This window comes from Pseudomonas trivialis, assembly GCF_001439805.1.
Classification (GTDB): domain Bacteria; phylum Pseudomonadota; class Gammaproteobacteria; order Pseudomonadales; family Pseudomonadaceae; genus Aquipseudomonas; species Aquipseudomonas trivialis.
On sequence record NZ_JYLK01000001.1, the window covers coordinates 622,324 to 679,622 of the forward strand.

The following is a 57,299-nucleotide window of genomic DNA, read 5'->3' on the forward strand; positions in this document are numbered from 1 at the left end:
CAACAATTGCCGTCATGCCTACGTCCGTGCTGCTGAACGCGCTCGGAAACGACTGGATATTGGCAGGGTAGCGAGAATCGGACAGGCAGTCGGGGTAAACGATGAAGATTGAAAACCGATCAACCTGGCTCAGGGTTTCGAGCCATTCCAGCAGGTGTCGCTGCTTGCACAGTGGATAGAAGTCAGGTGGGCACACCAGTGAATAGGCGGCCACACGTTGCGGCAGGGCGGCATCCAGCGCGGTGCACCGAGCCTGGATGCAGCCATCGGCAGAAAAGTCCAGATAGTGCAGGGCTTTGAAACCACCCTTTCTCAATTCGCCCATCATGTCCGGGCGACGATTGAGATTGATGACGTTGCCGGCGTCATCGACTTTATGGCGCATATGCACGTATTCCGGACCGTTCTCGTTAATTCGCAAGCTGGAGACCAGAATCTCGGGCCTGGCGGGCACATTGAATGTCAGGGGCTTGCCCTGGTAGCGGGCCGCTTCGATCAGATGTTTATGAGGGATGGCACACACCAAACCGCGGCCATACGCCTGTTCGGGCAGCCAGTCCGCCAGGCCTTGGGTAATGACGAAGGGCGGTTGGTCGATATCGGGTGCGCCCCAGCCCGAGCCCTGTCCCAGCTCCAGGTGTATGCGGCGCAATTTCTCGTTTTTGTGTTCTGCCAGCAGTTGAACATCCAGTTTCATGCCGGCGATGCACTCGCTGCCGCTGAACAGTTTGTGCAGCGGCACCCAGAAATCGGTGGCGGCGTCAGCCGCGCCAAAGCGCATGGGGCCGAACCGGGTCTCGTCGCCTTTGAGCTGGACTGCAATGTAGGCGCTGTAGCGCGCCGGCAACACGCGGATGGCATGGCTTTCCCCTTCCACGAACGGCAGGAAGCCTCGGCTTTGCGCGTCGTACAGCGGCGGCGCAGTGCCGACACGGGCGATGCCGGTGCGTGCAAAACACAGGTCGGCATGCACCTTGTGCACCGTGTCCGGCGCCGGGCGGTACTCCACCGCGAAGACCACCACTGCCATGGGCTGCCCCTTGGCCCGCGCCCTCAATTGCTGGAGGCTGGGCGCCTGTCTGGCATAGACATACTCGAGGACGGTTTCCAGTTCGGCCGGCGTGGCATAAGCCTGCAGTGGGTTACCCCTGGCGTCGGTGGTCACGTTGGGATTGGCCAGCGCGTGGTACAGCAGGCTGTGTGCGGGCTTGCCGGGCTCAATGCCACGGGTGCCCGCCGGGGCAAAGTCGACGAAGCCTTGCAGGGTGCGGTCGGGTGTGAGGGTTTTACCCAATTCGCTCTCAAGGTTGGGCGCCAGGAGATCGAGCCCGTGATGCAGCAACAGGGTGTGCCAGCCCTGAGGGGCCAGACGTTTGCAGATATCCATCACCTGATTGAGTAGCGCCATGTCTGCTGGCCTCGACGGAGTGGTGTGTTCAATCGCGAGGATTGAACGGTGAACGCGTCGACGGCATGAACTGGCGCTGGTTGATGGGCAAGAATAGTCAGCTTTTTGCTTTTTGCGCGATACCGCCGGGTTTTTCGCCGCCCCTGCGGCCTTTATTCGCCCATGCGTCAAGGCATGTCGTAAACGCACCTTTGCGTGGCGTCCGTAGGCATTTGACCTGCACGCCCCAGCCCTACCATCGCATCAAAGGGCCCTGCACGGGCCTCAACAATACGAAAGGCTGGGAGAGACGCGATGTTCAGCAAACAAGACCAGATCCAGGGATATGACGACGCACTGTTGGCGGCGATGAATGCCGAGGAGCAGCGTCAGGAAGATCATATCGAGCTGATCGCGTCGGAGAACTACACCAGCAAACGGGTGATGCAGGCGCAAGGCAGCGGCCTCACCAACAAATACGCCGAAGGCTACCCGGGCAAGCGCTACTACGGCGGCTGCGAGCATGTGGACAAGGTCGAAGCCCTGGCCATCGAGCGCGCCAAGCAGTTGTTCGGCGCCGATTACGCCAACGTGCAACCGCACTCCGGTTCGTCGGCCAACAGCGCGGTGTACCTGGCGCTGATCAACGCCGGCGACACCATCCTGGGCATGAGCCTGGCCCACGGTGGTCACCTGACCCACGGCGCCAAAGTGTCGTCCTCGGGCAAGCTGTACAACGCGGTGCAATACGGCATCAACACCGACACCGGCCTGATCGACTACGACGAAGTCGAACGCCTGGCCGTCGAGCACAAGCCAAAAATGGTCGTGGCCGGGTTCTCTGCCTACTCCAAGACTCTGGATTTCCCCCGTTTTCGTGCGATTGCCGACAAGGTCGGCGCGCTGCTGTTCGTCGACATGGCCCACGTTGCCGGCCTGGTTGCCGCCGGCCTTTACCCGAACCCGCTGCCCTACGCCGACGTGGTCACCACCACCACCCACAAGACCCTGCGCGGTCCGCGTGGCGGTTTGATCCTGGCCAGGGCCAACGAAGAGATCGAGAAAAAACTCAACTCCGCCGTGTTCCCCGGTGCCCAGGGTGGCCCGTTGATGCACGTGATCGCCGGCAAGGCGGTGTGCTTCAAGGAAGCGGCCGAGCCTGGCTTCAAGGTTTACCAGCAACAGGTGATCGACAACGCCCAGGCGATGGCCGAAGTGTTTATCAAGCGTGGCTACGATGTGGTCTCCGGCGGCACCGACAACCACTTGTTCCTGGTCAGCCTGATCCGCCAGGGCCTCACCGGCAAAGACGCCGACGCCGCCCTGGGTCGCGCCCACATCACCGTCAACAAGAACGCCGTGCCGAACGACCCGCAGTCGCCGTTCGTGACCTCGGGCCTGCGCATCGGCACCCCGGCGGTGACCACGCGCGGTTTCAAAGTGGCGCAGTGCGTCGAGCTGGCCGGCTGGATCTGCGACATCCTCGACAACCTCGGCGATGCCGACGTCGAGGCCAACGTGGCCAAGCACGTGTCTGCCCTGTGCGCTGATTTCCCGGTTTATCGCTGAGCGCGGTTTTGGAGTAATGACTATGCAACGCTACTCGGGCTTCGGCCTCTTCAAGCACTCCCTCAGCCATCACGAAAACTGGCAGAAGATGTGGCGCACGCCGACCCCGAAAAAGGTCTACGACGTGGTCATCGTCGGCGGCGGCGGGCATGGTCTGGCGACCGCCTATTACCTGGCCAAGGAGCACGGCATCACCAATGTGGCCGTGGTCGAGAAGGGCTGGCTGGGCGGCGGTAACACCGCGCGCAACACCACCATCGTGCGTTCCAACTACCTGTGGGACGAGTCGGCGCACCTGTACGAACACGCGATGAAACTGTGGGAAGGCCTGTCCCAGGACCTCAACTACAACGTGATGTTCTCCCAGCGTGGCGTCTACAACCTGTGCCACACCCTGCAGGACATCCGTGATTCCGAACGCCGCGTGAGCGCCAACCGCCTCAACGGCGTGGACGGCGAACTGCTCAACGCCAAACAGGTGGCCGACGAGATCCCGTACCTGGATTGCTCCAGGAACACCCGCTACCCGGTACTCGGCGCCACGGTGCAACGTCGCGGCGGCGTGGCCCGTCACGATGCCGTGGCCTGGGGCTTTGCCCGCGCGGCTGACGCACTCGGCGTGGACTTGATCCAGCAGACCGAAGTGATCGGCTTTCGCAAGGAAAACGGCGTGTGCATCGGCGTGGAGACCAACAAGGGCTTTATCGGCGCCAAGCGCGTCGGTGTGGTCACCGCCGGTAACTCCGGGCACATGGCCGGGCTTGCGGGCTTCCGTCTGCCAATCGAATCCCACCCGCTGCAAGCGTTGGTGTCGGAGCCGATCAAGCCGATTATCGACAGTGTGATCATGTCCAACGCCGTGCACGGTTACATCAGCCAGTCCGACAAGGGCGACCTGGTGATCGGCGCCGGCATCGACGGCTACAACGGCTACGGCCAGCGCGGTTCGTACCCGGTGATCGAACACACGATCCAGGCCATCGTCGAGATGTTCCCGGTGTTGTCCCGCGTGCGCATGAACCGGCAGTGGGGCGGCATCGTCGACACCACGCCGGATGCGTGCCCGATCATCTCCAAGACCCCGGTGCCAAACATGTTCTTCAACTGCGGCTGGGGCACCGGTGGCTTCAAGGCCACCCCAGGCTCGGGCAACGTGTTTGCCGCCAGCCTCGCCAAAGGTGAAATGCACCCATTGGCCGCGCCTTTCTCCATCGACCGTTTCCACAACGGTGCGCTGATCGACGAACACGGCGCTGCGGCCGTCGCCCACTAACAGGAGAAATTTCCTATGTTGCATATCTTCTGTCCTCACTGTGGCGAACTGCGCTCCGAAGAGGAATTCCACGCGTCCGGCCAAGCGCACATCCCGCGCCCGCTGGACCCGAATGCCTGCACCGATGCCGAGTGGGGCGACTACATGTTTTTTCGCGACAACCCCCGTGGCCTGCATCACGAACTGTGGATTCACGCCGCCGGTTGCCGTCAGTACTTCAACGCCACCCGCGACACCGTGACCTACGAAATCCTTGAAACCTACAAGATCGGTGAGCAGCCACAATTCACCGCCAAGGCCTCTGGAGAGAAGGTATGAGCCAGATCAATCGCCTGTCCAACGGTGGCCGCATCGACCGCAACAAGGTCCTGACGTTTACCTTCAACGGCCAGAGCTACAAGGGCTTTGAAGGCGACACCCTGGCCGCCGCCCTGCTGGCCAACGGCGTCGATATCATCGGCCGCAGCTTCAAGTACTCGCGCCCGCGCGGCATCTTTGCCGCCGGCGCCGAGGAGCCGAACGCGGTGCTGCAGATCGGCGCCACCGAAGCCACGCAAATCCCCAACGTGCGCGCCACGCAACAGGCGCTGTATCAGGGTTTGGTCGCCACCAGCACCAATGGCTGGCCGAGCGTGAACAACGACATGATGGGCATTCTCGGCAAGGTCGGCGGCAAGCTGATGCCGCCGGGTTTCTACTACAAAACCTTCATGTACCCGCAATCGTTCTGGATGACCTACGAGAAGTACATCCGCAAGGCTGCCGGCTTTGGCCGCTCGCCAACCGAGAACGACCCGGACACCTACGACAATTTCAACCGTCACTGCGACGTGCTGATCGTGGGCGCAGGCCCTGCCGGCCTCGCCGCCGCACTGGCGGCTGCACGCAGCGGTGCGCGTGTGATCATCGCCGATGAGCAGGAAGAATTCGGCGGCTCGTTGCTCGATTCGCGCGAAAGCCTCGACGGCAAGCCGGCCACCGAATGGGTCGCCAGCGTCATCGCCGAATTGAAAACCCTGCCGGACGTGGTGCTGCTGCCCCGCGCCACGGTCAACGGTTACCATGACCATAACTTCCTGACCATTCACGAACGCCTCACCGATCATCTCGGTGACCGTGCGCCGATTGGCGTGGTGCGTCAGCGTATCCACCGCGTGCGCGCCAAACGCGTGGTGCTGGCCACCGGTGCGTGCGAGCGTCCGCTGGTGTACGGCAACAACGACGTGCCGGGCAACATGCTCGCCGGTGCAGTTTCCACCTACGTGCGTCGTTATGGCGTGGCGCCGGGCAAGAAACTGGTGCTGTCGACCAACAACGATCATGCCTACCGCGTGGCGCTGGACTGGTTCGATGCCGGCCTGCAAGTGGTGGCCGTGGCCGATGCGCGCCACAACCCACGCGGCGCGCTGGTGGAAGAAGCCCGCGCCAAGGGCATTCGCATTCTCACCGGCAGTGCCGTGATCGAGGCCCGTGGCAGCAAGCACGTCACCGCTGCCCGTGTGGCGGCGATCGATGTGAAAGCCCATAAAGTCAGCAGCCCCGGCGAATGGCTGGACTGCGACCTGGTCGCCAGCTCCGGCGGTTACAGCCCGGTGGTGCACCTGGCCTCGCACCTGGGCGGCAAGCCGACCTGGCGCGAAGACATTCTCGGTTTCGTGCCGGGCGAAGCGCCGCAGAAACGCGTGTGCGTCGGCGGTATCAATGGCGTTTATGGCCTTGGCGATTCGTTGGCCGACGGTTTTGAAGGCGGCGTGCGCGCGGCCAGCGAAGCCGGGTTTGCGCCGGTGGAAGGCACGCTGCCAAAAGCCTTGAGCCGTCTGGAAGAGCCGACCCTGGCGCTGTTCCAGGTGCCCCACGACAAAGCCACTGCACGGGCGCCCAAGCAATTTGTCGACCTGCAAAACGACGTCACCGCCGCTGCCATCGAACTGGCGACCCGCGAGGGCTTCGAGTCGGTCGAGCACGTCAAGCGCTACACCGCGCTGGGCTTTGGCACCGACCAGGGCAAACTGGGTAACGTCAACGGCCTGGCGATTGCCGCGCGCTCGCTGAACGTGACCATCCCGCAGATGGGCACCACCATGTTCCGTCCCAACTACACGCCGGTCACCTTTGGCGCGATAGCAGGGCGTCACTGTGGGCACATCTTCGAACCGGTGCGCTACACCGCGCTGCAAGCCTGGCACGTGAAGAATGGCGCCGAGTTTGAAGACGTCGGCCAGTGGAAACGCCCGTGGTACTTCCCGCGCAACGGTGAAGACCTGCACGCGGCGGTGAAGCGCGAATGCCTGGCCGTGCGCGACAGCGTCGGGCTGCTGGACGCGTCCACCCTCGGCAAGATCGACATTCAAGGCCCGGATGCCCGCGAGTTCCTCAACCGCATCTACACCAATGCGTGGACCAAGCTCGACGTGGGCAAGGCGCGCTATGGCCTGATGTGCAAGGAAGACGGCATGGTCTTCGACGACGGCGTGACGGCCTGCCTCGCCGACAACCACTTCCTGATGACCACCACCACCGGCGGTGCGGCGCGTGTTCTTCAGTGGTTGGAAATCTATCAACAGACCGAGTGGCCAGACCTCAAGGTGTACTTCACCTCGGTCACCGACCACTGGGCGACCATGACCCTGTCGGGCCCCAACAGCCGCAAGCTGCTGGCCGAAGTCACCGACATCGACCTCGACAAGGACGGCTTCCCGTTCATGACCTGGAAGGAAGGCCTGGTCGGCGGCGTGCCGGCGCGGGTGTTCCGTATCTCGTTTACCGGTGAGCTGTCGTATGAAGTCAACGTGCAGGCCGACTACGCCATGGGCGTGCTGGAGAAAATCGTCGAGGCCGGCAAAAAATACAACCTGACCCCGTATGGCACTGAAACCATGCACGTCCTGCGGGCCGAGAAGGGCTTCATCATCGTCGGCCAGGACACTGACGGCTCGATGACCCCGGACGACCTGAACATGGGCTGGTGCGTAGGCCGCACCAAGCCGTTCTCGTGGATCGGCTGGCGTGGCATGAACCGTGAAGACTGCGTGCGTGAAGAGCGCAAGCAACTGGTGGGGCTCAAGCCGATTGATCCGAACGTGTGGCTGCCCGAAGGCGCGCAGCTTGTGCTGGACGCCAAGCAGACCATTCCGATGAAGATGGTCGGTCACGTCACCTCAAGTTATGCGCACAACTCCCTGGGTTATTCGTTTGCCATGGGTGTGGTCAAGGGCGGCTTGAAGCGCATTGGCGAGCGGGTGTTCTCGCCGCAGGCGGATGGCAGCGTGATTGAGGCGGAGATTGTGTCTTCGGTGTTCTTTGATCCGAAAGGGGATCGGCAGAACATCTGATAGACCGCGGCGCGGCCATCGGGAGCAAGCCCCTCCCACATTTTGATTTGTGAATACATTTCAAATGTGGGAGGGGGCTTGCTCCCGATGAGGCCGGAACAGTCACCCCAGAATTCAGATAGGTGCTTTATGACAGCAGCCAATGTTTACCAACAACGCCCCACCACCGGCGCCAAAGCCGAATCCTCGCTGCACCATGCCGACCTCGCCAGCCTGGTCGGCAAGGGCCGCAACAATGCCGGCGTGACCGTGCGTGAAAAGAAACTCCTCGGCCACCTGACCATCCGTGGCGATGGCCATGACGCCGCCTTCGCCGCTGGCGTTCACAAGGCGGTGGGTATTGAATTGCCCGGCGCCCTGCAGGTCATCGTCAAGGGCGAAACCAGCCTGCAATGGCTCGGCCCGGATGAGTGGCTGTTGATCGTGCCAGGCGGTGAAGAGTTTGCCGCCGAGCAAAACCTGCGCGCGGCCCTGGGCGAGCTGCATATCCAGATCGTCAACGTCAGCGGCGGCCAGCAGATCCTTGAGCTCAGCGGCCCGAACGTGCGCGATGTGCTGATGAAGTCCACCAGCTACGACGTGCACCCCAACAACTTCCCGGTGGGCAAGGCGGTGGGCACGGTGTTCGCCAAGTCGCAACTGGTGATCCGCCACACGGCAGAAGACACCTGGGAACTGCTGATTCGTCGCAGCTTCTCGGATTACTGGTGGTTGTGGCTGCAGGATGCCTCGGCCGAGTTCGGCCTGAGTGTTCAAGCCTGAGGAATAAACCATGAGCCGCGCACCCGATACATGGATTTTGACTGCCGACTGCCCCAGCGTGCTCGGCACGGTGGACGCGGTCACCCGCTACCTGTTCGAGCAGGGCTGCTACGTCACCGAGCACCATTCGTTCGATGATCGCCTCTCGGGCCGGTTTTTTATTCGGGTGGAATTTCGCCAGCCAGATGGTTTTGACGAGCAGGGTTTTCGCGATGGCCTGGCCACCCGCGGTGAAGCCTTTGGCATGATCTTCGAGCTGACGGCGCCGAACTACCGGCCAAAAGTGGTGATCATGGTCTCCAAGGCCGATCACTGCCTCAACGACCTGCTGTACCGCCAACGCATCGGCCAGCTGTCGATGGACGTCGTTGCGGTAGTGTCCAATCACCCTGATTTGCAACCGTTGGCCGACTGGCACCAGATTCCCTACTACCATTTCCCCCTCGACCCCAACGACAAACCGTCCCAGGAGCGTCAGGTGTGGCAGGTGATTGAAGAGACGGGCGCGGAACTGGTGATCCTTGCGCGCTACATGCAAGTGCTGTCACCGGAGCTGTGCCGCAAGCTGGACGGCAAGGCGATCAACATCCACCACTCGCTGCTGCCGGGATTCAAGGGCGCCAAGCCTTATCACCAGGCGTACAACAAAGGGGTGAAGCTGGTCGGTGCCACGGCGCATTACATCAATAACGATCTGGATGAAGGCCCGATCATTGCCCAGGGGGTGGAAGTGGTGGACCACAGCCACTATCCCGAGGACTTGATTGCCAAGGGGCGGGATATCGAAGGGCTCACATTGGCGCGGGCGGTGGGGTATCACATTGAAAGGCGGGTTTTTTTGAACGCCAATAGGACAGTGGTGCTCTGACTGGCGCCATCGGGAGCAAGCCCCCTCCCACATTTGGAATGCATTCCCCTGAGGGGGCCTGCCGCCGATGAGGCCCGCAGGAAAAACACAAGGAAACAGCATCTGTACCCGAGCACTTAACGCGCTGCCCACCCAAAGGGGCAACGCAGTTCCATAAAAACAACAGCGAGGTGAAAGCATGTCTGGTAATCGTGGTGTCGTGTATCTCGGCAACGGCAAGGTCGAAGTACAGAAAATCGACTATCCCAAAATGCAGGACCCCCGTGGCAGGAAGATTGAACACGGCGTCATTCTGCGCGTGGTCTCCACCAATATCTGCGGCTCCGACCAACACATGGTGCGTGGCCGCACTACCGCTCAGACCGGCCTGGTGCTCGGTCACGAAATCACCGGTGAAGTGATCGAGAAGGGCAGCGACGTCGAGAACCTGAAAATCGGCGACCTGGTCTCCGTACCCTTCAACGTGGCGTGCGGCCGCTGCCGCTCATGCAAGGAACAACACACCGGCGTGTGCCTGACCGTCAACCCGGCTCGTGCCGGTGGCGCCTACGGCTACGTCGACATGGGCGACTGGACAGGCGGCCAGGCTGAATACGTGCTGGTGCCGTACGCTGACTTCAACCTGCTGAAGCTGCCGGACCGCGACAAGGCCATGGAGAAAATCCGCGACCTGACCTGCCTCTCCGACATCCTGCCGACCGGCTACCACGGCGCCGTCACTGCCGGCGTCGGCCCAGGCAGCACCGTGTACATCGCCGGTGCTGGCCCGGTCGGTCTGGCCGCTGCGGCTTCCGCGCGTCTGCTGGGCGCGGCGGTGGTGATCATCGGCGACGTCAACCCGATCCGCCTGGCGCACGCCAAGGCCCAGGGTTTCGAAATTGCCGACTTGTCCACCGACACCCCGCTGCACGAACAGATCGCCGCACTGCTGGGCGAGCCCGAAGTGGACAGCGCCGTTGACTGCGTGGGCTTCGAAGCACGCGGCCACGGCCACGACGGCGTCAAGGCCGAAGCACCGGCCACCGTGCTTAACTCGCTGATGGGTGTGGTGCGCGTGGCGGGCAAGATCGGTATTCCGGGCCTGTACGTCACCGAAGACCCAGGCGCGGTGGACGCTGCCGCGAAAATGGGCAGCCTGAGCATCCGCTTTGGTTTGGGCTGGGCTAAATCCCACAGCTTCCACACCGGGCAGACGCCGGTGATGAAGTACAACCGCCAACTGATGCAGGCGATCATGTGGGACCGCATCAACATTGCCGACATCGTCGGCGTGCAGGTGATCAGCCTGGATGACGCGCCGCGTGGGTACGGCGAGTTCGATGCAGGTGTGCCGAAGAAGTTTGTGATTGATCCGCATAAGATGTTTAGCGCGGCGTGAGGCGATAGATAAGGGCGACCCTGGGGTCGCCCTTTTTCATGGCGAATTAGTCTGTGATGAAAAGCCAGCTGATAAACATACCGGCAAAGGATAGGTAGGTAACGAGTGTAGGTACGACCATCCAGTATTTGAGGTGCAGAGGGATTTTTTCAACGTCCTCAACAAGCACCATCCCTCCCCAGTATGAGCCACCCACGGCACCCACCAGCTTGGCGCCTTCAATATATGTCGCTTTCGTGCACTCCAGTTCACGCCCCGTGGAGCAAGCCTCCGTTATCTCCAACGCAGTCGCACTCATCGATTTGCCTGAGCGTCTCTTCGATCTGCGTCAGGTGCTTGCTCCATGCACCGCTCACACTGCCGATACCCAAAGAAGCATGGGACATGATGGCCTGTAACTGATCGTAGTTTTTGATCAGGAATTGATCAGTGGCGGAATGTGCCAACAGAGCATGTTTGATGTTGCCGGCCGATTGCATCAAGCGAGCTTCTTCAGCGGTACAGGCAGCAGTTCGGCTGTCTCCGATAATGACCAATTGCCCAGGCAGCACGACGGTGTTGCGAATGTGCTGGTTGAGGATGTGTTCCCAGCATTGCGTGCACCTTCAGGACTGTGGCGCACGACTATAAGAAGGCGCTACAAGCGAGGTAAGACGCATGCAGGGGCGGTTTTAACGTTTCGGAAATGGACTACTTAAGTCCAGGCGCGCGCCTACGATTGCAGCCGTCGGCTGATCACATTCAGCAATTCACAGCCATCACGCAACGGGATGGCGCAGAGGAGGGCAAAGTCCTGGAGGACGACGTTGTTTCAATCGGGTAGTCAAACCCGTGTTGCCATGTGGACGAACGCCGAACTACAAACGCAATCCTGCGCCCTGAGCAAGTCACCCAGCCGATGAGGTTCAAATGTGGGAGGGGGCAAGCCCCCTCCCACATGGGTTCTGCTGTGTTCAATAGATTTGAGTCAGCGTGTGGCCAATGCGCCCTGATAGACGGTTGGGCCTGTCGGTTGCTTGCTCAGCGAACCGCCCTTGGTTTCCGAACTCACCATCAATTCCACCGGTTTGCTGATGGTTTCCTGCTGGCGCGGGTTCAGGCCGATGATGCCTTTGCCGTCTTCCGGCAACAGCCCCAGGGACACGGGCGTGCCGCCTTCGGGGATGGCCCACAGTTCCAGGCTTTGGTCGGGCGCCGGGGCCGTGGCGGCAATCGGCTGCACTTCCAGGTAATCCTTGTGCGCCATGATCTGCGCGGCCGGCTGCTGGGCGGTGGTCACCAGGGTGGCGGCGGATTTGACGCTGTCTTGGGTGTAGAGCGCGCCGCCGACACCGGCAACCACGACGACACAGGCGCCGATAAACAGGCGCGGACGGCTCCAGAATGGAGGCTTGTGCTCAATCACTGGGGGTTGGATCGCAGTCATAAGTCTCTTCCTGACAAATTTTGTAGTCAGTTCATGGACCTTGCCAATGACGATGGGTTCCGGGGCCCATCGTCGGCGATCTTCGTCAGAGTGATGCCAATTGGCCTTTATATAGCACTGGGCCGGTCGGCTGGCCGCTCGGTGAACCGCCTTCAGGTTCGAGGGTGACGGCGAGGGTGGCCGGGGCTTTGAGCAGCGTTTGCTGAGCCTCGCTCAACTGAATTCGGCCCTTGCCTGCCGTCGGTACCAGCCCGAGGGAGATCGGTTTACCACCGGCGGGAATAACCCATAATTCCAGCGCCTGCGCAGGCGTCAAAGCGGCTATTGCGAGTGGTTCAACCTGCAGGTGATCGGCAAACGTGTCGATCCGCAACGCTGGCTGCTGGTCGGCGGCGACCAGCGTGGTGCGGTATGCAAGGCCCGTGTCGCGAGGGTAGAGCACGCCGATCAACACTGCCGCAATCAGGGCGCACGCGGCAGCCAGCAGGCGCCCCTTTCTCCACCACGGTTTTTTCGCCGGTACGTGCAGCTTTTGCGGCTCGATCCGCGCCTGGATGCCTGCCCACACGTGATCAGGCACTGCGCGTTCGGGCAGGCTGCCGGTGAGGCTGGCAAGCGCCTCCTGCCAATGCCCAAGCTCTGCGCGCAGCGCGGCATCGTTGAGCAGAAGGGCGTCAAACCGGCGACGGGCGGTGGCGGGCATCAGGCCAATCGCGTAGTCGGCGGCCAGGGCGCGGCGCAGGGCGGTGGTGTGGTAGTTCATGATTCAAGGCACCTGCGCAGGCGCTCCATGCCGCGACGAATCCAGGATTTGACCGAGCCCAGGGGGGCCGCCAGGTGTTCGGCCAGCTCCGAGCACGACAGGCCTCGAAAGTAAGCCACGGTGATGGATTGGCGCTGCATGCCGTCGAGGGTGTCCAGGCAACGGTTGAGGGCGCGGGCGTTGCGTTCGCTGTCGAGCTGGTCATAGGCGCTGGGGCCTTCGTCGAACAGGGCGTCCTGCTGGCCGTCGACAAGGGGTTGCTCACGGCGTTTGCGCAATTGGTCGATGGCCAGGTTGCGGGTGATGTTCACCATCCAGGTCATGGGCGACGCCAGGTGAGGCTCGTAGCGCGACGCGTTGTACCAGATGCGCACGAAGGCTTCCTGCAACACGTCCTCGGCGAGGTCCGCACGGCCCATGAAGCGGTAGGCCACCCCATGCAGGCGCGGCGAAACGCTACGGTACAGGGTTTCGAACGCCTGGCGGTTGCCCAGGGCGCATTGGGCCAGCAGCGGGCGTAATGGGTCAGCATCGGTGAGCGTAATGGGGCTTCTCCAGGCTCTCGAGCGAGGGCGACGGGACTGCGCACGGTGGGCAGAGGGTAATCCAATTTGCGCAGTCATTCCATCCAGCTCCGGGCGGCCTGTCAGTGCTATACGCAGGCCGGGGCGTTTCGGATGCGGTTGGGAACAAGCCCTGTTATCGCCAGTCCAACGCCTGCTTTCGCCCCCACCTGCAGAGGTTGTTTCGATGAATATTTCACGCGGTTTCGCCCTTTCCTGCCTGATGACCCTGGCAGCGGCCCCGGTGTTCGCCGCAGGGTTCAGCCTTGGTGATGCGGCCAATGCGATTTCCGGCATGCAGGGCGGCAACAACAAGGCCGCTGCCGCCGCGCCGTCGTCCGAGACGGCCGGTCTGCTGAGCGCACTCACCTCGCAACTCAATGTCACCCCCGAACAGGCCGTCGGCGGCACCGGCGCGATGCTGGGCCTGGCCAAGAACCGGCTGAGCGGCAACGATTATTCGCAATTGGCCAAGAGCGTACCGGGGCTGGACAAGCTGTCCGGCGACAATGCATTGGGCAGCCTCGGGGCCTTGAGCGGGATGCTCGGCCAGGGTGGCGGCAGCAAGACCAGCGGCCTGGACGGCCTGTTGGGCAACGTGAAGAACACCAACGACCTGAACACCGCGTTCAGCGCCCTGGGCATGGACAGCGGCATGATCGGCCAGTTTGCGCCGGTGATCCTGCAATACCTGGGCAGTCAGGGCGCCAACGGCTCGGTACTGGGCAAGCTGGCCCAGGCCTGGGGCACTGGCGGCTAAGCCTGCTGCGCGCGCAGCTGTTCGATGCGCGCGTCTTTCTCCCTCCAGAGCTGGTTGACCCAGTTCTGGACGGTTTGGCGAAACGCCGGATCGTTCTCGTAATCCCCCTGCCACAACGCCGGATCCAGCTCACGGGTGCGGATATCCACAATCACTTTCGGCACGCCGCCGCTGATCAAGTCCCAGAATCCCGGGATCTTCTGCTGTGGATAGACCACGGTCACGTCGAGGATCGCGTCCAGCTGTTCACCCATCGCCGCCAGCACAAACGCCACGCCGCCCGCCTTGGGCTTGAGCAGGCGGGTAAAGGGTGATTCCTGCTGCACCCGCTTGGTTTCGTTGAACCGCGTGCCCTCCAGGTAATTGACCACCGTCACCGGCTGGCGCTTGAACAGTTCGCAGGCCTGTTTGGTGATCTTCAGGTCTTGCCCCGCCAGCTCCGGGTGTTTGGCCAGGAACGCTTTGGTGTAGCGCTTCATGAACGGGTAGTCGAGCGCCCACCAGGCAAGGCCCAGGAAGGGCACCCAGATGAGTTCTTTTTTCAGGAAAAACTTGAAGAATGGCGTGCGCCGGTTGAGCGCCTGGATCAGTGCCGGGATATCCACCCACGACTGGTGATTACTGATCACCAGGTAAGAGGTGTCACGTCGCAGGTCGGCGCCGCCGCGAATGTCCCACTGGGTCGGGATGCACAGCGAGAAGACAAGCTTGTCGATCTCGGCCCAGGTTTCGGCGATCCACATCACCGCCGCCGAGGCATGGTCGCGCCAGCGCCCCGGCGCTGCCAGCTTGAGCAGCGCGAACACCAGCAACGGGCCGATCAGGATCAGCGTATTGAGCAACAGCAGCAACGTGACGCAACAGCCGGTGAGCAGGCGGCGCATAAGCAACTCTTGGAATTCCTGTGGGCCGCTCATCATAAGCAAGCAACGTGCGCAGGCCAAATCGCAAATCGCCCCACGAATGTTTCACACCGGTCACGCTATGCTCGGTCATCCAACTAAGTGCCGGGTTTGCGGTCTAGAATCCGCCCACCTTCTTTCGAGGAATCACGCCGTGAAATTGCTCTTTGCCGCGTTCACCCTGGTTGCCCTGCCCGTCATGGCCGCCGAACCGACCCTCTACGGGCGCTACGAATACATCCAGTTGCCGGAGATCGGCGAGACCTTCAAGGCCAAGATGGACACCGGCGCGCTGACCGCCTCGCTGTCGGCCCGCGACATCCAGACTTTCACCCGTGATGGCGACGACTGGGTACGCTTTCGCCTCGGCGGCCAGGACGCGTCGAACAAGGTCTACGAGCACAAGGTCGCGCGTATCAGCAAGATCAAGAGCCGCGCCGACGAGGATGACGACAAGGAAGAGTCCAGCGTGACCAAGCGGCCGGTGATCGACCTGGAAATGTGCCTGGGCGACGTCAAGCGCACCGTCGAGGTCAACCTGACCGACCGCAGCAGTTTCAACTATCCGCTGCTGATCGGCGCCAAGGCCCTGCGCGAATTCGGCGCGGCAGTGAACCCGGCGCGGCGCTACACTGCCGACAAACCGGACTGCTGACGGACCGCCATGGCGCACATCCTGATTGTCGAAGACGAAGCCGCAATTGCCGATACGCTGATCTTCGCCCTGCAGGGCGAAGGGTTCACCACCACCTGGCTGACCCTCGGCCAGGCGGCACTTGCGCACCAGCGCCAGACCCCGGCCGACCTGGTGATTCTCGACATCGGCCTGCCGGATATCAGCGGCTTTGAAACCTGCAGGCAACTGCGCCGTTTCAGCGAAGTGCCGGTGATGTTTCTCAGCGCCCGGGATGGCGAGATCGACCGGGTGGTGGGGCTGGAGATCGGCGCCGACGACTACGTGGTCAAGCCGTTCAGCCCGCGTGAAGTGGCGGCGCGGGTGCGGGCGATTCTCAAGCGGGTCGGCCCGGGGGCGCCGCCGGCGGTGTTCCAGATCGATCTGGAGCGCATGCAGATCACCTATCGCAGCCAGCCCCTGAGCCTGACCCGCCATGAGTTCCGCCTCTTGCAAAGCCTGCTGGAACAGCCCGAGCGGGTATTCAGCCGCGAGCAACTGCTGGACGCGGTGGGCGTGCCCGCCGACGCCGGCTACGAGCGCAATATCGACACTCACATCAAAAGCCTGCGCAGCAAATTGCGCAGCGTGGCGGCGCAGGCCGAGCCGATCCAGACCCATCGCGGCCTCGGCTACAGCTACAGCCCCGGCAACAGCTGATGCGCCTGGGGCTGCGGATTTTCCTGGTGTATGCGCTGTTTATCGGCCTGACCGGTTATTTCGTGCTCAGCACCGTCATGAACGAAATTCGGCCCGGTGTGCGTCAGTCCACCGAGGAAACCCTGGTGGACACCGCCAACCTGCTGGCCGAAGTGCTGCGCAACGACGTGCAGAACGGCACCCTCGGCCAAAGCCATTGGCCGCAGCTGCTCAAGGCCTACGGCAGCCGCCAGCCGGGCGCGACCATCTGGGGGCTGCCGAAAAACCAGGTCAACCATCGCATCTATGTGACCGACGCCCAGGGCCGGGTGCTGCTCGACTCCACGGGGCAAGCGCTGGGCCAGGACTATTCCCGCTGGAACGACGTGTACCTGACCCTGCGCGGTGAATACGGCGCGCGTTCCACCCGCAGCGACCCCGACGACCCGGCCTCGTCGGTGATGCACGTGGGCGCACCGATCCGCGACCACGGCCGGATCATCGGCGTGGTCACCGTGGCCAAGCCCAACAGTTCCTTGCAGCCCTATGTCGACCGCACCGAGCGCCGTCTGCTGTGGTACGGCGCCGGGCTGGTGGTGCTCGGCCTGCTGCTCGGCGCGTTGCTGTCGTGGTGGTTGAGCGCTGCCTTGCGGCGCCTCACCGCCTATGCCGAGGCGGTCAGCGAGGGGCGCCGTGCCGAGTTGCCGCATTATCGGGGCGGCGAGCTCAAGCAGTTGTCCACCGCCGTGGAGCACATGCGCACGCAACTGGAAGGCAAGGCATACGTTGAGCATTACGTGCACACCCTGACCCACGAGTTGAAAAGCCCGCTGGCGGCGATTCGCGGCGCGGCGGAGTTGTTGCAGGGCGACATGAGCCGCGAGCAGCAGCAGCGCTTCGTCGGCAATATCGACAGCGAAAGCGCGCGCCTGCAGCAGTTGATCGAACGCCTGCTGAACCTGGCGCAGGTCGAACAGCGCCAGGGCCTGGAAGAGCAGGCGAGCATCCCGCTGGCGGCATTGGTCGATGAGGTGCTCACGGCGCAGTGCGCGCGTATCGAAGGGGCAGGGTTGCGGGTTGAGCAGGCCATTGCGGCGGATGTGCAGGTGTTCGGCGAGCCCTTTCTGTTGCGCCAGGCGCTGGGCAATCTGCTGGATAACGCCCTGGATTTCACCCCGGCCGGCGGCACGCTGAGGTTCAGCGCGCAGGTGCGGCATCACGATGTAGACGTCAGCCTGTTCAACCAGGCAGAGCCGATTCCCGACTATGCCCTGCCGCGCCTGAGCGAGCGCTTTTACTCGCTGCCACGCCCGGCCAGCGGACGCAAAAGCACGGGTCTGGGCCTCAACTTTGTCGAAGAAGTGATGAAGCTGCACGGTGGCGCCATGGCGATCAGCAATGTGCCGGGCGGCGTGCAAGTGGTGCTGCATCTCCACACAGTCTCCACGATGCCCACATAAATCGCCCACATGCGCGGCTCACGCTCTGCCCATCCAAAACAGGGAGAGCCCCGATGAACCGCAGCCTGCTTTTCAAACTTGGCGCCATTGCGCTGTTGATGTTGCTGTTGATGATTCCGTTGCTGATGATCAACGGCATCATCAGTGACCGTCAGCAGACGCGCGATGACGTATTGACGGATATCGCCCGCAGCTCCAGTTACGCACAGCGCCTCACTGGCCCGGTGATGGTGGTGCCTTATCGCAGGACCGTGCGCGAGTGGAAGCTCAATGAAAAACTCAATCAACGCTACGAAGAAACCCGCGAAGAGCGCGGTCGTCTGTATTTCCTGCCGGAGCGTTTTGAGCTCGACGGCCGGGTGCAGACCGAACTGCGTGCGCGGGGCATTTACCAGGCGCGGCTGTTCCATGCCGACAACCGCATCAGCGGGCGTTTCGCGTTGCCAGAGCAATTGGGCATTACCGAGCATTTTGCCGATTACCGCTTTGAGCCGGCGTTTCTGGCGGTGGGTATCAGCGATATTCGCGGCATCGAAAATGCGCTGAAACTGGAGCTGGGCAGCCAGCGCCTTGAGTTCGCGCCGGGCTCCCAGGTGGACTGGCTGGGGGAGGGCGTGCACGTGGCGTTGCCGACGCTGGACAGCCGCAAGCCTGCCGCGCTGGAGTTCGCCTTCGACCTGCGCCTGCAAGGTACCGAACAGTTGCACGTGGTGCCGGTGGGCAAGACCAGCCAGGTGTCACTCGCTTCCAACTGGCCACACCCCAGCTTTATCGGCAATTTCCTGCCGACGCAGCGAGACGTCACGGACAAGGGTTTTACCGCCCACTGGCAGACCTCCTTTTTCGCCACCAACCTGGAGCAGGCCCTGCAAACCTGCCTGGACCGCCAGGCCTGTGAAGACCTCAACAACCGCAGCTTCGGCGTGAACTTCATCGATCCCGTGGACCAGTACCTCAAGAGCGACCGCGCGATCAAATACGCGCTGCTGTTCATTGCCCTGACCTTTGGCGCTTTCTTCCTGTTCGAAGTGCTGAAGAACCTGGCGGTGCACCCGATCCAGTACGCCCTGGTGGGCGCGGCCCTGGCCTTCTTTTACCTGCTGTTGCTGTCGCTGGCCGAACACCTGGGTTTCGCCCTGGCCTACCTGATCTCGGCGAGCGCCTGTGTGCTGTTGATCGGCTTTTACGTGTGTCATGTGCTGCGCAGCATTGCCCACGGCCTGGGATTTTCGGTGGGTTTGGCGGCGCTGTATGGCTTGTTGTACGGCCTGCTCAGCGCCGAGGATTATGCGCTGCTGATGGGCTCGCTGTTGCTGTTCGCCCTGCTCGGCACGGTGATGGTGCTGACGCGAAAACTGGATTGGTACGGCGTGGGCCGACGCAAGGGGATTGAGCAATGATGGGCTTGCGCGAGGATCAACAGTTAAGGAACCAGTTGGTGAGCAGGATCAACACGCTGTTGTGGCGAGCGGGCTTGCCCCGCGCTGGGCTGTGCAGCAGCCCCAAAACCAGCCGCAGAGGAGTGCCTGAAGCACCGCAATCTGCTTGAGGGGCTGCTTCGCAGCCCAACGCGGGGCAAGCCCGCTCGCCACAGAATGTCAGGCAGGTGGCTGGGTCTGCAGCATCGAAGGCCGCTGGCTGACCTCGGCATACCACTGCGCAAGCCTGGGGTTATCTGCCCGCCACTGCAGGTCCGGATGGCGGAAATCAAGGTAGCCCAGGGCACAGGCCGCGCTGATGGCGGCGATGTCGAAATGGCTGGCCAGTTCGGCCATTGCGCCCTGTTCCAGCTCGGCGAGGGTGCGGCGTATTTTGTGGCGTTGTTCGTCCAGCCACGCAGCCCAGTGTTTTTCCACCGGGCGCAGGGCGAGCTCGTAGCGCGTCAGCACGGCGGCATCCAGGATGCCGTCGGCCATCGAGGCCAATGTGAGGCGACGCCAGCGGGCCGAGCCGTCGCGAGGGATGAGCGGGTTGCCGACGTGCTGGTGGTCGAGGTAATCGAGGATCACCCGGCTGTCGTGCAGCATGTTGCCATCGGCCAGGCGCAGGGCCGGGATCTTGCCGACAGGGTTGCCTTGCACCACTTGGGCGTCCGGGCTGACTGGCGTCGGCACGCAGTCGTGCAGGGCCACGCGGTCCTGCTGGCCGGTTTCGATCAGCAGCACGCGGACTTTGCGCACGAAGGGCGAAGCGGGGTTGTGGAACAAGGTCATGCTGGGCGTGGACATGGGCATTCCTCGAAGTGGGCAGGGGCCTAGCCTATGAGGTTGGGCGGTGGCTGGCGAGGAGATTGTGGTGTTTTTTCGGGCCTCATCGGGAGCAAGCCCCCTCCCACATTTGAAAGTATTCACAATTCAAAATGTGGAAGGGGGCTTGCTCCCGATAGCGCACTCAGCCGCGCCGCGCCAACAACCCCCAGGCGCCAATCACCGCAGGAATCCCCAGCCCCACCCAGCTCAAAACGTCCCAGAGCCCGTCGCCCAACAGCGCCGCAAACAACCCGGTGGCGCTGAGCAGGCCGATCCCCAGCGGTATGCCAAACACCTTCCAGAAACTCGACTGGCGCGGCTTCATGCCTTGCCCGCCCTGCGCCGCACGAGCCACAGGTACACGCCGCTGCCCAGCACGATGAGGGTCAGCACATCCAGCAACGCCCACAGGATCTTCATCGGCATGCCGCCGTAGTCACCAAAATGCAACGGCTGCGACATGCCCATGGCGTCCATGTACCACGGCCGTTCGGCAATGGCAGTGACGGCCAGGGTGCGGGCGTCGATCAGTACCGGCGTGAGCAGATGCGAGGTCAGGTGCGTGCTGCCTTTCATGAACACGGCGTAATGGTGCTCGCTGGAAAAGCGTGTGCCGGGGAAGGCGATGAAGTCCGGCTGCATGCCCGGCGCGGCCTTGGCGGCAATGCTCAGCAACTCGGTGACCGGTGCGCGCTGCGTCAGCGGCGGGGCGTTTTTGTAGGGTTCGATCATGGTGCTGAGGCTGTCGGTGCGCCAGGCAGCGATGATCAGATCGGCGCAGGCACTGATCACGCCGGTCACGCCCACCACCAGCGCCCAGGTCAGGGTGACCGCGCCGAGCAGGTTGTGCAGGTCGAGCCAGCGCAGGCGCGTGGATTTATCCTGGCGCACCGTCCCGAATTTCAAACGCCGCATGAACGGCAGGTACAGCACCGTGCCGGAGACAATCGCCAGCACAAACAGCAAGCCCATGAACGCCAGCAGCAACTTGCCCGGCAGGCCGGCGAACATGTCCACATGCAGGCGCAGCACGAACAGCGTGAAACCGCCATTGGCCGACGGCATCTCCACCGATTCACCGGTGCGTGCGTCGAGCATGAAGGTGTGCGACGCGTTGGGCTCGGTGCCGGCGGTCGCCGCCATGATCGCGATCACCCCGTTTTTGTCGTCCTCGTCCCAGGCCAAATATTGCATGGCCTCGCCCGGGCGATGGGCCTGGGCTTTGGCGACCAGTTGTTCCAGGTCGAGCTGCGGCGTGTCGGCCGGCATCTGCGCAAGCGTCGGCTCGTTGCCCAGCAGGTGGTCGATCTCATGATGAAACACCAGCGGCAGCCCGGTGAGGGCGAGCAGCAACAGGAATACGGTGCAGATCAGGCTGGTCCAGGTGTGGATGAAGGACCAGCGGCGGATGGTTTTGCTTTTCATTTTTCTAGCCTTCAAACGCACCGAAGCCGTCCCGGAGGACGGCCTGGTGGTTAACTCAGCGGATTACCACTGATAAGTGGCACTGGCGACTACGCTGCGTTGGTCGCCGAAGTAGCAGTAGGAGCCATCGCAGGTGGAAATGTAATCCTTGTTGAACAGGTTAGTGGCGTTCACTTTCACCGACGCACCCTTGAGGCTGTTGTCCAGTCGGCCGAGGTCATAGTGCACGGCGCCGTCGAACACGGTGTAGGCATTGGCTTTTCCGGCCCAGGTGTTGGCCTGGTCGCCATAGGTGTTGCCGGTGTAGCGCGCGCCAAAGCCGATACCGAAACCGTCGAGTGGTCCGGTATGCCAGGTGTAGTCGGTCCACAGCGAGGCTTGCTGATTGGGGATCAGTTGCAGACGGTTGCCTTTGTACTGGCCCTTTTGCACTTCAGACTTGGCCAGGGTATAGGCCGCGATTACCTTGAGGTTGTCGGTCACGTCAGACACGGCTTCCAATTCCAGGCCCTTGACCTTCACTTCGCCGGTCTGATCGGTGACCGAGGCACCACCGGACTGGAAGCTGGTGACTTGTACATTCTTCTGCGCCAGGTCGTAGACCGCGGCACTGAGCAGGGTGTTGGAGCCGGGCGGCTGGTATTTGATCCCCAGTTCCCACTGCTGGCCTTCGGTCGGTTTGAACGACTGGACGGGGTCTACGCTGGCGTTGCTCGCGGGCTGGAACGACTCGGCGTAGGAGAGGTAGGGCACGAAACCTGAGTCGAACACATAGCTCAACGCCGCATTGCCGCTGAAGTTCTTGCTGCGGTCGGTATTGGTGGCGTCGTTTTTATTGAAGTAGGTGGTGCCCTGGTGTACCCAGTCTTCCCGGCCGCCAAGGGTCAGGCGCCAGTTATCGAGGGCCATTTGGTCCTGCACGTAAAGGCCGGTCTGCACGGTTTTCTGGTTGTAGTCGTAGAAGGCTGTCGAGCGCGCCGGGCGTACGATCGGCTGACCGTAGACCGGGTTGAAAATGTTGGTGGTGCCGCCGTCGCCGAAAATCGCCAGGTACGAGGTGTCGGTGCGTTGATGATCCAGGCCCAGCAGCAGGGTGTGAGTGATGTTGCCGGTAGCGAAGTCAGCCTGGAAATTGTTATCCACTGCGAACTGGCTGATGTCCTCGTCCACGTTGGTCGAGGAGCGGCTGATATTGCCATTCGCATCAGCAGGAGAGAATGCGTAGGAACCGACCGTCAGTTGCTGGAATGCCAATTCGGACTTGGTGTAGCGCAGGTTCTGCTTGAATTGCCAAGTATCGTTGAAGCGATGCTCGAATGCGTAGCCGAGTGCGTAGTAGGTACGGTCGTAGAAGTCGTAATCGGGATCGCCAAGGTTCTTGTGGTGGGAAACCTTGCCCAGCGGTGATTTGATCTTGGTGCCCTGGATCGGCAGGAACTGGCTGGTGGTGCCGGTATCATCGCGGGTGAACTGTGACAGCAGGGTCAACTTGGTATCGGTATCGATATTCCAGCTCAGGCTGGGCGCAATGTTGTAGCGCTTATTGTCGATATGGTCGACCTGAGTGCCAGCATCACGCAGCACACCGCTGAGGCTGTAGAGAAATTGGCCTTCGTCATCGATTTTGCCGGTGCTGTCGAAGTTGATCTGACGGTAGTTGTCACTGCCGTACTGCACCTGCACCGCGTTACTCGATTCTGCGCTGGGACGCCGGCTGACCATGTCCAGCAGACCGCCCGGCGGGGTCTGGCCATAGACCGACGAGGCAGGGCCGCGCAGCAGGGCGAGGCGGTCCAGATTCCAGGTTTCGGCTTTAGGGTTGGCGTACACACCGCGCGGCAGTGGCAGGCCGTCGAGGAATTGGGTGGGTTCGAAGCCGCGTACGCGCATCCAGTCGTAGCGCGTGTCGCTGCCGTAGCTGGCGGACACAATGCCGGGCATGTATTTGACGGCATCGTCCAGGTTCTGGACGTTGCGGTCCTGCATCTGCTCGCGGGTGGCAACGGAAATCGAGCGTGGCGCTTCGACCAGTGCGGTGTCGGTCTTGGTGCCGGCGGCGGTGCGCTTGGCCAGGTAACCCTCCACCGGCCCCCACGCACTCTCATAACCCCCCTGCCCGATAACGCTGGTCTGCGGCAACGCCACAACCCCGTCCGGCATCGGCACCAACGTAAACGTCCCTGCCGTGCCTTGCTCCAGTTGCAGCCCTGTCCCGCGCAAGGCTTCACGCAGCGCGCTTTGCGCATCGAACTGGCCCTTGACCGGTGCCGAGGTCTTGCCGGCGGCGAGGGTCGGGTTGAGGGTCAGCGCAAGGCCGGCCTGGCTGGCGATCTGGTTCAGGGTGCTGGCCAGTGGCGCGGACGGCAGGTTGTAGGCGCGCACGCTGGCGGATTGTTCGGCGGCGAGCAGCAAGGGGCTGGCGAGCGGGGTGCCGAAGGCAATGGCCACGGCTAACAGGCTGGGGCGCAACAGGGTGTCGAGCGTGCGGGACATGAAGGGCGGCTCCTGGAAATATTTCTCGATTGCCTGGATGCCGGATGAGAATTGGAAAGTGATAGGGCGGGAGGTAAATATTTTTTGGGTTGTTGTTGAGGGCCTCATCGGGGGCAAGCCCCCTCCCACATTTTTAAGGCCTGGCGCGCACCGTCACCCACCACGGCGTGTGCTGCTCAATCTGCACCGGCAGCGTCGGCAGCAATGCATTGAGCGCCAGGTTGGTATCGCGCAGCGGGAAACTGCCGGTGATGCGCAGGTCGGCCACGTTTTTATCCACGCCCAAATGGCCGCTGCGGTAGCGGCCGAGCTCCTTGATCACGTCACTGAGGCGCGCGTTGTCGACCACCAGCATGCCGCGCGTCCAGGCGTCGCTGCCGGGGGCGGCGGCCAGCACCGGGCCAAGGCCATCGCTGCGCATCAGCACTTGCTGGCCGGCCTTGACGATCTGTGCCTGATGCAGCGCCTCAGGCTGCGCGGCCACGGCCGACTGCAACACGCTCAGGCGCGTGGCGTGGTCTTCGCGCTTGACGATGAACCGCGTGCCCAGTGCCCTTAGGCTGCCGTCGGGGGTTTGTACGTAAAACGGGCGCGCGTCGCCATGGCCGGTTTCGATCAGGATTTCGCCTGCCTGCAACACGATCAGGCGGCGCTGTTCGTCGAAGCGCACGTCGATGGCGCTGTGGGTGTTGAGGTTGATCGAGGTGCCATCGGCCAGTGTCAGCGTGCGTTGCTCGCCGGTGGCGGTGCGGTGGTCGGCGAGCCAGTAATGCAGTGGCACGTAGCGCTCGCCGGCAAACAACGCCAGCCCGCACACCAGCGCGATACTCGCCAGGCCACGGCCCAGCTTGCGCACACGCTGGCGAATGCCTTCGCGCGACTGCAGCAAGGCCGCCCGCGCCGGGCCCGAGGCTGCGCTGAAACGCTGGTCGAGCATGCCCAACTGACGCCAGGCGCGGGCGTGTTCGGCATCGCTGGCCAGCCATCTGCGCAGTTCTTCCTGTTCCACCGCGCTGGCGTCGCCCGCGTCGAGGGACAGTTGCCAGGCAATCGCGGCATCCAGCACCCGCGCCGAGACCGGTTTGGCACCTATCACAGCGGCTGGCCGTACAAGGCGATGTAGCACTGGCGTATCCCCTGGGCCAGGTACTGACGCACGCGAGGCACCGAGACGCCCAGGCGCTGGGCAATTTCGGCGTGGCCCATGCCGTCCAGGCGGCTGTGCAGAAACGCGGCGCGGGCCTTGCTCGACAGTTTGCCGAGCAGGCGGTCGATGGCCTTGAGGTCTTCGAGGATCAATTGCTGTGCTTCGGGCGAAGGGTGTTCGCTTTGCGGGATCAGCATCAGTTCGGTGAGGTAGGCCTGTTCCAGCGCCGCGCGGCGGAAGTAGTCGAACAGCAGGCCCTTGGCGATGGCCACCAGAAAGGCACGCGGCTCGCGGGGTTCGTGCAGCTCGGCACGTCCCAGCAGGCGCACGAAGGTGTCCTGGCTGAGGTCTTCGGCGCGGCTGGCGCAGGCCACGTTGCGCCGCAGCCAGGCCAGCAGCCAGCCACGATGGTCGCGGTACAACGCGCCAACAAGCTCACTGTGGGAAGGCTGGACTGACGACAAGGCATCACCGGATAAACGAATTGTTTAAACTAACGAGAATTATTCGCGATTGTGGCAGAGGCATCGGATGGGCGCAATTGGTGTTTGTCGGGAGGTGACACTAAAACGATGGCGCGTTTTTGCGCCGTCTCCATTGGCCCAAGCGCTCCTGCAAGGCCTTTGGCGAGTCGATGTGCTGCTGGCGCGCGCGGCTGAACAGGATCAGCATCAGTTCTGCCGTGGCCAGGGCATCGGCGCTGGCGTGATGGCGTTCGCCCACGTGCAGGCCAAAGTGAAGGATCCAGTCGTCCAGCCCGGCTTCACGCAGTGGCGCGTCGGGGCACAGCAGCGGGGCGATCTCGGCCACGTCGAGGAACGGGTGGGCCAGACGATAGCCCAGGCTGTCCTTGAGCGCGCGGCCCAGCATGTGTTGATCGAACGGCGCATGAAAGGCCAGCAGCGGGCTGTCGCCGACAAACGTCATGAAGTCCAGCAGCGCCTCCACCGGGTCGCTGCCGGCGGCGATGGCGCTGGGGCCCAGGCCGTGGATCAGCACGCTGGGGCTGAGCCGGTTGTCGGCGCGGTGCAGCGTGCGTTCGAACAGTTGCGAGAAGTCCACCGCACCGTCCTCGATCACCACGGCGCCGATGGACAGCACCTGGTCGCGGTTGAGGTTCAGGCCGCTGGTTTCCAGGTCCACCACTACCCAGCGCTGGCTGCGCAAAGAGCCGTCGCCCAGTGCGCAGGGTGTGGGCAGTTGCAGCAGGCGTTGCTGCTGCGCCGCGTCGAGCCGCGGTTTTGTCTTGCGCAGCCAGCTGAACAGGCTCACAGCTGATACCGAAATGTCAGGCTGCTCTGCAGACGTTGGGCCTGGCGCAGGGATTCGCGCAGGATAAGGCGGTCCAGGTGGTTGAGGCTGTCGGGATCGACGCGGTTGGAGTACGGCTGGTTTTCCCGGCTTTGCAGTTGGTGCTGCTGCATGCGGGTCTGCTGGATAAAGTGATAGGCCTCTTCATACGCGGCGCCATCCAGCGGCTCGATCACGGCCTTGATCACCAGTTGGCGCAGACGCTCCAGGGTGTTATTGGCGTGAATGCCATTGGCCAGGGCCAGCAGGCGGGCGCCGTCAACGAATGGCGTAAGGCCCTGCACCTTGAGATCGAGGGTGGCCTTTTCAGCGCCGTTGCGCGTCAGCACGAAATCGCGAAAGCGCCCAACCGGCGGGCGCTGGCGCAGGGCGTTCTCGGCCAGCATGCGCTGGAAGAGGCGGTTGTCGGCGACCTGGTCAAGGATGCCCTGGCGCAGTTGCTCACAGCCCTGCTCATCGCCCCACACCACGCGCAGGTCGAAATAGATGCTCGAAGCCAGCAGGTTTTCCGGGGTGGCCTCGCGAATAAACGCCGCAAAGCGGCGCGCCCATTCGGCGCGAGACAGGCACAGCTCGGGGTTGCCGGCCATGATGTTGCCCTTGCACAGGCTGAAGCCGCACAGGGCCAGGCTCTGGTTGATCTGCTGCGCCAACGGCAGCAGGCGCCCGCGTAGCTCGGCGGCTTCGGCGGCGTCCCTGGCCTCGAACAGGATGCCGTTGTCCTGATCGGTGTACAGCGTCTGTTCGCGGCGCCCTTCGCTGCCGAAGCACAACCAACTGAACGGCACGCCCGGGTCGCCCTTTTCGGCGAGGGTCAGCTCGATCACCCGGCACACAGTATGGTCGTTGAGCAGCGTGATGATATGGGTGATCTGGGTGGACGAGGCGCCGTGGGCGAGCATGCGCTCCACCAGTTGACCGATCTCGCCGCGCATCGCCACCAGGTTGTCGACCCTGGGCGCGTTGCGGATGGTACGGGCCAGGTGCACCAGGTCGACCCGTTGCAGGGAAAACAGGTCGCGTTCGGACACCACGCCGCACAGGCGCTGGTCCTTCACCAGGCACACGTGGGCGATATGCCGTTCGGTCATGGCGATGGCGGCGTCGAAGGCGCTGTGGTCCGGCGTGAGAAAAAACGGCGCCTGGGTCATGTGGCCCACGATGGCCTGGCTGAAGTCGCCGGTGCCGTCGGCTACCACCTGGCGCAGGTCGCGCAGGGTGAAGATGCCCTGAGGCGCCTGCTGGTCGTCGACGATCACGATGCTGCCCACTTGCTGCTCATGCATCAGCGTCACGGCTTCGCGCAGCGGTGTTTGCGGGCTGCACATCACCGGATGGCGCATGGCCAATTCGCCCAGGCGGGTGTTCAGCGAGTATTGGGTGCCAAGGGTTTCCACGGCCTTTTGTTGCACCTGTTGGTTGACCTGGTCCAGCAGGCTGCTGACGCCGCGCAAGGCGAAATCGCGGAACGGGCTGGACAGCGCAAACAGCTTGATAAAGGCCGGCTTGTTCAGTTGCAGGCAGAAGGTGTCTTCGGCGGCTTTGTGTTCGGTGCGGGTCGCTCGTTCGCCGAGTAATGCGGCCAGCGGAAAGCACTCACCGGTGGTGATTTCGAACGTGGTTTCGGTGGAGTCCGGGCGTTCACCCACCACGCGGCCTTGCTTGACGATATGGAAGTGTTCCACCGGCCCGCCCGACGGCTTGAGAATGCTGTCACCGGCGCCGTAGAAGCGCAGTTGACATTGCTCCACCAGAAACGCCAGGTGCGCGTTTTCCATCTGGTTGAACGGCGAAAAGCGCTGCAGGAATTGCAGGGTGCCGTGAATGTTCTGCAGCACGGCGGTTTTTCCCGCCTGGGCGAAAGCATCAGCTTTACTCATAACAGTGACCGCAATGTTTTTGTCGTTATCGTGCTGCATGGTCGGCTGGCGCAGGGCGGGTGCCCATTGGACGTAAGTCTAGGTAGCGAAGTGACTGCACGGACTAGGGAAAAGCCTTATAGGACTACCGTGCAAACCCCGTGGAACGCCCACTAGGCAAAGTTTCCGACGAAGTGCACATTGAACGCCGTTGCGCAGATGTCTGACGAGTGTGCTGCGAGATTGAATAGAACTGCTGAGAACTGTATGTCCGACCACGATATTTTGAGTGATGCCGAGCGCGAGGCGCTGAGCGCCGTGATGCTGGAGCCTGATTTACCGCCACAACGTGTGTTGATTGTTGATGACGACAAGGATGCGCGTGAACTGCTGGCGGAGATCCTGGGGCTGGACGGCATTCGCTGCATGACGGCCGACAGTGGTGAGGCAGCGTGGGAATTGTTGAAAACCAGCAGCTCGATTGGCTTGTTGATTACCGACCTGCGCATGGCGCCCGGAAGCGGTCTTGAGCTGATCCGCCAGGTGCGTGAATCCACCCGCGCGGCGTTGCCGATCATCATCATGTCGGGGGACGCCGAGGCACCGGATGTGATTGATGCGATGCACTTGAGCGTGGTGGATTTTTTGCTCAAGCCGATTGATAGCGTGCAGTTGGCGCAGATGGTGAAGCGGGAGTTGGGGATGATTTCCTGATGGTGAGGTGACGGTGCTGGCCTCATCGGGAGCAAGCCCCCTCCCACATGTCGAGCTGTGAATACCGTGCAAATGTGGGAGGGGGCTTGCTCCCGATAGCGCCACTCCAGTCACCCTGAAACCAAAGAAAAAGCCCCGATCTCTCGATCAGGGCTTTTTCATTTACAGGCCGTTTTTAGCCTTGAACTCCCGACGCCTGCGGTGCAGCACCGGCTCGGTGTAACCATTGGGTTGTTTGGTTCCTTCAATCACCAGCTCCACCGCCGCCTGAAACGCGATGTTGCTGTCGAAGTCCGGCGCCAACGGCCGGTACAGCGCATCCCCGGCATTCTGGCGGTCCACCACCGGCGCCATGCGCTTGAGGCTTTCCAGCACCTGGGCTTCGCTGACGATGCCGTGGCGCAGCCAGTTGGCAATGTGCTGGCTGGAAATACGCAGGGTGGCGCGGTCTTCCATCAGGCCCACATCGTTGATGTCCGGCACTTTGGAGCAGCCCACCCCCTGGTCGATCCAGCGCACCACGTAACCGAGAATGCCCTGGGCGTTGTTGTCCAGCTCGTTGCGGATTTCTTCGTCAGACCAATCGGTAGTGCCGGCCAGTGGAATCGTCAGGATGTCGTCCACCGAGGCGCGTTCGCGCTGGGCCAGTTCGGCCTGGCGGGCGAATACGTCGACCTTGTGATAGTGCAGCGCATGCAGGGCGGCGGCGGTTGGCGACGGCACCCAGGCGGTGTTGGCACCGGCCAGCGGGTGAGCGATTTTCTGTTCGAGCATGGCGGCCATCAGGTCGGGCATGGCCCACATGCCTTTGCCGATCTGGGCACGGCCCTGCAGGCCTGTGCTCAGGCCGATATCAACGTTCCAGTTTTCGTAGGCGCCGATCCATTTTTCCGCTTTCATGGCGGCCTTGCGCACCATCGCGCCGGCTTCCATGGAGGTGTGAATTTCATCGCCGGTGCGGTCGAGGAAGCCGGTGTTGATGAACACCACGCGCTCGCTGGCCGCCTGGATGCAGGCTTTGAGGTTGACCGTGGTGCGGCGCTCCTCGTCCATGATCCCCACCTTGAGGGTGTTGCGTGGCAGGTTCAGCACGCCTTCGATGCGGCCGAACAGCTCGTTGGTGAACGCCACTTCTTCAGGGCCATGCATCTTCGGTTTGACGATGTACACCGAGCCTGTGCGGCTGTTGCTGCGGCTGCTGTTGCCGTTGAGACTGTGGATCGCTGCGAGACTGGTGAGCAGGCCATCGAGAATGCCTTCGGGCACTTCGTTGCCGTGTTTATCGAGGATCGCGTCGATGGTCATCAGATGACCCACGTTGCGCACGAACAGCAGCGAGCGGCCGTGCAGCGTCACGTCTTCGCCGTGCACGCCGGTGTAGACGCGGTCGGGGTTCATGGTGCGGGTGAAGGTGGTGCCGCCCTTGGCGACTTCTTCAGCCAGGTCGCCCTTCATCAGGCCGAGCCAGTTGCGGTATATCACCACCTTGTCGTCGGCATCGACGGCGGCGACGGAGTCTTCGCAGTCCATGATGGTGGTGAGCGCGGCTTCCATCAGGATGTCTTTGATGCCGGCGGCATCGGTCTGGCCGACCGGCGTGTTGGCGTCGATCTGGATTTCGAAGTGCAGGCCGTTGTTTTTCAGCAGGATCGCAATCGGCTCGGCTGCCGGGCCCTGGAAGCCGATGAGCTGGGCGTCGTCGCGCAGGCCGCTGTTGCTGCCGCCTTTAAGGGCCACGATGAGCACGCCATCGACGATCTTGTAGCCGGTGGACTCGGCATGGCTGCCGGCGCTGAGTGGCGCGGCCTGGTCAAGGAAGGCACGGGCGAAGGCGATGACCTTGTCGCCACGCACCTTGTTGTAGCCCTTGCTCTTCTCGGCACCGTTGGCTTCGCTGATGGCGTCGGTGCCATAGAGCGCGTCGTACAGCGAGCCCCAACGGGCGTTGGAAGCGTTGAGGGCAAAGCGCGCGTTCATTACCGGCACCACCAGCTGCGGGCCGGCCATGCGGGCGATTTCGTCGTCGACGTTTTCGGTGGTGGCCTGGAAGTCGGCGACTTCCGGCAGCAGGTAACCGATCTCTTGCAGAAAGGCCTTATAAGCCACCGCATCGTGGGCCTGGCCGGCGTGGGCGTGGTGCCAGGCGTCGATCCGCGCCTGGAAATCGTCGCGTTTGGCGAGCAGTGTTTTGTTCTTCGGCGCGAGGTCGTGAATGACCTGGTCGGCGCCGGCCCAGAACTGCTCGGCCGTGAGGCCGGTGCCGGGAATCGCTTCGTTGTTGACGAAGTCGAACAGGACTTTGGCGACCTGCAGGCCACCGACTTGAACGTGTTCAGTCATTGCTTGCCTCACTCTGCGGAGCTTATGCGCTTTATCTGATGATCATTATGTAGTGCACGGTTGGGCATACTACATGATGCCTTGTGCTTGTGAATATCAGACTCAATACGTCGTTTAGCGACCCATTTTGATCATGCGGTCACGGCGAAGAGCCGGATGTTCTCAAGAAACCGTTAGATTGTTCCAGATAAAAATAAAAATGGTACACGATTTGTTTTCGGGGGCTTGCGGGTCCACTTTGTAGATTGATTTCCAGAGGGCTTCGCCATGGACCATCTTGTACTCACAATTATCGCCGCCGACAAACCCGGCCTCGTCGAACGCATCGCGCAGAACATTGCCGCCCACGGTGGCAACTGGCGGGAAAGCCGCATGGCCCATATGGCCGGGCAGTTTGCCGGGATTCTGCGGGTGAGCGTGCCGGTCGAGAGCCGACAGGCGCTGGTGGGCGCGCTGGAGGACCTGTCCACCCATGGCATTCGTGTGCTGGTGGGCGAGGGCAGCAGCGGGCAGGCGTCGACGTCCAAGTCGATTGTGATGACGCTGCTGGGCAATGACCGCTCGGGCATCGTGCGCGAGATCACTGCGCTGCTCAGCCAGCAGGGCGTCAACCTGGAGCGCCTGAGCACCGATGTGCGCCCGGCGCCCATGAGTGGCGACCCGCTGTTCAGTGCCGAAGCCCTGCTGCAGGTGCCGTCCGGCTTGTCCCTGGAAACCCTGCAGGAATCCCTGGAGACCCTGGCCGATGACTTGATGGTGGAGCTGCGCAGCGAGGAGTGATCAGCGTTTGCGCGCGTTCAACCCGATATCCACGCTGTACACCGCCAGCCCGGCCCAGATGAACGCGAAGGCGATCAGCGTGGCCGGCGCCAGGTGCTCGCCGAACAGCAGCACGGCTTCGAGCAGCACCAGGGTGGGCGCCACGTACTGCAAAAAGCCCAAGGTGGTATAGGGCAAATGCCGCGCGGCGGCGTTGAAACACACCAGCGGCACCAGCGTGACGGGACCGGCCGCGACCAGCCACCAGGCTTCGGACGTGCTCCAGAATGCCATCTGCGCGCTGTGGGCCGAAGGGTTGAACAGCAACCACGCCACGGCAATCGGCACCAGCATCCAGGTTTCCACCACCAGCCCCGGCAGCGCCTTGACCGGCGCCTGCTTGCGGATCAGCCCGTAGAAACCGAAGGTCAGCGCCAGCACCAGCGACACCCACGGCAAACTGCCGACCTGCCACACCTGCTGCGCCACACCCACCGCCGCCAGGCCCACGGCCACCCATTGCAGGCGACGCAGGCGCTCGCCGAGGATCAGCATGCCCAGCAGCACATTCACCAGTGGGTTGATGTAGTAACCCAGGCTCGCTTCGAGCATGCGCCCGCTGTTCACCGACCACACATAAGTCAGCCAGTTGGCCGCGATCAGCGAACCGCTGAGGGCCAGGATAGCCAGGCGCTTGGGGTTGTCGCGCAGCTCGCGCCACCAGCCCGGGTGTTTCCACACCATCAGCAACAAGCCGCCGAACAGCGCCGACCACAGCACCCGATGCACGATGATCTCGGCGGCGGGCACGCTGGCGATGGCTTTGAAGTAGAGCGGGAACAGGCCCCAGATGATGTAGGCGCTCAGGCCCAGGATGTACCCCTTGCGGGGGTTGGCGGCGTGCATGCGGAATCCTTGTTCGGACAACTGACAAAGGCGTGATTGTAAGGATATTTGTCAGCCCAGGGGATTGGCTTTGCTTTATGTGGGAGGGAGCAAGCCCCCTCCCACCTGTTAAAACAGCTTCAGGGGTTCTTCGTTGAGCGCCGACAGCTGCTCGCGCAACGCCAGCACCTGGTCGCCCCAATAACGCTCGCTGCCGAACCACGGGAAACTGTGGGGGAACGCCGGGTCGTCCCAGCGCCGTGCCAGCCAGGCGCTGTAGTGCATAAGACGCAGGGCGCGCAGCGGTTCGATCAGCGCCAGTTCGCGCGGGTCGAAGTCATGGAATTCCTGATAGCCATCCATCAATTCCGACAATTGCCCCAGGCATTCCTGGCGATCACCGGCGAGCATCATCCACAGGTCCTGCACCGCCGGGCCCATGCGGCAGTCGTCCAGGTCGACGATGTGGAACATTTCGTCACGGCACATCATGTTGCCGGGGTGGCAATCGCCGTGCATGCGGATGTTCTTGTGCGGCGTGGCCTTGTACACCTCTTCCACGCGCTTGAGCAGGTCGCGGGCGACCGACTCGTAGGCGGGCAACAGGCTTTTGGGGATGAAGTTGCCTTCGAGCAGGGTGGTGAGGGAGTCGTGGCCGAAGTTCTTCACACCCAGGGCTTCGCGGTGTTCGAACGGGCGGGTTGAGCCCACCGCGTGCAAGCGGCCGAGCAGTTGCCCAAGGCGGTGCAGTTGATCAAGGTTGCCCGGCTCCGGCGCGCGGCCACCCCGGCGTGGAAACAGCGTGAAGCGGAACCCGGCGTGTTCGAACAGGCTTTCGCCGTTGTGGATCATCGGCGCAACCACCGGCACGTCGCACTCGGCCAGCTCGAAGGTGAAGCGGTGTTCCTCGAGGATCGCCTCGTTGGTCCAGCGCTGCGGCCGGTAGAACTTGGCGATCAGCGGCTCGCTGTCTTCGATGCCCACCTGATACACGCGGTTTTCATAGCTGTTGAGCGCCAGCACGCGCGCATCGCTGAGAAAACCGATGCTTTCGACGGCGTCGAGGACCAGGTCGGGGGTGAGTGTTTCAAACGGGTGGGCCATGCGAACTCCTGCGCGCAGCAGGGCGCCGCGTCGGGCCTCGTATGGTAGCGCACCGGGACTGGGATAGGGGGTTGTCTGTGGCGAGCAGGCTTGTCCTGCGTTGGGGTGCGAAGCGCCCCCAATTGCGCAAAACGCGGTGTACCTGATACGGCTCAGAGCCTGGCTTTGGGGCTGCTGCGCAGCCCAACGCAGGACAAGCCTGCTCGCCACAGTAAGCCCGCTCGCCACAGGGTTTTTGGGTTGGCTGAAATCAAGGTAGGCGGCTGTAGCGGTCAGGCGCCGACAATGCCCCCATCATCGCGCCGGATTGCGACCACGGAGGACCGGGGCTTGCCATTGGGCAGATGCTCCGGCCAGGTCGAGCCGCCGGTTTCGCCTGGATGCTGGATCCCCACGAACAGCGTCTTCTGATCCGGCGAAAAGCTGATGCCCGTCACCTCGCACGCCACCGGCCCGACCATGAAGCGCCGGATCTCGCCGGTATTCGGGTCTGCGCAGAGCATCTGGTTATTGCCCATGCCCGCGAAGTCGCCGGCATTGCTGTAGTCGCCATCGGTGAGGATCCACAAGCGCCCGGCCTTGTCGAACCCCAGGCCATCGGGGCTGTTGAACATGTTCTGGGGGTTGATGTTGGACGACCCGCCCTTGGGCTGGCCGGCGTGCACGCCGGGGTTGCCGGCGACCACAAACAGGTCCCAGCTGAATGTGCTGCTGCCATGGTTATCGGCGTCGGCCTTCCAGCGCAGGATCTGGCCATACACGTTTTTCTCGCGCGGGTTGGGCCCGCCCACCGGCTGGCCGTCTTCGCCGCGCTTGGCGTTGTTGGTGAGGGTGCAGTAGACCTGGCCGTCCGTGGGGCTCACCACGATCCATTCCGGGCGGTCCATGCGCGTGGCCTTGACGATGCTGGCGGCCAGGCGTGCGTGGATCAGCACTTCGGCCTGGCTGGCAAATCCGCTGCTGGCGTCGATGCCGTTTTTACCGTGGGTCAGCTCGACCCATTGGCCCTTGCCCCTGGGATGATCCGCATCGCCATCGCCCGCGTCGAAGATCGCCACGTACAAGGTGCCGTGGTCGAGCAGGTCTCTGTTGGCCTTGGGGTTATCGTGGACGATTGGGTCGCGGCTGATGAACTTGTAGATGAATTCGCCGCGCTCGTCGTCGCCCATGTACACCACGGCGCGGCCATCGCGGGTTTCGGCCAGGGCCGCGTTTTCGTGCTTGAAGCGGCCCAGGGCAGTGCGTTTGACCGGGGTGGATTGCGGGTCGAACGGGTCGATCTCCACCACCCAGCCGTGGCGATTGAGTTCGTTGGGGTTTTTGGCCATGTCGAAACGCGGGTCATGGGGGTGCCAGTTGATTTCTTTGCTGGCGGCGACCACGCCGTAGCGTTTTTGCGCGGCATCGAAGGCCTGCTGCGGGTTGCTGCTGCCGAAACAGTCGGTGAAGTTTTCTTCGCAGGTCAGGTACGTGCCCCACGGAGTCTTGCCGTTGGCGCAGTTCTGGAAGGTGCCGAGGACGTTTTTGCCGGTGTTGTCGGCGCTGGTTTTCAGCCAGGCGTGGCCGGCGGCGGGGCCGCTCAGGCGGATCGGCGAATTGCCGTGGATGCGTCGGTTGTAGCGCGAGTCCTGAACGAACTGCCAGGTGTCGCCGCTGCGCCGCACCTCGATCACCGACACGCCTTCGCTGGCCAAGGCCTTGCGCACGTCTTCGGCCGACTGCGGCGCGCCGCCGTGGGCGTAGAGGTAGCGGTAGTTGGTGTACTCGTTGTTGATCGCCAGCAGCGCGCGGTTGTCGTCGCCGGGAAAGGCGAACAGGCTCATGCCGTCGTTGTTGTCGCCGAACTGCTGTTCCTGGGCCTTGGCGCTGCCGTTGCCGGAGGGGTCGAAAGCCGGGGCGTGCCTGCTCAACGGCTGGCCCCAACTGATCAGCACCGAAGCGCTGTAACCCGGCGGCAGGGTGAGGGTGTCGCGGGTATCGGCGGCGATGCCGGCAAAGCCCAGCAGCGGGCTGGCGGAGGCGGCGTTGACCGCGAGGGCGCTGCGGCTGAGCAGGTTGCCGCCGAGGAACATCGCGGCCCCACACAGGGCGCCGGCGCCGATAAAACGCCGGCGGGTGAGGCCGACCATCTGTTCAAGGTCGGTGGCTTGGTTTTCTTCTAATAGGTTCATTGCAGGCTCCCAGCGGTTTTTGCAGACACCTTAAGGAGCGCGCGTGACGAAATTGTTGCAGATTGAAGACGGTCAGCGCCTACGCGGGCGTGCCGAGCAAGACATTGCCAGGCGCAAATTGCACCTGGATCGGCTGGCCTTCGACGGCATCGAGTGCCTCGAGCGCGGCGGGCTGCGCCAGGGCGCATAACACCGGGCCATTGGGCAGGATGATGCGCACTTCGCTGGGGCCGTCATCGGCGTCGAGAATCGTCTCGATTCTGCCGCTCAGGCAATTGTGTCCAGGTGTTGCAGCGTGGTCCGTTGCCAGCAGTTCCAGCCAACCGGCCTTGATCAGGGCCACCACTTCCACGCCTGGCTCCAGCTCCAGCCGTTGCGTGCTGTCGTGGGTGATGCGCGCGTCCAGAGTGAGCCCGCCAGGCAGTTCCAGGCGAATCAGGTCGTTACGGCCCTGGGCCTGGATGGCGATGACCTGGCCGTGCAGTTGGTTACGTGCGCTGGTGCGCAACATCAGGCGTCCCAGCAGGTTGAAGTCGCGGGCGGCCTCGTCCGAACCGAGCACTTCGGCCTGCAAGGCCTGCAAGCGCTGATAGAGGCGCAGCACGCGCTCGCCTTCAGGCGTCAGCCTGGCGCCGCCACCGCCCTTGCCGCCGACGCTGCGTTCCACCAACGGCTTTTGCGCGAGGTTATTGAGTTCATCAATTGCGTCCCAGGCGGCCTTGTAACTCAAACCGGCCGCTTTGGCGGCGCGGGTGATGGAGCCCTGCTCGGCGATATGCCCGAGCAGGGCAATGCGCTGCGGACGGCGGATGATGTGCTGGCTGAGGGAGGCTGGCAGAGACATGGGCACACACTGCAGTGGGATGAGCGGACGTTGCCGCCGTGGCACACGAGAGTCAAGCACCGGGCTTGGGCGTGCGGGCCAGGCAGTACACGTCGACCTGGCGTGCGCCGGCGGCCATCAACAGTCGCGCCAGGCTGTGGGCGGTGGCGCCGGTGGTGAGGACGTCGTCCACCAGCGCCAGGTGACGGCCGTGCACCTGGGCGCCGGGGGCCAGGGTGAAGGCGCGCAGCAGATTGCGTTTGCGGGTTTTGGCGTCGAGGTTCTGCTGGGCCACGGTCTCGAAGGGCCGCAGCAGCAGGCAGGGATCGCAGGGGATGTCGAGGTCGGCGCTGAGCCAGCGCGCCAGCATCAGGGCCTGGTTGTAGCCGCGCTCGCGCAGGCGTCTGGGCGCCATGGGCACCGGCAGCAGGCAGTCGGGGCGCGTGAGTTCGGTGGTGTCGAAGCGGTGTTGCAGATAGACCCCGAGCAAGCGCCCCAGCATGTGCCCGAGGGGCCAGCGGGCCTGGTGCTTGAAGCGGCTGATCAGCGTGTCGATGGGAAAGCTGAAGGTCCAGGGCGCGATCACGTGTTTAAACGCCGGCGGTTTTGTCTGGCATTGGCCGCATAGCAGACCGTCCATCGGCAGGGGCAGGGCGCAGACTTCGCACGCGTCCATCAGCCAGGGCAGCTCGGTTTCGCAGGCGTTGCACACACAATCGGCGGATTGGGTCGCTTCATCGCAGACTAAACAGGTTTGGTTGCTTTTTAACCAGATGTAAACTTCGTGTTTGCGGTTCGGTTGACAGTGCATGAATCTTCCTTAAATATGCCGAGCATCCGTGTCGTGCCTGTGGGTATTGCCCTTCCCGCAGCGTTTGCCCAAGCATAATCAAGGAATCGCCCATGAGCGCCAGCCTCACTGCCACTCTTCGTCACGACTGGTCTTTGGCCGAGGTCAAAGCACTGTTCGTGCAGCCGTTCAATGACCTGTTGTTCCAGGCGCAGACCGTGCACCGCGCGCATTTCGACGCCAACCGCGTGCAGGTGTCGACCCTGCTGTCGATCAAAACCGGCGCCTGCCCGGAAGATTGCAAATATTGTCCGCAGTCGGGCCACTACAACACCGGCCTGGAAAAAGAAAAGCTGATGGAAGTGCAGAAGGTCCTCGAAGAGGCCGCGCGCGCCAAGGCCATCGGGTCGACCCGCTTCTGCATGGGCGCGGCGTGGAAACACCCGTCGGCCAAGGACATGCCTTACGTGCTGGAGATGGTCAAGGGCGTAAAGGCCATGGGCCTGGAAACCTGCATGACCCTCGGCCGTCTCGATCAGGACCAGACCGAAGCGCTGGCCCAGGCCGGCCTCGATTACTACAACCACAACCTGGATACGTCGCCGGAGTTCTACGGCAGCATCATCACCACCCGCACCTACGGCGAGCGCCTGCAAACCCTGGCCTACGTGCGCGATTCGGGGATGAAAATCTGTTCCGGCGGCATCCTCGGCATGGGCGAGTCCCTCGACGACCGCGCCAACCTGCTGATCCAGCTGGCCAACCTGCCGGAGCATCCGGAGTCGGTGCCGATCAACATGCTGGTGAAAGTGGCCGGTACACCGCTGGAAAACGCCGAGGACATCGACCCGTTCGATTTCATCCGCATGCTCGCCGTGGCCCGCATCCTGATGCCGCAATCCCATGTGCGGCTTTCGGCTGGCCGTGAGGCGATGAACGAGCAGATGCAGGCGCTGGCGTTTTTTGCCGGTGCCAACTCGATTTTCTACGGCGACAAACTGCTGACCACCGCCAACCCGCAGGCGGACAAGGACATGCAGCTGTTCTCACGCCTGGGGATTTTGCCGGAGGCCCGTGAAGAGCACGCCGATGAGGTGCACCAGGCGGCGATTGAGCAGGCGCTGGTGGAGCACAAGAGCAGCGAGCAGTTCTATAACGCTGCTGTTTGATTGATTGATTGAAATGAGAGACCAGTGTGGGAGGGGGCGCAAGCCCCCTCCCACAGTTTTGGCCGAGTTGAATCTGATAAACCGAGGCCTCATGTCCTTCGATCTCGCCGCGCGCCTCGCTGCCCGCCGTGCCGAACACCTGTACCGTCAACGTCCCTTGCTGCAGAGCCCGCAAGGGCCGCAGGTGATGGTCGACGGCCAGCCGTTGCTCGCCTTTTGCAACAATGATTATCTGGGCCTGGCCAATCACCCGCAGGTGATCGAAGCCTGGCGTGCCGGTGCGTCGCGCTGGGGCGTGGGCGGCGGCGCTTCGCACTTGGTGGTGGGCCATGCCACGCCGCACCACGAGCTGGAAGAAGCGCTGGCTGCCTTCACCGGCCGCCCGCGTGCGCTGTTGTTCACCACCGGCTACATGGCCAACCTCGGCGCGGTCACGGCGTTGGTGGGGCAGGGCGATACGGTGCTTGAGGACCGTCTCAACCATGCCTCGCTGCTGGACGCCGGCCTGTTGTCCGGCGCGCGCTTCAATCGCTACCTGCACAACGATGTTCAGCGTCTGGCCAAGCGCCTGGAGAAAGCCACCGGCAATACGCTGGTGGTCACCGATGGCGTGTTCAGCATGGACGGCGACCTGGCCGACCTGCCCGCGCTGGCCCGTGCAACCCGCGCCAAAGGTGCCTGGTTGATGGTGGACGACGCCCATGGCGTTGGTCCGCTGGGCGCCACTGGTGGTGGCATCGTTGAGCATTTCGGCTTGAGCCAGGAGGACGTGCCGGTGCTGGTCGGCACCCTGGGCAAGGCGTTCGGTACCGCCGGCGCGTTTGTGGCGGGCAGTGAGGAACTGATCGAAAGCCTGATCCAGTTCGCCCGGCCGTATATCTACACCACCAGCCAACCGCCGGCGCTGGCCTGCGCCACGCTTAAAAGCCTTGAGCTGTTGCGCACCGAGCATTGGCGGCGTGAGCACCTCAACGGGCTGATCCGCCAGTTCCGCCGGGGGGCCGAGCAGATGGGCCTGGCGCTGATGGACAGTTTCACGCCGATCCAGCCGATCCTGATTGGCGACAGCGCCAAGGCCATGCGCCTGTCGCAACGGCTGCGCGAGCGCGGCATCATGGTGACCGCCATCCGCCCGCCCACCGTGCCCGCCGGCAGCGCCCGGTTGCGCGTGACGTTGACGGCAGCCCACAGCGAGGCGCAGGTGCAACAGCTGCTTGACGCATTGGAAGCGTGTTTCTGCCTGGAGGCCGAACATGCGTGATCGCCTGATTCTGCTGCCCGGCTGGGGCCTTGGCGTGTCGCCGCTGGAACCGCTTGCCGCCGCATTGCGTGGCCTGAACGCCCATCTGCAGGTACAGGTCGAGCCGCTGCCGACGCTGACGTCCAGCAACCTCGACGAATGGCTGGACGAACTCGATGCCACGCTGCCGGACAACGCCTGGCTGGGCGGCTGGTCCCTGGGCGGCATGCTCGCCTCGGAACTGGCGGCGCGGCGCGGTGAGCGCTGCTGTGGCGTGCTGACGCTGGCGAGCAACCCGTGTTTTGTCGCCCACGACGGCTGGCCTCACGGCATGCCCGCCGAGACGTTCGATGCGTTCCTCGCGGGCTGCCACGCCGATTCCCAGGTCACCCTCAAGCGCTTTGGCCTGTTGTGTGCCAAGGGCAGCGCGGACCCTCGCGGGCTGTCGCGTTTGTTGGTCAGTGGCGCACCGCATACCGCTCCCGGTGTGCTGATGCCGGGCCTGGAGCTGCTCGCCCAAATGGACACCCGCGCCGCCTTGCAAGGTTTTGGCGGGCCGCAGTTGCACCTGTTTGCGGGCCTCGACGGGTTGGTGCCCGCCGAAGCGGCCGGCGACTTGCTGGCATTGCTCCCCGATGTGGAAATCGGCCTGATTGAACAGGCCGGTCACGCTTTTCTTCTGGAGGACCCCCACGGCGTTGCGGGGGCCATCCAGGCTTTTTTGCATGGGTGCGTTGATGACTGATCTCTCCCATCCTGCCTTGCCCGGCGCCTTGCCGGACAAGCGCCAGGTCGCGGCCTCGTTTTCCCGTGCCGCGGCCAGCTACGACAGCGTGGCCGAGCTGCAGCGCGCGGTAGGGCATGCGCTGCTGGCGTGTGTGCCGTCTGCCTGCGCGCCACAACACTGGCTGGACATGGGCTGCGGCACCGGCTATTTCAGCCGTGTGCTGGGCGAGCGCTGGCCTGCCAGCGAGGGCATCGCGTTGGATATTGCCGAAGGCATGCTCAACCACGCGCGGCCGCTGGGTGGTGCTGCTCACTTCATCGCCGGTGATGCCGAACGCTTGCCGCTCAAGGCCGACAGTGTGCAGCTGCTCTTCTCCAGCCTTGCGGTGCAATGGTGTGGCAATTTCGAGGCGGTGCTCGGGGAGGCATCGCGCGTGCTGCAACCGGGCGGGGTGCTGGCCTTTGCCAGCTTGTGCGTGGGCACGCTGGATGAGCTGCGCGAAAGCTGGCGCGCGGCCGATGGCATGGTGCATGTGAATCGCTTCCGCCCGTTCGAGGCCTATCAACGCTTGTGTGCGGCCAGTGGCTTGCGGGTGGTGAGCCTGGAGCGGCGCCCCCATGTGTTGCACTACCCGAATGTGCGCAGCCTAACCCACGAACTGAAGGCCCTGGGGGCACACAACCTGAACCCGGGTCGTCCGGGCGGTCTCACCGGCCGCGCGCGCATGGTGGCGCTGGTGGACGCTTATGAGCAGTTTCGTCAGGCCCCGGGCCTGCCGGCCACCTATCAAGTGGTGTACGCCGTACTGGAGAAATCTTGATGAGCGCTGCGTATTTCATCACCGGCACCGACACCGATGTCGGCAAGACCACCGTCGCCGCCGGCCTGCTGCATGCCGCGCGCCGGGCCGGTAAAAGCACCGCGGCGGGCAAGCCGGTAGCGTCGGGTTGTGAGGTCACGCCCAATGGCTTGCGCAATGCCGATGCCTTGGCGTTGCTGGCCGAATGTTCCGTGCCGCTGAGCTATGCCGAGGTCAACCCGGTGGCCTTCGAGCCGGCCATCGCGCCGCATCTGGCGGCGCGCGAGGCGGGTGTGGCTTTGACGGTGACGTCGTTGCTCGGGCCGATGCAGCAGATCCTTGCGCGCCAGGCGGATTTCACCTTGATCGAAGGCGCGGGCGGCTGGCGCGTACCCCTGGCGGACCAGGACAGCCTCTCGGACCTGGCCATGGCGCTCAAGCTGCCGGTGATTCTGGTGGTGGGCGTGCGTCTTGGCTGCATCAGCCATGCGCTGCTGACGGCCGAAGCAATTGAGCGGGACGGTTTGACGCTGGCGGGGTGGGTGGCCAATATCATCGACCCGGCGACCTCCCGTCTGGAAGAAAACCTCGCCACCCTGGCCGAGCGCCTGCCGGCGCCTTGTCTGGGGCGCGTGCCGAAACTCACGCACGCCGGGGCTGAAGCGGTCGCCAACTACCTGCATCTGCACCTGCTTGACTGATTTTGGCTATCGACAGGCATTGTGCCATTAGTGTTTTTAGCGGGCCTTTTGCCAGGTTGTCTGTTTCAATTCAGGTTCACGATTCTCTAAAGGCAGGCCTACGCCATGGAAATCTCTGGAAGCAGCGCGTTTTACTCGGGGCTGAGCAGCATTCAGACTGGGCAAAGCCGTGTCGACCAGGCCGCCGGCAAGATCGCCAGCGCCGCCACCACTCAGCCCTCGGCCGCGCAAAGCGACCGTCTGCAAGCCAACGACCGTGCCCAGGCAACCAATTCGGCGAGCAACATGGTTGAAATGGCCCAGGGTAAATTTCAAGTGGAGCTGGGCGTCAAAGTCGCCAAGGCTTCGGATGAAATGCTGGGCAGCTTGATCGACACTTACGCCTAGTCATTGAACAGGTGAGAGGGGGCTTGCTCCCGATAGCGGTGGTCAGTCACTGGATGTACGACTGATGTATCGCCATCGAGAGCAAGCCCCTCTCACGTTTGGCGCGGTTTTATCCTGATCAATCTCTACACTCAATTTGACGCGGTGGCTTTGCGCGCGTTTTGTCGTGCCTGGCGCTCAGATGCGTCAAGACAAACGGTGCCCGGACGACCCTTGACAACCCCAGGTCGTAAACGTATGTTTCAAACACCTGTTTGACCGCCCTGGCATTCCCGCGCGGTTTGTTCATCCCAGATTCATCAGCAGAGGTTTATCGCTATGCCTGACTACAAGGCCCCCTTGCGTGATATTCGCTTCGTTCGTGACGAACTGCTCGGCTATGAAGCGCACTATCAAAGCCTGCCGGCTTGCCAGGACGCTACGCCGGACATGGTTGACGCCATCCTCGAAGAAGGCGCCAAGTTCTGTGAGCAGGTGCTGGCCCCGCTGAACCGCGTAGGCGACATCGAAGGCTGCACCTGGAGTGAGTCAGGCGTTAAGACCCCGACCGGTTTCAAGGAAGCCTATAAGCAGTTCGTCGAAGGCGGCTGGCCGAGCCTGGCCCACGACGTTGAGCATGGTGGCCAGGGCCTGCCGGAATCCCTGGGCCTGGCGGTGAGCGAAATGGTCGGCGAGGCCAACTGGTCGTGGGGCATGTATCCCGGCCTGTCCCATGGTGCGATGAACACCATCTCCGAGCACGGCACTCCCGAGCAGCAAGAGGCTTACCTGACCAAACTGGTGTCGGGCGAGTGGACCGGCACCATGTGCCTGACCGAGCCGCATTGCGGCACCGACCTGGGCATGCTGCGCACCAAGGCCGAACCTCAGGCCGACGGATCCTACAAAGTATCGGGCACCAAGATCTTCATCTCGGCCGGTGAACACGACATGGCCGACAACATCGTCCACATCGTGCTGGCCCGCCTGCCGGACGCACCGGCCGGCACCAAAGGCATTTCGCTGTTTATCGTGCCCAAGTTCATTCCAGAGGCAGACGGCTCGATCGGCGCGCGCAACGCAGTGAGCTGTGGCTCCCTGGAACACAAGATGGGCATCCACGGCAACGCCACCTGCGTGATGAACTTCGACGCAGCCACCGGTTACCTGATCGGCCCGCCGAACAAAGGCCTGAACTGCATGTTCACCTTTATGAACACCGCTCGCCTGGGCACCGCGCTGCAAGGCCTGGCCCACGCCGAAATCGGCTTCCAGGGTGGCTTGAAATACGCCCGTGATCGCCTGCAGATGCGTTCCCTCACCGGCCCGAAGGCGCCGGAAAAAGCCGCCGACCCGATCATCGTGCACCCCGACGTGCGCCGCATGCTGTTGACCATGAAAGCCTTCGCCGAAGGTAATCGCGCGATGGTGTACTTCACCGCCAAGCAGGTCGACATCGTTAAATACGGTACCGACGACGAAGCCAAAAAACAGGCTGACGGCCTGCTGGCCTTCATGACGCCGATCGCCAAGGCGTTCATGACCGAAGTCGGTTTCGAGTCGGCCAACCACGGCGTGCAGATCTACGGCGGCCACGGCTTTATCGCCGAGTGGGGCATGGAGCAGAACGTGCGCGACAGCCGCATTTCGATGCTGTACGAAGGCACCACCGGTATCCAGGCGCTGGACCTGCTCGGTCGTAAAGTGCTGATGACCCAGGGCGAAGCGCTCAAGGGCTTCACCAAAATCGTGCACAAGTTCTGTCAGGCCAACGAAGGTGTTGAGGCGGTGCAAGAGTTCGTGACGCCGCTGGCGGCGCTGAACAAGGAGTGGGGCGAGTTGACCATGAAGGTCGGCATGGCCGCGATGAAAGACCGTGAAGAGGTCGGCGCCGCGTCGGTGGACTACCTGATGTACTCCGGTTACGCGTGCCTGGCCTACTTCTGGGCCGACATGGCGCGAGTGGCGGCTGAGAAACTGGCGGCCGGCACCAGCGACGAGGCGTTCTACACCGCCAAGTTGCAGACCGCGCGCTTCTACTTCCAGCGCATCCTGCCGCGTACCCGCACCCACGTGGCCACCATGCTGTCGGGCGCCAACAACCTGATGGACATGAAAGAAGAACACTTCGGCCTGGCTTACTAAGCCTTCGAGGTTTTCTGGAAACCGCCGCCCTCAGGGGTGGCGGTTTTTTTGTGGGAGATAACAAGCCCCTCCCACATTCAATTGATGGTGAATATAGAAAAAACGCTGTCATGCTCAGGGATTGCGACCTTCTGCCGTTAAAGTGATGGCAATTTGATGCATGCGCCGCAGAATGTGATTAACTGTCGCCGCCGTGTCTCGATGCCATCCTCCATTTGCGGATCGGAGCTCAACCCTTGTCACGCGTGTCCGCAGTGCGCTTCAGTCACTTTCTGCCCTCATTGCTGCTGTTGCTGGCGGGGCTTTCGGCTGCGTACCTCAAAGACCTCAATGTGTTCTTCACCTCGCTGTTCAACGTGCTGCCGACTCTGGTGCTGCTGCTGGGCGGCGCGTACTGCGCGGTCTATCGCCGCCAGCGCGAACTGTTCCTGATGATCACCGTGTACATCGTGTATTTCCTGCTCGACACCCAAACCGATTTCTACCGTGACAACGGCCGCGTACGCGCAGACGCGGCGGTGGTGTTTCACCTCTGCTGCCTGTTGCTGCCGTTGCTGTTCAGCATCTACGCGCTGTGGCAGGAAAAAACCCACTTGTTCCGCGATTTCATCGCACGCTGCGCGGTGTTGCTGGCGCTGGGCAGCGTTGCGCTGGCGCTTGAACAGCGTTATCCCCAGGGGCTGCTGGACTGGCTGGCGGAGATTCGCTGGCCAATGCTGCATGGCACCTGGATGAGCCTGATCCAGCTGGCGTACCCGATGTTCCTGGTGGGGTTCGTCACCCTGGCCGCCCAGTACTGGTATCAGCCGCGCCCCATGCATGCAGCACAGTTGGTGGGGGTGCTGGGGCTGTTCTGGATGCTGCCGCAAACGTTCATCCTGCCGTTTACCCTGAATATCATGTGCAGCCAAGTGATGCTGATGATCGCGGCCGGCGTCGCGCATGAGGCCTATCAGATGGCGTTTCGCGATGAACTGACCGGCCTGCCGGGGCGCCGCGCGCTGAACGAGCGCATGCAGCGCCTGGGGCGCAACTATGTGCTGGCAATGACCGACGTCGATCACTTCAAGCGCTTCAACGACACCCACGGCCACGATGTGGGCGACCAGGTGCTGCGTCTGGTGGCGAGCAAGCTGTCGAAGGTCAACGGCGGCGGGCGAGCCTATCGCTACGGCGGTGAAGAATTCGCCGTGGTGTTTGCCGGCAAGACCCTGGACGAGTGCATGCCGCACCTGGAGGAAATTCGCGAGATCGTCGCCCATTACGACATCAAGCTGCGTAACGCGGACCGGCCCAACGACGATCAGCAGGGCCGCCAGCGCCGTGCGGACAGCGGGGCGTCGAGTGTGTCGGTGACCGTCAGCATCGGCGTGGCCGAACGCCAGGCCGAGCAGCGCACGCCCGAAGAAGTGCTCAAGTCCGCCGATCAGGCGCTGTACGCGGCCAAGGGCGCCGGGCGTAACTGCGTGGTGGCGGCCGGGCAGAACCGGCGCGGCGCGGTACGCATGGAGCGCGCTGCGGGTTGAGTAATGGCGCTGTATTCAGCGGCGCTACAGTGATTGTTCGCGGCAGCGGCCGGCAGTAGGTTGAAACCATCTGCTGCCGGAGAAACTGTCATGCCTGAATACAAAGCTCCCCTGCGCGACATGCGCTTTCTGATCGACCACGTGTTCGACTTCCACAGCCATTACGCCGCCCAGGGCGCGACCGACGCCAGCCCGGACATGGTCAGCGCGATCCTCGAAGAAGGCGCGAAATTCTGCGAAAACGTACTCGCACCGCTCAATCGCAGCGGCGATGAAGAAGGCTGCCATTTCGACAACGGGGTGGTCACCACGCCCAAGGGGTTCAAGGACGCCTTCGCCCAGTACGTGGAAGGCGGCTGGCATGGCGTGGCGGCGGACCCAGCCTACGGTGGCCAGGGCTTGCCGCAGTCACTGGGCCTGGTGCTGAGCGAGATGATCGGTTCCAGCAACACGTCCTGGGGCATGTACCCCGGTCTCACCCACGGTGCGATGTCGGCGATCCACGCCCACGGCACCGAAGAACAGAAAGCCACGTTCCTGAGCAAACTCACCGCCGGCGAATGGACCGGCACCATGTGCCTCACCGAGGCCCATTGCGGCACCGACCTGGGCCTGATCAAGACCCGCGCCGTGCCCCAGGCGGATGGCAGCTATGCGGTCAGCGGCAGCAAGATATTTATCTCGGCCGGTGAGCACGACCTGAGCGCCAATATCATCCATCTGGTGCTGGCCAAGTTGCCGGATGCGCCAGCGGGCACCAAGGGTATCTCGTTGTTTATCGTGCCCAAGTTCCACGCCGATTCGGGCGAGCGCAACGCGGTGCACTGTGGCGCCATTGAGCACAAGATGGGCATCAAGGCGTCGGCCACGTGTGTGCTGAATTTCGATGGCGCCAAAGGGTTTTTGATCGGCGAGGCCAACAAGGGCCTCAACTGCATGTTCACCATGATGAACCACGCGCGCCTGGGCACCGGGATGCAGGGTTTGTGCAATGGCGAGACGAGCTTTCAGGGGGCGGTGAAATACGCCAACGACCGTCTGCAAATGCGTTCGCTGACCGGCGCCAAGGCGCCCGAGAAAGCCGCCGACCCGATCATCGTGCACGCCGATGTGCGGCGTATGTTGCTGACCATGAAAGCCTTTAACGAAGGCAATCGCGCGCTGACTTATTTCACTGCGCAGTTGATCGACACGGCGCACCTGAGCAGCGACGCCACGGCGCGCCAGGAAGCCGATGACCTGCTGGCGTTCCTCACGCCGATCTGCAAGGCCTTCATGACCGACACCGGGCTTGAGGTGACCAACCACGGCATGCAGGTGTTTGGCGGGCATGGTTATATCCGTGAATGGGGCATGGAGCAGTTGGCGCGCGATGCGCGGATTGCGCCGATTTATGAGGGCACCAATGGCATCCAGGCCCTCGACCTGCTGGGGCGCAAGGTGCTCGGCAGCCAGGGCAAGTTGCTGCGCGGGTTTACTAAAATTGTGCATAAGTTCTGTGGGGCGAACGCCGAGCATCCGCAGCTCAAGGCGCAGGTGGCTCAGCTCAATCAACTGAACCAGGAGTGGGGCGAGTTGACGACGCGGGTGGGCATGGCGGCGATGAAGAACCCGGACGAAGTGGGCGCGGCGGCGGTGGATTACCTGATGTACAGCGGTTACATCATCCTCGCCTACCTGTGGCTGCGCATGGCGATTGCGGCGCAGGCGCTGGATGACGCGGAGTTTGCCCAGGCCAAGCTGGCGACGTGCGACTTTTACTTCAAACGGCTGTTACCGCGTACCGGCATGCACCGGGCAGCGGTGGAGGCAGGGAGTGACTGCTTGATGAGTTTGCCGGCGCAGGCGTTTGCGCTGTAAGCGTGACTTGGAAATACCTGTTGGTCACGAAAGGACCCTATGTGTCTGAAAAGTTGTTCGGTTACACTTGGGGCCTGTAAAACCGATCCCATTGAATCACTTTTACGTTCTCACGAGGTTTGCCATGGCTGATTACAAAGCGCCGCTGCGTGATATGCGCTTCGTCCTCAACGAAGTGTTTGAGGTCGCCACTACCTGGGCCCAATTGCCGGCATTGGCAGACAGCGTCGACGCCGAAACCGTCGAGGCGATCCTCGAGGAGGCCGGCAAAGTTACTGCCAAGTCCATCGCCCCAATCAGCCGTGGCGGCGATGAACAAGGGTGTCGCTGGGACGACACCGCCGTGTTTACTCCGGACGGTTATCCACAAGCCTACAAAACCTACGCCGAAGGCGGCTGGGTGGGTGTCGGCGGCGATCCTGCCTTTGGTGGCATGGGCATGCCCAAGGCGGTATCGGCCCAGGTTGAAGAGATGATCAACTCGGCCAGCCTGGCATTTGGTCTGTACCCGATGCTGACCTCCGGCGCCTGCGTGTCGATCGCCACCCACGCCACCGAAGCGCTCAAGGCCACTTATCTGCCGAAGATGTATTCCGGTGAGTGGGCAGGTTCCATGTGCCTGACCGAAGCCCATGCCGGCACCGACCTGGGGATTATTCGCACCAAGGCCGAGCCGCAGGCGGATGGTTCGTACACCATCAGCGGCACCAAGATTTTCATCACCGGTGGCGAACACGACCTCACTGAAAACATCATTCACCTGGTGCTGGCCAAGCTGCCGGACGCGCCGGCCGGGCCCAAGGGCATCTCGCTGTTTCTGGTGCCCAAGTTCATGGTCAATGCCGACGGCAGCCTGGGCGCGCGTAATCGGGTGAGCTGCGGCTCGATCGAACACAAGATGGGGATCCAGGCGTCCGCCACCTGCGTGATGAATTTCGACGGGGCTGTGGGGTTTCTGGTGGGCGAGCCTAACCGTGGCCTGGCGGCAATGTTCACCATGATGAACTACGAGCGTCTGGGCGTGGGCATTCAGGGCCTGGCCTCCGGTGAGCGCTCTTATCAGAACGCGATTGAGTACGCGCGCGACCGGCTGCAAAGCCGTTCGCCAATCGGCGCCCAGGCCAAAGACAAAGTGGCCGACCCGATCATCGTGCACCCCGATGTGCGTCGCATGCTGCTGACCATGAAGGCGTCGAACGAAGGCGGTCGTGCATTCTCCACCTACGTGGCGACGCAGCTGGACATCGCCAAGTTCAGCGAAGACGCTGCCGCCCGTGAGCGTGCGGACAACCTGGTGGCGTTGCTGACCCCAGTGGCCAAGGCGTTCCTCAGCGACCTTGGCCTGGAAACCACAGTGCTGGGCCAGCAGGTGTTTGGCGGCCATGGTTACATTCGCGAGTGGGGCCAGGAGCAACTGGTGCGCGATGTGCGCATCACCCAGATCTACGAAGGCACCAACGGCATCCAGGCGCTGGACCTGGTGGGGCGCAAGATCGTCGGCAGCGGTGGCGCGTTCTACACGCTGTTTGCCGATGAAGTGCGCGAGTTTATCGCCACCGCCGATGCCGAACTGGGCGAATTCACCCGGCCGCTTGGTAAGGCTGTGGACAACCTCGACGAGCTGACCGCCTGGGTGCTGGATCGCGCCAGGACCAACCCGAATGAAATCGGTGCGGCGTCGGTGGAGTATCTGCATGCCTTTGGCTACATGGCCTACGCCTATATGTGGGCGCGCATGGCCAAGGCGGCGTGGGGCAAACAGGGTCAGGAAGACTTTTATGCGAGCAAGCTGGGCACTGCGCGCTTCTACTTTGCGCGCCTGCTGCCGCGTATTCATTCGCTGAGTGCGTCGGTCAAAGCCGGTAGCGAATCATTGTTTTTGCTGGATGAGGCCCTATTCTAGGGCTTTGAAGTCCGTGTAAGCATTCTCTTACATGACGTACTGCTATTCGTCCTCTATCGCCAAATTGGATCCATCGATAATCTACTTCACATGGACGTCGCGCAGGAAGCGCAAAGCAACAACACGGACACGTAGGATTCTGCCAGGATGGCGGAGTGAAATGGATGTCAGGGAAACAGTCTGCAAAGCCCCGCTTCGGCGGGGTTTTCTTTTGCCTGCGAAAAAGTCAGGCCGGTTGCAGGGGTGGCGCAATGCCAGAAACCACTGAACCCTCGCGGACGCCCAAGGTCGATTAGCTACACGGCTCACACGAGCCGATTTTCTGGAGCTGACCCATGGATATTATTCGCATCATCATCGCCATTCTGCTACCGCCACTGGGTGTGTTCCTGCAAGTAGGTTTCGGCGGCGCGTTCTGGCTGAACATCCTGTTGACCCTGTGCGGTTACTTCCCCGGCATCATCCATGCGGTGTACATCATCGCCAAGCGTTAAGGCCTGTCTGTTGCGCTGAAGAGCAAATGTGGGAGGGGGCTTGCTCCCGATGGCAGTGTGGCAGTCACTGATAGGTTGACTGACACACCGCTATCGGGAGCAAGCCCCCTCTCACATTTTCAGACCGTCTTTTCCCCCGGTGTGCCTTCAGCCTTTTGCGATCAGCCGTGAATTACGCTCATTGCGAAACGCCAGTTGCTCGATGGTCTGAGTCGCGTGCTCGGCTTCTTCTCGTGCTTGCAGAATGATGCCGTGGTGTTCGGACTTGCTGCACACCGGGTCGGCATTGCTGGCGTCCCCCGTGAGCATGAACGCCTGACAACGGCAGCCGCCGAAGTCCTTTTCCTTTTCATCGCATGAACGGCACGGCTCGGGCATCCAGTCATAGCCGCGAAAGCGATTGAAGCCGAACGAGTCATACCAGATGTGCTGCATGCTGTGGTCGCGCACATTGGGGAACTGCACCGGCATTTGCCTCGCGCCATGGCAGGGCAGAGCCGTACCGTCCGGTGTGACAGTCAGGAAGATGCTGCCCCAGCCGTTCATGCAGGCCTTGGGGCGCTCTTCGTAATAATCCGGCGTCACAAAGATCAGTTTACAGGGGTGGCCCTCGGCTTCGAGCCTGGCGCGGTATTCGTTGGTGATGCGCTCGGCGCGCACCAGTTGTTCCCGGGTCGGCAGCAATCCCACCCGATTGAGCTGCGCCCAGCCATAGAACTGGCAGGTGGCGAGCTCGACAAAGTCCGCCTCCAGCGCAATACACAGCTCGATGATGCGGTCGATCTTGTCGATGTTGTGCCGGTGGGTGACGAAGTTCAGCACCATCGGATAGCCGTGGGCCTTTACGGCGCGGGCCATTTCCAGTTTTTGCGCGAAGGCTTTTTTTGAACCGGCCAGCAGGTTGTTCACCTGCTCGTCGCTGGCCTGGAAGCTGATCTGGATATGGTCCAGGCCGGCTTTCTTGAAGTCGCTGATCTTCTGTTCGGTGAGGCCGATGCCGGAGGTGATCAGGTTGGTGTAGAACCCAAGCTTGCGCGCTTCGCCGATCAGTTCGGCGAGGTCCTGACGCACCAGCGGTTCACCGCCGGAAAACCCCAGCTGCGCGGCTCCCATCTCGCGCGCCTCGCGAAATACCTTTATCCACTGTTCGGTAGTCAGCTCCTTGCCCTGCTCGGCAAAATCCAGCGGGTTGGAGCAGTACGGGCACTGCAACGGGCAGCGGTAGGTCAGCTCGGCGAGTAGCCATAGCGGCAGGCCGACAGGCGGTTTTTCAGGCAAGTTCGATCCAGTGCTCAGCACGGGCGACCTCCATGAATTGCTCGATGTCTTCACCGAGTTCAGGCACGCCAGGGAATTGCCGGTCCAGCTCGGCGATGATGGCCGCCACATCGCGCTCGCCATCAATCAAGCCGCCAATCAGCGCGGCGCTCTCGTTGAGCTTGATCATGCCCTCCGGGTACAGCAACACATGGCCTTTTTGCGCAGGCTCGTACTGGTAGCGATAGCCCTGGCGCCACACGGGTTTTTTGCTGCGATCAAAGCTCATAGGGTGATCCCTCTATGCCAGACCCGCTGCGCGGTCACGCTGTGATACGGCGGGCGTTTGAGTTCGTAGGCCATGCTCATGGCGTCGAGCATGCTCCACAGGATGTCGAGTTTGAACTGCAGGATTTGGAGCATGCGTTCCTGGCCTGCACGGGTGGTGTAGTGCTGCAGCGTGATCGCCAGACCGTGCTCCACATCGCGGCGCGCCTGGCCCAGGCGGGTACGGAAATACTCATAGCCGGCCGGGTCGATCCACGGGTAATGCTGAGGCCAACTGTCGAGGCGCGACTGGTGGATCTGCGGCGCGAACAGCTCGGTCAGCGAGCTGCTGGCGGCTTCCTGCCAGCTGGCGCGGCGGGCGAAGTTGACGTAGGCGTCCACCGCAAAGCGCACGCCGGGCAGCACCAGTTCCTGGGAGCGCAACTGGTCGGGGTCCAGGCCCACCGCCTGGCCCAGGCGCAGCCAGGCTTCGATGCCGCCGTCTTCACCCGGCGCACCGTCATGGTCGAGCAGGCGCTGGATCCACTCGCGGCGGATTTCGCGGTCGGGGCAGTTGGCCAGGATCGCGGCGTCTTTCAGGGGAATGTTCACCTGATAGTAGAAGCGGTTGGCGACCCAGCCCTGGATTTGCTCGCGACTGGCGCGGCCTTCGTACATCGCCACATGGTACGGGTGATGGATATGGTAGAAGGCGCCCTTGGCGCGCAGGGCGGCTTCGAATTCAGCGGTGGTCATGGCCATATCAGTCATTTCGGTCGCTCCTACAATTCAATGCTCATGCCGTCGTAAGCCACTTCGACATTGCGCCGCACCAGTTCCGCGCGTTCGGGTGAGTCCTCATCGAGGATCGGATTGGTGTTGTTGATGTGGATCAGCACCTTGCGCTGCTCGGGCAATTGTTCCAGCACTTCCAGCATGCCGCCGGGGCCGTTCTGCGCCAGGTGGCCCATCTCGCGACCGGTGCGCGTGCCGACGCCGCGGCGCTGCATCTCATCGTCGTCCCACATCGTGCCGTCTACCAACAGGCAGTCGCTGCCGGCCATGATCTCCAGCAACGGCGCGTCGACCTTGCCCAGGCCTGGGGCGTAGAACAGCTTGCCGCCGGTGCGCAGGTCTTCGACGATCAGGCCGATGTTGTCGCCGGGATGCGGGTCGAAGCGATGGGGCGAATAGGGCGGCGCGGCGCTACGCAGCGGCAGTGGGGTAAAGCGCAGATTAGGGCAGGCCGGGATGGTGAAACTGGCGTCCAGTTCGATGCGGTTCCAGGTCAGGCCGCCGTTCCAATGGGTAAGCATGGTGAACAGCGGGAAACCGGTGCTCAGGTCTTCATGGACCATGTCGGTGCACCACACCTGGTGCGGGCAACCTTCGCGCAGGCTCAGCAGGCCGGTGGTGTGGTCGATCTGGCTGTCCATCAGGATGATCGCGCTGATGCCGGTGTCACGCAGGGCGCGGCCGGGTTGCATCGGCGCAAAGCCTTGCAACTGCGCGCGAATATCCGGCGAGGCGTTGCACAGCACCCAATTCACGCCATCGTCGGAGATCGCAATGGATGACTGGGTGCGCGCATGGGCACGCAGGCTGCCGTCGCGAAAACCTGCGCAGTTCACGCAGTTGCAGTTCCACTGCGGGAAACCACCGCCGGCGGCGGAACCTAGAATCTGGACAAACATGGACGCTCCATCAAGCAAAGCTCAAAACAAAAACGCCCCGGGCGAACCGAGGCGTTGTATGACCCAGCGGATTAACGGCTGGCGAAGTACATGGTGACTTCGAAACCAATGCGCAGATCAGTGTAAGCAGGTTTGGACCAAGTCATGTTCTTACTCCTACGTAGGGATGGGATGTGTAATACATATAGTCCATCTCCTGTCGGAGATGTTCAGATGTGTGCGTGTGAATGTTACGCAATTCTTTTCAAGTTAGCGCTGTCTTGATGGAAAAAGCCTTTTGCAGAGGTAGCAATGATCGCTGCTCAGTCGATCGTACGCGGACCATTGGCGACATAGCGCCAGCCGCCAGCCGCATCTTGCAACTGCCGGGCGGCCTGCAGCAGGTCGCTCTGGTTGCAGGCCAGAATCCGTTGTTGCAACTGCGGCAGGTAATCCGACGGATGGCCTGCCAAATGCGCGTGCCAGAGCAGCTCGGCAGATTGAGCGGTGGGCAGTGTGTCGGGGGCGAACTGTTCGGCCAAAGGCTGGTTGCCCACGTCGGCGCTGTGCTCGATCAACGTCGGCAGTTGCCGCAGGAAGTTATGCAGGTGCTCGACGATGTCTTCCAATGACGCCGTGGGCGATTGCACACCAAACAGCAGTCCGGTTTGCCCGTTGATCTGTCGGACGCCGCTGAAGATCGCGTAGCCCAATTGCAGCTCGACGCGCAGTTTTTGGTAGAAGGGAGCCTGCAGCAAATGTCCGAGCAGTCGCCAGGCAGCTTCATCGGCCAGGGATCGCGTCGGTGCGGGGCAGAACAGCAGCAGGGCGGCTTCGCTCGTGTCGGTTTTTACTGCGCGCCACAGGTGTTGGCCGGCAAGATCTGCAACATCGTGATCAATGATCGCGGGTTGTCCAGGCAAACGCGCGGCGGCCGCTTTGATCGCTGTCTCGCAGGTGGCTGTCAGGCCAATACCCAGGCCTTGCCAGCGGGCCTCGGACCATGACGCCGGCGCCTCGCCGGTACCTGTCGCGTTGGCACAGCAACCAGGCAATGCCTTGAGCAGTGCCCGAATAGCGATCATCGGCACCGGTGCCCGCGCGGACGCTTGTGGCTGGTTCAGCGCGTGGGCCAGGGCTTCGAGCACGGCAGGCATTGGCTGTTGAAGACCGATCATTTTCACCAGCCAGTCATTGCCCATAGCCTCGCAGGATAATTCGACACCGGCCTGACCGGCATTTTCGCGCAATGCCTGCAACGTACTGCCCAGCTCGGGGGCGGGCGCGTTGAAGCGCCACTGCAGATACAGCGCGCCTTCATCGCCGTCATTGCCCAGCGCATGGCTGAACGTCAGCGCCGATGCGTCCTTGCGGCCCCGTGAACGATCCTGGGCAAAGGTGCGCAACCCGCGATGGGCGCTGGTCTGGCCGCGAATCAGGCCTGCGCGCTCTTCCTTGACAGGGGGGCGCAGGAAGGGATTGTTGGGAGCAGGCTGCCACCGGTGTTGGGAGGCGGGCAGGTGCAATGAGTCGAGCATGGCCTTGAGTGCTGCGACCGCAGGTTCCGACAGTGCTTCGCTGTAATTGCGGGCCAGCGCCAGTGCGCCTTGGGTCTGCTGTTGACGAGCGGCCAGCAGGGCGAACTCTTCGCGCAGGGAGGTCCAGTCGCTGTGGGCAAAAAAGCTCAGCCAGTCGTCCAGCAGTGTCTCGATCTGCGCGGTTTCTTGAGTCTCGACGGTGAAGTCGATAATCAGCAGCGCTTGCCCCGCAAAGTCGTACGGCACCGAGGCGTGCAGCGCGGTGACCAGTTGCTGCGTTTTCAGTTCAGCCAGCAGCCCGCCCGGTGCCGAAGCGTTGAGCCAGGTACACAAAAATTCCAGGGCTTCGCGAGGGGCTCCGCAGCAAATCACCTGATGCAAGTGGTTGCCGGCCAGGTGTTGATAACGCCGCGCCTGGTCGGGCATCAATGGCGGCGGCGCGCTTTGCGGGTGCAGGGGGCCTGAAGCCAGGGCGTCACTGAAGCGTTGCGCCAACGCCTCCAGTGCTGCCAACGGCTGTGGGCCTGCAAGGCTCAACGTCATCTGCCCGCTTTGATAAAAATGCTCATGGAATGCCCGCAAGGCCTGTTGAAATGCCTCGTTTTCCACCGGCAGGCTGTCGCGATTGCCCGCGTGAAAGCCCCGCAGCGGATGATCGGCCGCCAGGCCCTGCAACAGCGCCACTTGCTGTTGCGCAGCCGCATCCTGGGACCAGGCGATAAACTCCGCGTGCAGCACTTCCCGTTCGCGCAACTGGTCTTCGGTGGTCAGCCGAGGGTGGGTCAGCATGTCCGCGAGCCGTTCCAGCCCATCGCTAAAAATCGAGACCGGCAGTTCAAAGAAGAAGTCGGTGGTGCGCTCGCGGGTGCTGGCGTTGACCTGACCACCGTGACGCTGCACGTAGGCCATCAGCCCTTCGCTTGCAGGAAAACGCTCTGTCCCCAGGAACAACAAATGCTCAAGAAAATGCGCCAGCCCAGGCCAGGCCAACGGCACGTCGTGGCTGCCGGCAGCCACGCGCAGGGCTGCGGCGCAACGCTTCAAGCGCGGCGCATGGCGCAAGGAGACGCGCAGGCCGTTGGCCAAGGTCAGGTGGATGGGATGAGATTGGGCCGGCGCAGGCATGGGCACTTCCGAAGCGAGGGAAGTGCCTATGCTAACAAACCCGCTGGATCAGGGCTTGTGCAGCGCGCCGTACAGTTCCGGGCGGCGGTCTTGCAGATAGTGGTTGGCGGTGCGGGCAGCGAGGATCGATTGGCGATCCAGCACCCCGACGATCAACGCTTCGTCCAATCCCGCCTGGGCGACGCGCTGACCGTCCGGCGCGGCGATGCTGCTTTGCCCGCAATACTGGATCTCGCCTTCATGCCCGCAATAATTGGCGTAGGCCACGTAGCACTGGTTCTCGAAGGCGCGTGCCCGCACGGTGACGTCAGCCACAAAGTCGAACGGCACCATGTTGGCTGTGGGCACCAGGATCAGCTCGGCACCGGCCAGGGCCAGGCGCCGGGTGTTTTCCGGGAACTCCAGGTCATAGCAAATCAATAAACCCAGCTTCCAGCCGTTGAGTTCCACCAGCGGAAAATCATCACCGCCAGCGCTGAACATCGAACGGTCGAGGTCGCCGAACAGGTGCGTCTTGCGGTAGTTGCACAGGCGCTGACCTTGCGCGTCGATCAGCTGCACGGCGTTGTAGACCTGGCCATCTTCGGCGCGCTCCGGGTAGCCGTACACAATCGCCAACCCGGCGTTTCGCGCAATCTCGGCAATGGCCTGGGCAGAATCCCCGTCCTGCGCCTCGGCCAAGGC

At 62.7% G+C, this 57,299-nt stretch carries 52 protein-coding genes (2 of these 52 only partly in view); 25 read left to right on the forward strand and 27 right to left on the reverse strand.

Annotation, left to right across the window (positions count from 1 at the left end; genetic code table 11):
- Positions 1-1,408, reverse strand: the 5' portion of a protein-coding gene (locus TU79_RS02865) for a hypothetical protein (RefSeq protein ID WP_057006613.1). It extends 800 nt beyond the left edge of the window; 1,408 of the gene's 2,208 nt are visible here — the first part of the coding sequence; the start codon lies at positions 1,406-1,408; its stop codon lies off the left edge, out of view.
- 294 nt (positions 1,409-1,702) lie between these two features.
- Here TU79_RS02865 and TU79_RS02870 point away from each other — a divergent pair, with 294 nt between their 5' ends.
- From TU79_RS02870 to fdhA, 7 genes are all read left to right on the forward strand, one after another.
- A complete protein-coding gene (locus tag TU79_RS02870) occupies positions 1,703-2,956 on the forward strand; it encodes a serine hydroxymethyltransferase (RefSeq protein ID WP_057006614.1) in 1,254 nt (417 codons plus the stop codon).
- Between the two features lie 22 nt (positions 2,957-2,978).
- The gene (locus TU79_RS02875) at positions 2,979-4,229 is read left to right on the forward strand and encodes a sarcosine oxidase subunit beta family protein (protein ID WP_057006615.1); all 1,251 of its coding nucleotides are present in this window, start codon (positions 2,979-2,981) and stop codon (positions 4,227-4,229) included.
- A 15-nt stretch (positions 4,230-4,244) separates the two neighbouring features.
- A complete protein-coding gene (locus TU79_RS02880) occupies positions 4,245-4,547 on the forward strand; it encodes a sarcosine oxidase subunit delta (protein WP_003234437.1) in 303 nt (100 codons plus the stop codon).
- Positions 4,544-7,561 carry a sarcosine oxidase subunit alpha gene (locus TU79_RS02885; RefSeq protein ID WP_057006616.1) on the forward strand — a complete coding sequence of 1,006 codons (3,018 nt, stop codon included), beginning with the start codon at positions 4,544-4,546 and terminating at the stop codon, positions 7,559-7,561. The genes TU79_RS02880 and TU79_RS02885 overlap by 4 nt, the downstream gene beginning before the upstream one ends.
- A 129-nt stretch (positions 7,562-7,690) precedes the next feature.
- Positions 7,691-8,323 (forward strand): sarcosine oxidase subunit gamma, encoded by a 633-nt coding sequence (locus tag TU79_RS02890; RefSeq protein ID WP_057006617.1) that lies wholly within the window; start codon positions 7,691-7,693, stop codon positions 8,321-8,323.
- 10 nt (positions 8,324-8,333) lie between these two features.
- Positions 8,334-9,191 (forward strand): formyltetrahydrofolate deformylase, encoded by an 858-nt coding sequence (gene purU / locus TU79_RS02895; protein WP_003234431.1) that lies wholly within the window; start codon positions 8,334-8,336, stop codon positions 9,189-9,191.
- Between the two features lie 178 nt (positions 9,192-9,369).
- Positions 9,370-10,569 carry a formaldehyde dehydrogenase, glutathione-independent gene (fdhA, locus tag TU79_RS02900; protein ID WP_057006618.1) on the forward strand — a complete coding sequence of 400 codons (1,200 nt, stop codon included), beginning with the start codon at positions 9,370-9,372 and terminating at the stop codon, positions 10,567-10,569.
- Positions 10,570-10,817: 248 nt separating this feature from the next.
- On the opposite strand, the gene TU79_RS26405 is transcribed toward fdhA, so the two are convergent.
- The 4 genes from TU79_RS26405 to TU79_RS02920 all read right to left on the reverse strand — a co-directional run bounded on the left by TU79_RS26405 (position 10,818) and on the right by TU79_RS02920 (position 13,381).
- The gene (locus TU79_RS26405; protein ID WP_069665334.1) at positions 10,818-11,048 is read right to left on the reverse strand and encodes a hypothetical protein; all 231 of its coding nucleotides are present in this window, start codon (positions 11,046-11,048) and stop codon (positions 10,818-10,820) included.
- Between the two features lie 488 nt (positions 11,049-11,536).
- Positions 11,537-11,995: an anti-sigma factor domain-containing protein gene (locus TU79_RS02910; RefSeq protein ID WP_057006620.1), complete on the reverse strand. Its 459-nt coding sequence runs from the start codon at positions 11,993-11,995 to the stop codon at positions 11,537-11,539.
- An 85-nt stretch (positions 11,996-12,080) separates the two neighbouring features.
- Positions 12,081-12,758: an anti-sigma factor gene (locus TU79_RS02915; RefSeq protein WP_057006621.1), complete on the reverse strand. Its 678-nt coding sequence runs from the start codon at positions 12,756-12,758 to the stop codon at positions 12,081-12,083.
- Positions 12,755-13,381 (reverse strand): RNA polymerase sigma factor, encoded by a 627-nt coding sequence (locus TU79_RS02920; RefSeq protein ID WP_057006622.1) that lies wholly within the window; start codon positions 13,379-13,381, stop codon positions 12,755-12,757. Before TU79_RS02920 ends, TU79_RS02915 begins: the two co-directional genes overlap by 4 nt.
- 127 nt (positions 13,382-13,508) lie before the next feature.
- Here TU79_RS02920 and TU79_RS02925 point away from each other — a divergent pair, with 127 nt between their 5' ends.
- Positions 13,509-14,081 (forward strand): DUF2780 domain-containing protein, encoded by a 573-nt coding sequence (locus TU79_RS02925; RefSeq protein ID WP_057006623.1) that lies wholly within the window; start codon positions 13,509-13,511, stop codon positions 14,079-14,081.
- Here the strand turns inward: TU79_RS02925 and TU79_RS02930 are convergent.
- Positions 14,078-14,965 carry a 1-acylglycerol-3-phosphate O-acyltransferase, YihG family gene (locus TU79_RS02930; RefSeq protein WP_057006624.1) on the reverse strand — a complete coding sequence of 296 codons (888 nt, stop codon included), beginning with the start codon at positions 14,963-14,965 and terminating at the stop codon, positions 14,078-14,080. The two genes, TU79_RS02925 and TU79_RS02930, sit on opposite strands and share 4 nt — an antisense overlap.
- 172 nt (positions 14,966-15,137) lie before the next feature.
- Here TU79_RS02930 and rloA2 point away from each other — a divergent pair, with 172 nt between their 5' ends.
- The 4 genes from rloA2 to creD are packed head-to-tail and all read left to right on the forward strand — an operon-like array spanning position 15,138 to position 19,155.
- Positions 15,138-15,638 (forward strand): retropepsin-like aspartic peptidase RloA2, encoded by a 501-nt coding sequence (rloA2, locus tag TU79_RS02935; RefSeq protein ID WP_057006625.1) that lies wholly within the window; start codon positions 15,138-15,140, stop codon positions 15,636-15,638.
- A gap of 9 nt (positions 15,639-15,647) precedes the next feature.
- On the forward strand, positions 15,648-16,316 hold the full coding sequence (gene creB / locus TU79_RS02940; RefSeq protein WP_057006626.1) for a two-component system response regulator CreB: 669 nt from the start codon (positions 15,648-15,650) through the stop codon (positions 16,314-16,316).
- Positions 16,316-17,755, forward strand: a complete 1,440-nt coding sequence (gene creC / locus TU79_RS02945; protein ID WP_057006627.1) for a two-component system sensor histidine kinase CreC — start codon at positions 16,316-16,318, stop codon at positions 17,753-17,755. Before creB ends, creC begins: the two co-directional genes overlap by 1 nt.
- A 53-nt stretch (positions 17,756-17,808) precedes the next feature.
- Positions 17,809-19,155, forward strand: a complete 1,347-nt coding sequence (gene creD / locus TU79_RS02950; protein ID WP_057006628.1) for a cell envelope integrity protein CreD — start codon at positions 17,809-17,811, stop codon at positions 19,153-19,155.
- A gap of 198 nt (positions 19,156-19,353) precedes the next feature.
- On the opposite strand, the gene TU79_RS02955 is transcribed toward creD, so the two are convergent.
- The 8 genes from TU79_RS02955 to TU79_RS02990 all read right to left on the reverse strand — a co-directional run bounded on the left by TU79_RS02955 (position 19,354) and on the right by TU79_RS02990 (position 28,260).
- Positions 19,354-19,983 (reverse strand): glutathione S-transferase, encoded by a 630-nt coding sequence (locus TU79_RS02955; RefSeq protein WP_057006629.1) that lies wholly within the window; start codon positions 19,981-19,983, stop codon positions 19,354-19,356.
- Between the two features lie 163 nt (positions 19,984-20,146).
- Complete coding sequence (locus tag TU79_RS02960; RefSeq protein WP_057006630.1) at positions 20,147-20,329, reverse strand: hypothetical protein; 183 nt, start codon at positions 20,327-20,329, stop codon at positions 20,147-20,149.
- Positions 20,326-21,429, reverse strand: a complete 1,104-nt coding sequence (locus tag TU79_RS02965) for a PepSY-associated TM helix domain-containing protein (protein ID WP_057006631.1) — start codon at positions 21,427-21,429, stop codon at positions 20,326-20,328. The genes TU79_RS02960 and TU79_RS02965 overlap by 4 nt, the downstream gene beginning before the upstream one ends.
- A gap of 63 nt (positions 21,430-21,492) precedes the next feature.
- A complete protein-coding gene (locus tag TU79_RS02970; protein ID WP_057006632.1) occupies positions 21,493-23,922 on the reverse strand; it encodes a TonB-dependent siderophore receptor in 2,430 nt (809 codons plus the stop codon).
- A gap of 133 nt (positions 23,923-24,055) precedes the next feature.
- Positions 24,056-25,018 (reverse strand): FecR domain-containing protein, encoded by a 963-nt coding sequence (locus tag TU79_RS02975; protein WP_173670262.1) that lies wholly within the window; start codon positions 25,016-25,018, stop codon positions 24,056-24,058.
- Positions 25,015-25,533, reverse strand: a complete 519-nt coding sequence (locus TU79_RS02980; RefSeq protein WP_057006633.1) for an RNA polymerase sigma factor — start codon at positions 25,531-25,533, stop codon at positions 25,015-25,017. The genes TU79_RS02975 and TU79_RS02980 overlap by 4 nt, the downstream gene beginning before the upstream one ends.
- A gap of 100 nt (positions 25,534-25,633) precedes the next feature.
- Positions 25,634-26,341 (reverse strand): 3'-5' exonuclease, encoded by a 708-nt coding sequence (locus TU79_RS02985; RefSeq protein ID WP_057006634.1) that lies wholly within the window; start codon positions 26,339-26,341, stop codon positions 25,634-25,636.
- Positions 26,338-28,260 (reverse strand): putative nucleotidyltransferase substrate binding domain-containing protein, encoded by a 1,923-nt coding sequence (locus TU79_RS02990; protein ID WP_057006721.1) that lies wholly within the window; start codon positions 28,258-28,260, stop codon positions 26,338-26,340. Before TU79_RS02990 ends, TU79_RS02985 begins: the two co-directional genes overlap by 4 nt.
- A 246-nt stretch (positions 28,261-28,506) precedes the next feature.
- Between TU79_RS02990 and TU79_RS02995 the strand changes: the two genes are divergently transcribed.
- Positions 28,507-28,953, forward strand: a complete 447-nt coding sequence (locus tag TU79_RS02995; RefSeq protein ID WP_057006635.1) for a response regulator — start codon at positions 28,507-28,509, stop codon at positions 28,951-28,953.
- 162 nt (positions 28,954-29,115) lie between these two features.
- On the opposite strand, the gene TU79_RS03000 is transcribed toward TU79_RS02995, so the two are convergent.
- The gene (locus tag TU79_RS03000; protein WP_057006636.1) at positions 29,116-31,293 is read right to left on the reverse strand and encodes a malate synthase G; all 2,178 of its coding nucleotides are present in this window, start codon (positions 31,291-31,293) and stop codon (positions 29,116-29,118) included.
- Between the two features lie 267 nt (positions 31,294-31,560).
- On the opposite strand from TU79_RS03000, the gene TU79_RS03005 reads away from it, so the two are divergent.
- Positions 31,561-32,073 carry a glycine cleavage system transcriptional repressor gene (locus TU79_RS03005; protein WP_057006637.1) on the forward strand — a complete coding sequence of 171 codons (513 nt, stop codon included), beginning with the start codon at positions 31,561-31,563 and terminating at the stop codon, positions 32,071-32,073.
- On the opposite strand, the gene rarD is transcribed toward TU79_RS03005, so the two are convergent.
- The 5 genes from rarD to TU79_RS03030 form a co-directional block, all read right to left on the reverse strand.
- Entirely contained in the window at positions 32,074-32,958 is an 885-nt protein-coding gene (rarD, locus tag TU79_RS03010) for an EamA family transporter RarD (protein ID WP_057006638.1), read from the reverse strand.
- Positions 32,959-33,066: 108 nt separating this feature from the next.
- Positions 33,067-34,041, reverse strand: coding sequence for a serine/threonine protein kinase (locus TU79_RS03015; RefSeq protein WP_057006639.1), 975 nt, complete (start codon positions 34,039-34,041; stop codon positions 33,067-33,069).
- 272 nt (positions 34,042-34,313) lie between these two features.
- The gene (locus TU79_RS03020) at positions 34,314-36,212 is read right to left on the reverse strand and encodes a PhoX family protein (protein WP_057006640.1); all 1,899 of its coding nucleotides are present in this window, start codon (positions 36,210-36,212) and stop codon (positions 34,314-34,316) included.
- 79 nt (positions 36,213-36,291) lie between these two features.
- Complete coding sequence (locus TU79_RS03025) at positions 36,292-37,056, reverse strand: TOBE domain-containing protein (protein WP_057006641.1); 765 nt, start codon at positions 37,054-37,056, stop codon at positions 36,292-36,294.
- Positions 37,057-37,108: 52 nt separating this feature from the next.
- Positions 37,109-37,846, reverse strand: a complete 738-nt coding sequence (locus tag TU79_RS03030; RefSeq protein WP_057006642.1) for a ComFC family protein — start codon at positions 37,844-37,846, stop codon at positions 37,109-37,111.
- A gap of 92 nt (positions 37,847-37,938) precedes the next feature.
- Here TU79_RS03030 and bioB point away from each other — a divergent pair, with 92 nt between their 5' ends.
- From bioB to TU79_RS24990, 11 genes are all read left to right on the forward strand, one after another.
- Complete coding sequence (gene bioB, locus TU79_RS03035) at positions 37,939-38,994, forward strand: biotin synthase BioB (protein ID WP_003232664.1); 1,056 nt, start codon at positions 37,939-37,941, stop codon at positions 38,992-38,994.
- A gap of 91 nt (positions 38,995-39,085) precedes the next feature.
- Positions 39,086-40,255 (forward strand): 8-amino-7-oxononanoate synthase, encoded by a 1,170-nt coding sequence (gene bioF, locus TU79_RS03040; RefSeq protein WP_057006643.1) that lies wholly within the window; start codon positions 39,086-39,088, stop codon positions 40,253-40,255.
- Entirely contained in the window at positions 40,248-40,979 is a 732-nt protein-coding gene (locus TU79_RS03045; RefSeq protein ID WP_057006644.1) for an alpha/beta fold hydrolase, read from the forward strand. Before bioF ends, TU79_RS03045 begins: the two co-directional genes overlap by 8 nt.
- Positions 40,972-41,781 carry a malonyl-ACP O-methyltransferase BioC gene (bioC, locus tag TU79_RS03050; protein ID WP_057006722.1) on the forward strand — a complete coding sequence of 270 codons (810 nt, stop codon included), beginning with the start codon at positions 40,972-40,974 and terminating at the stop codon, positions 41,779-41,781. The genes TU79_RS03045 and bioC overlap by 8 nt, the downstream gene beginning before the upstream one ends.
- Positions 41,781-42,461 (forward strand): dethiobiotin synthase, encoded by a 681-nt coding sequence (bioD, locus tag TU79_RS03055; protein WP_057006645.1) that lies wholly within the window; start codon positions 41,781-41,783, stop codon positions 42,459-42,461. Before bioC ends, bioD begins: the two co-directional genes overlap by 1 nt.
- Before the next feature lie 105 nt (positions 42,462-42,566).
- Positions 42,567-42,848 (forward strand): hypothetical protein, encoded by a 282-nt coding sequence (locus TU79_RS03060; RefSeq protein ID WP_003232654.1) that lies wholly within the window; start codon positions 42,567-42,569, stop codon positions 42,846-42,848.
- 318 nt (positions 42,849-43,166) lie between these two features.
- Complete coding sequence (locus TU79_RS03065; protein WP_057006646.1) at positions 43,167-44,972, forward strand: phenylacyl-CoA dehydrogenase; 1,806 nt, start codon at positions 43,167-43,169, stop codon at positions 44,970-44,972.
- 236 nt (positions 44,973-45,208) lie between these two features.
- Positions 45,209-46,498, forward strand: a complete 1,290-nt coding sequence (locus tag TU79_RS03070) for a GGDEF domain-containing protein (protein ID WP_057006647.1) — start codon at positions 45,209-45,211, stop codon at positions 46,496-46,498.
- Between the two features lie 90 nt (positions 46,499-46,588).
- On the forward strand, positions 46,589-48,358 hold the full coding sequence (locus TU79_RS03075; protein WP_057006648.1) for an acyl-CoA dehydrogenase C-terminal domain-containing protein: 1,770 nt from the start codon (positions 46,589-46,591) through the stop codon (positions 48,356-48,358).
- A gap of 124 nt (positions 48,359-48,482) precedes the next feature.
- Entirely contained in the window at positions 48,483-50,261 is a 1,779-nt protein-coding gene (locus TU79_RS03080) for an acyl-CoA dehydrogenase C-terminal domain-containing protein (RefSeq protein ID WP_057006649.1), read from the forward strand.
- Between the two features lie 335 nt (positions 50,262-50,596).
- Positions 50,597-50,755: a YqaE/Pmp3 family membrane protein gene (locus tag TU79_RS24990; protein ID WP_003194776.1), complete on the forward strand. Its 159-nt coding sequence runs from the start codon at positions 50,597-50,599 to the stop codon at positions 50,753-50,755.
- Between the two features lie 147 nt (positions 50,756-50,902).
- Here TU79_RS24990 and pqqE read toward each other — a convergent pair whose 3' ends face one another.
- From pqqE to TU79_RS03110, 7 genes are all read right to left on the reverse strand, one after another.
- Entirely contained in the window at positions 50,903-52,033 is a 1,131-nt protein-coding gene (pqqE, locus tag TU79_RS03085; RefSeq protein ID WP_414896177.1) for a pyrroloquinoline quinone biosynthesis protein PqqE, read from the reverse strand.
- Positions 52,026-52,301 (reverse strand): pyrroloquinoline quinone biosynthesis peptide chaperone PqqD, encoded by a 276-nt coding sequence (gene pqqD, locus TU79_RS03090; protein WP_057006651.1) that lies wholly within the window; start codon positions 52,299-52,301, stop codon positions 52,026-52,028. Before pqqD ends, pqqE begins: the two co-directional genes overlap by 8 nt.
- Positions 52,298-53,050 (reverse strand): pyrroloquinoline-quinone synthase PqqC, encoded by a 753-nt coding sequence (pqqC, locus tag TU79_RS03095; protein ID WP_057006652.1) that lies wholly within the window; start codon positions 53,048-53,050, stop codon positions 52,298-52,300. Before pqqC ends, pqqD begins: the two co-directional genes overlap by 4 nt.
- Positions 53,051-53,061: 11 nt before the next feature.
- Positions 53,062-53,973 (reverse strand): pyrroloquinoline quinone biosynthesis protein PqqB, encoded by a 912-nt coding sequence (gene pqqB, locus TU79_RS03100; RefSeq protein WP_057006653.1) that lies wholly within the window; start codon positions 53,971-53,973, stop codon positions 53,062-53,064.
- A gap of 71 nt (positions 53,974-54,044) precedes the next feature.
- Entirely contained in the window at positions 54,045-54,119 is a 75-nt protein-coding gene (gene pqqA / locus TU79_RS24995) for a pyrroloquinoline quinone precursor peptide PqqA (RefSeq protein ID WP_003194766.1), read from the reverse strand.
- A gap of 156 nt (positions 54,120-54,275) precedes the next feature.
- A complete protein-coding gene (gene pqqF / locus TU79_RS03105; RefSeq protein WP_057006654.1) occupies positions 54,276-56,615 on the reverse strand; it encodes a pyrroloquinoline quinone biosynthesis protein PqqF in 2,340 nt (779 codons plus the stop codon).
- A 48-nt stretch (positions 56,616-56,663) separates the two neighbouring features.
- Positions 56,664-57,299, reverse strand: the 3' portion of a protein-coding gene (locus TU79_RS03110; protein ID WP_057006655.1) for a carbon-nitrogen hydrolase family protein. Its footprint extends 159 nt past the window's final position; only the last 636 of its 795 coding nucleotides appear in the window; its start codon lies beyond the right edge, outside the window — the gene reads right to left on this strand; the stop codon is at positions 56,664-56,666.

Coding starts and splice junctions, on each gene's coding strand:
- TU79_RS02910 (WP_057006620.1), bottom strand. CDS start 11,995: ATGACTGCGATCCAACCCCCAGTGATTGAGCACAAGCCTCCATTCTGG.
- TU79_RS02920 (WP_057006622.1), bottom strand. CDS start 13,381: ATGACTGCGCAAATTGGATTACCCTCTGCCCACCGTGCGCAGTCCCGT.
- TU79_RS02930 (WP_057006624.1), bottom strand. CDS start 14,965: ATGCGCCGCCTGCTCACCGGCTGTTGCGTCACGTTGCTGCTGTTGCTC.
- TU79_RS02890 (WP_057006617.1), top strand. CDS start 7,691: ATGACAGCAGCCAATGTTTACCAACAACGCCCCACCACCGGCGCCAAA.
- bioF (WP_057006643.1), top strand. CDS start 39,086: ATGTCCTTCGATCTCGCCGCGCGCCTCGCTGCCCGCCGTGCCGAACAC.
- TU79_RS26405 (WP_069665334.1), bottom strand. CDS start 11,048: ATGCAATCGGCCGGCAACATCAAACATGCTCTGTTGGCACATTCCGCC.
- TU79_RS03080 (WP_057006649.1), top strand. CDS start 48,483: ATGGCTGATTACAAAGCGCCGCTGCGTGATATGCGCTTCGTCCTCAAC.
- TU79_RS02955 (WP_057006629.1), bottom strand. CDS start 19,983: ATGTCCACGCCCAGCATGACCTTGTTCCACAACCCCGCTTCGCCCTTC.
- TU79_RS03020 (WP_057006640.1), bottom strand. CDS start 36,212: ATGAACCTATTAGAAGAAAACCAAGCCACCGACCTTGAACAGATGGTC.
- TU79_RS02970 (WP_057006632.1), bottom strand. CDS start 23,922: ATGTCCCGCACGCTCGACACCCTGTTGCGCCCCAGCCTGTTAGCCGTG.
- TU79_RS03015 (WP_057006639.1), bottom strand. CDS start 34,041: ATGGCCCACCCGTTTGAAACACTCACCCCCGACCTGGTCCTCGACGCC.
- TU79_RS03075 (WP_057006648.1), top strand. CDS start 46,589: ATGCCTGAATACAAAGCTCCCCTGCGCGACATGCGCTTTCTGATCGAC.
- TU79_RS03060 (WP_003232654.1), top strand. CDS start 42,567: ATGGAAATCTCTGGAAGCAGCGCGTTTTACTCGGGGCTGAGCAGCATT.
- TU79_RS03045 (WP_057006644.1), top strand. CDS start 40,248: ATGCGTGATCGCCTGATTCTGCTGCCCGGCTGGGGCCTTGGCGTGTCG.
- creD (WP_057006628.1), top strand. CDS start 17,809: ATGAACCGCAGCCTGCTTTTCAAACTTGGCGCCATTGCGCTGTTGATG.
- TU79_RS02965 (WP_057006631.1), bottom strand. CDS start 21,429: ATGAAAAGCAAAACCATCCGCCGCTGGTCCTTCATCCACACCTGGACC.
- TU79_RS02880 (WP_003234437.1), top strand. CDS start 4,245: ATGTTGCATATCTTCTGTCCTCACTGTGGCGAACTGCGCTCCGAAGAG.
- TU79_RS03025 (WP_057006641.1), bottom strand. CDS start 37,056: ATGTCTCTGCCAGCCTCCCTCAGCCAGCACATCATCCGCCGTCCGCAG.
- TU79_RS02995 (WP_057006635.1), top strand. CDS start 28,507: ATGTCCGACCACGATATTTTGAGTGATGCCGAGCGCGAGGCGCTGAGC.
- creC (WP_057006627.1), top strand. CDS start 16,316: ATGCGCCTGGGGCTGCGGATTTTCCTGGTGTATGCGCTGTTTATCGGC.
- bioB (WP_003232664.1), top strand. CDS start 37,939: ATGAGCGCCAGCCTCACTGCCACTCTTCGTCACGACTGGTCTTTGGCC.
- TU79_RS03030 (WP_057006642.1), bottom strand. CDS start 37,846: ATGCACTGTCAACCGAACCGCAAACACGAAGTTTACATCTGGTTAAAA.
- rarD (WP_057006638.1), bottom strand. CDS start 32,958: ATGCACGCCGCCAACCCCCGCAAGGGGTACATCCTGGGCCTGAGCGCC.
- bioC (WP_057006722.1), top strand. CDS start 40,972: ATGACTGATCTCTCCCATCCTGCCTTGCCCGGCGCCTTGCCGGACAAG.
- TU79_RS02915 (WP_057006621.1), bottom strand. CDS start 12,758: ATGAACTACCACACCACCGCCCTGCGCCGCGCCCTGGCCGCCGACTAC.
- TU79_RS02875 (WP_057006615.1), top strand. CDS start 2,979: ATGCAACGCTACTCGGGCTTCGGCCTCTTCAAGCACTCCCTCAGCCAT.
- TU79_RS02885 (WP_057006616.1), top strand. CDS start 4,544: ATGAGCCAGATCAATCGCCTGTCCAACGGTGGCCGCATCGACCGCAAC.
- TU79_RS02870 (WP_057006614.1), top strand. CDS start 1,703: ATGTTCAGCAAACAAGACCAGATCCAGGGATATGACGACGCACTGTTG.
- pqqF (WP_057006654.1), bottom strand. CDS start 56,615: ATGCCTGCGCCGGCCCAATCTCATCCCATCCACCTGACCTTGGCCAAC.
- pqqB (WP_057006653.1), bottom strand. CDS start 53,973: ATGTTTGTCCAGATTCTAGGTTCCGCCGCCGGCGGTGGTTTCCCGCAG.
- creB (WP_057006626.1), top strand. CDS start 15,648: ATGGCGCACATCCTGATTGTCGAAGACGAAGCCGCAATTGCCGATACG.
- TU79_RS02990 (WP_057006721.1), bottom strand. CDS start 28,260: ATGAGTAAAGCTGATGCTTTCGCCCAGGCGGGAAAAACCGCCGTGCTG.
- TU79_RS03005 (WP_057006637.1), top strand. CDS start 31,561: ATGGACCATCTTGTACTCACAATTATCGCCGCCGACAAACCCGGCCTC.
- TU79_RS03000 (WP_057006636.1), bottom strand. CDS start 31,293: ATGACTGAACACGTTCAAGTCGGTGGCCTGCAGGTCGCCAAAGTCCTG.
- TU79_RS24990 (WP_003194776.1), top strand. CDS start 50,597: ATGGATATTATTCGCATCATCATCGCCATTCTGCTACCGCCACTGGGT.
- pqqC (WP_057006652.1), bottom strand. CDS start 53,050: ATGACTGATATGGCCATGACCACCGCTGAATTCGAAGCCGCCCTGCGC.
- fdhA (WP_057006618.1), top strand. CDS start 9,370: ATGTCTGGTAATCGTGGTGTCGTGTATCTCGGCAACGGCAAGGTCGAA.
- TU79_RS02960 (WP_057006630.1), bottom strand. CDS start 20,329: ATGAAGCCGCGCCAGTCGAGTTTCTGGAAGGTGTTTGGCATACCGCTG.
- pqqD (WP_057006651.1), bottom strand. CDS start 52,301: ATGAGCTTTGATCGCAGCAAAAAACCCGTGTGGCGCCAGGGCTATCGC.
- TU79_RS03065 (WP_057006646.1), top strand. CDS start 43,167: ATGCCTGACTACAAGGCCCCCTTGCGTGATATTCGCTTCGTTCGTGAC.
- TU79_RS02925 (WP_057006623.1), top strand. CDS start 13,509: ATGAATATTTCACGCGGTTTCGCCCTTTCCTGCCTGATGACCCTGGCA.
- purU (WP_003234431.1), top strand. CDS start 8,334: ATGAGCCGCGCACCCGATACATGGATTTTGACTGCCGACTGCCCCAGC.
- bioD (WP_057006645.1), top strand. CDS start 41,781: ATGAGCGCTGCGTATTTCATCACCGGCACCGACACCGATGTCGGCAAG.